General features: G+C 51.6%; 43 protein-coding genes and 1 pseudogene (2 of these 44 only partly in view). 21 read left to right on the forward strand and 23 right to left on the reverse strand.

Annotated features, from left to right (window positions below; genetic code table 11):
• From PXG97_RS18410 to PXG97_RS18450, 9 genes are all read right to left on the reverse strand, one after another.
• Positions 1-1,450, reverse strand: the start of a protein-coding gene (locus PXG97_RS18410) for a right-handed parallel beta-helix repeat-containing protein (protein ID WP_276499286.1). The gene continues 1,859 nt to the left of window position 1, outside the view; only the first 1,450 of its 3,309 coding nucleotides appear in the window; the start codon lies at positions 1,448-1,450; its stop codon lies beyond the left edge, outside the window.
• Positions 1,451-2,075: 625 nt separating this feature from the next.
• Positions 2,076-3,329, reverse strand: coding sequence for an outer membrane beta-barrel protein (locus tag PXG97_RS18415; RefSeq protein ID WP_276499287.1), 1,254 nt, complete (start codon positions 3,327-3,329; stop codon positions 2,076-2,078).
• A 159-nt stretch (positions 3,330-3,488) separates the two neighbouring features.
• The gene (dnaK, locus tag PXG97_RS18420) at positions 3,489-5,423 is read right to left on the reverse strand and encodes a molecular chaperone DnaK (protein ID WP_276499288.1); all 1,935 of its coding nucleotides are present in this window, start codon (positions 5,421-5,423) and stop codon (positions 3,489-3,491) included.
• A gap of 283 nt (positions 5,424-5,706) precedes the next feature.
• Positions 5,707-6,306, reverse strand: coding sequence for a hypothetical protein (locus PXG97_RS18425; protein ID WP_276499289.1), 600 nt, complete (start codon positions 6,304-6,306; stop codon positions 5,707-5,709).
• A gap of 57 nt (positions 6,307-6,363) precedes the next feature.
• Positions 6,364-7,065: an SIMPL domain-containing protein gene (locus tag PXG97_RS18430; RefSeq protein ID WP_276499290.1), complete on the reverse strand. Its 702-nt coding sequence runs from the start codon at positions 7,063-7,065 to the stop codon at positions 6,364-6,366.
• A 28-nt stretch (positions 7,066-7,093) separates the two neighbouring features.
• Complete coding sequence (locus PXG97_RS18435; RefSeq protein ID WP_276499291.1) at positions 7,094-7,609, reverse strand: hypothetical protein; 516 nt, start codon at positions 7,607-7,609, stop codon at positions 7,094-7,096.
• A 117-nt stretch (positions 7,610-7,726) separates the two neighbouring features.
• Positions 7,727-8,287: a cupin domain-containing protein gene (locus PXG97_RS18440; protein WP_276499292.1), complete on the reverse strand. Its 561-nt coding sequence runs from the start codon at positions 8,285-8,287 to the stop codon at positions 7,727-7,729.
• Between the two features lie 174 nt (positions 8,288-8,461).
• Positions 8,462-9,817: a dihydrolipoamide acetyltransferase family protein gene (locus PXG97_RS18445; RefSeq protein ID WP_276499293.1), complete on the reverse strand. Its 1,356-nt coding sequence runs from the start codon at positions 9,815-9,817 to the stop codon at positions 8,462-8,464.
• Between the two features lie 134 nt (positions 9,818-9,951).
• Positions 9,952-11,211: a competence/damage-inducible protein A gene (locus tag PXG97_RS18450; protein WP_276499294.1), complete on the reverse strand. Its 1,260-nt coding sequence runs from the start codon at positions 11,209-11,211 to the stop codon at positions 9,952-9,954.
• A 145-nt stretch (positions 11,212-11,356) separates the two neighbouring features.
• On the opposite strand from PXG97_RS18450, the gene PXG97_RS18455 reads away from it, so the two are divergent.
• Together PXG97_RS18455 and PXG97_RS18460 are read left to right on the forward strand one after the other, a co-directional pair.
• Positions 11,357-12,088: a DUF4197 domain-containing protein gene (locus PXG97_RS18455; RefSeq protein ID WP_276499295.1), complete on the forward strand. Its 732-nt coding sequence runs from the start codon at positions 11,357-11,359 to the stop codon at positions 12,086-12,088.
• A gap of 143 nt (positions 12,089-12,231) precedes the next feature.
• Positions 12,232-13,512 (forward strand): erythromycin esterase family protein, encoded by a 1,281-nt coding sequence (locus PXG97_RS18460; protein WP_276499296.1) that lies wholly within the window; start codon positions 12,232-12,234, stop codon positions 13,510-13,512.
• Positions 13,513-13,588: 76 nt separating this feature from the next.
• Here the strand turns inward: PXG97_RS18460 and PXG97_RS18465 are convergent, their stop codons facing one another.
• Entirely contained in the window at positions 13,589-15,121 is a 1,533-nt protein-coding gene (locus PXG97_RS18465) for a RagB/SusD family nutrient uptake outer membrane protein (RefSeq protein ID WP_276499297.1), read from the reverse strand.
• A gap of 18 nt (positions 15,122-15,139) precedes the next feature.
• The gene (locus PXG97_RS18470; RefSeq protein WP_276499299.1) at positions 15,140-18,187 is read right to left on the reverse strand and encodes a SusC/RagA family TonB-linked outer membrane protein; all 3,048 of its coding nucleotides are present in this window, start codon (positions 18,185-18,187) and stop codon (positions 15,140-15,142) included.
• A 689-nt stretch (positions 18,188-18,876) separates the two neighbouring features.
• On the opposite strand from PXG97_RS18470, the gene PXG97_RS18475 reads away from it, so the two are divergent.
• Positions 18,877-21,813, forward strand: coding sequence for a ligand-binding sensor domain-containing protein (locus PXG97_RS18475; protein WP_276499300.1), 2,937 nt, complete (start codon positions 18,877-18,879; stop codon positions 21,811-21,813).
• Between the two features lie 90 nt (positions 21,814-21,903).
• Here the strand turns inward: PXG97_RS18475 and PXG97_RS18480 are convergent, their stop codons facing one another.
• The 12 genes from PXG97_RS18480 to PXG97_RS18535 all read right to left on the reverse strand — a co-directional run bounded on the left by PXG97_RS18480 (position 21,904) and on the right by PXG97_RS18535 (position 38,744).
• Positions 21,904-22,752, reverse strand: coding sequence for a glycoside hydrolase family 16 protein (locus tag PXG97_RS18480; RefSeq protein ID WP_276499301.1), 849 nt, complete (start codon positions 22,750-22,752; stop codon positions 21,904-21,906).
• 146 nt (positions 22,753-22,898) lie between these two features.
• Positions 22,899-23,807 (reverse strand): glycoside hydrolase family 16 protein, encoded by a 909-nt coding sequence (locus tag PXG97_RS18485; RefSeq protein WP_276499302.1) that lies wholly within the window; start codon positions 23,805-23,807, stop codon positions 22,899-22,901.
• A gap of 88 nt (positions 23,808-23,895) precedes the next feature.
• Positions 23,896-25,299, reverse strand: a complete 1,404-nt coding sequence (locus tag PXG97_RS18490; protein WP_276499303.1) for a PKD domain-containing protein — start codon at positions 25,297-25,299, stop codon at positions 23,896-23,898.
• A 33-nt stretch (positions 25,300-25,332) separates the two neighbouring features.
• Positions 25,333-26,832 carry a RagB/SusD family nutrient uptake outer membrane protein gene (locus PXG97_RS18495; protein ID WP_276499304.1) on the reverse strand — a complete coding sequence of 500 codons (1,500 nt, stop codon included), beginning with the start codon at positions 26,830-26,832 and terminating at the stop codon, positions 25,333-25,335.
• A gap of 28 nt (positions 26,833-26,860) precedes the next feature.
• Positions 26,861-30,037, reverse strand: coding sequence for a SusC/RagA family TonB-linked outer membrane protein (locus tag PXG97_RS18500; RefSeq protein WP_276499305.1), 3,177 nt, complete (start codon positions 30,035-30,037; stop codon positions 26,861-26,863).
• A gap of 525 nt (positions 30,038-30,562) precedes the next feature.
• Positions 30,563-31,528: a calcium/sodium antiporter gene (locus tag PXG97_RS18505; protein WP_276499306.1), complete on the reverse strand. Its 966-nt coding sequence runs from the start codon at positions 31,526-31,528 to the stop codon at positions 30,563-30,565.
• Positions 31,529-31,633: 105 nt separating this feature from the next.
• Positions 31,634-32,341: a YebC/PmpR family DNA-binding transcriptional regulator gene (locus PXG97_RS18510; protein WP_276499307.1), complete on the reverse strand. Its 708-nt coding sequence runs from the start codon at positions 32,339-32,341 to the stop codon at positions 31,634-31,636.
• A 148-nt stretch (positions 32,342-32,489) separates the two neighbouring features.
• On the reverse strand, positions 32,490-33,122 hold the full coding sequence (locus PXG97_RS18515) for an ABC transporter ATP-binding protein (protein ID WP_276499308.1): 633 nt from the start codon (positions 33,120-33,122) through the stop codon (positions 32,490-32,492).
• Positions 33,112-33,903 carry an acyl-ACP--UDP-N-acetylglucosamine O-acyltransferase gene (gene lpxA / locus PXG97_RS18520; protein WP_276499309.1) on the reverse strand — a complete coding sequence of 264 codons (792 nt, stop codon included), beginning with the start codon at positions 33,901-33,903 and terminating at the stop codon, positions 33,112-33,114. The genes PXG97_RS18515 and lpxA overlap by 11 nt, the downstream gene beginning before the upstream one ends.
• Positions 33,900-35,294 carry a bifunctional UDP-3-O-[3-hydroxymyristoyl] N-acetylglucosamine deacetylase/3-hydroxyacyl-ACP dehydratase gene (locus PXG97_RS18525; protein WP_276499310.1) on the reverse strand — a complete coding sequence of 465 codons (1,395 nt, stop codon included), beginning with the start codon at positions 35,292-35,294 and terminating at the stop codon, positions 33,900-33,902. Before PXG97_RS18525 ends, lpxA begins: the two co-directional genes overlap by 4 nt.
• A gap of 281 nt (positions 35,295-35,575) precedes the next feature.
• A complete protein-coding gene (gene lpxD, locus PXG97_RS18530; RefSeq protein WP_276499311.1) occupies positions 35,576-36,598 on the reverse strand; it encodes a UDP-3-O-(3-hydroxymyristoyl)glucosamine N-acyltransferase in 1,023 nt (340 codons plus the stop codon).
• A 913-nt stretch (positions 36,599-37,511) separates the two neighbouring features.
• On the reverse strand, positions 37,512-38,744 hold the full coding sequence (locus tag PXG97_RS18535; RefSeq protein ID WP_276499312.1) for an HD domain-containing protein: 1,233 nt from the start codon (positions 38,742-38,744) through the stop codon (positions 37,512-37,514).
• Between the two features lie 231 nt (positions 38,745-38,975).
• On the opposite strand from PXG97_RS18535, the gene porX reads away from it, so the two are divergent.
• From porX to PXG97_RS18625, 18 genes and pseudogenes are all read left to right on the forward strand, one after another.
• The gene (gene porX, locus PXG97_RS18540; protein ID WP_276499313.1) at positions 38,976-40,535 is read left to right on the forward strand and encodes a T9SS response regulator signal transducer PorX; all 1,560 of its coding nucleotides are present in this window, start codon (positions 38,976-38,978) and stop codon (positions 40,533-40,535) included.
• Entirely contained in the window at positions 40,528-40,986 is a 459-nt protein-coding gene (tsaE, locus tag PXG97_RS18545; RefSeq protein WP_276499314.1) for a tRNA (adenosine(37)-N6)-threonylcarbamoyltransferase complex ATPase subunit type 1 TsaE, read from the forward strand. The genes porX and tsaE overlap by 8 nt, the downstream gene beginning before the upstream one ends.
• Before the next feature lie 44 nt (positions 40,987-41,030).
• Positions 41,031-41,396: pseudogene (locus PXG97_RS18550) on the forward strand (endonuclease domain-containing protein).
• Positions 41,397-41,453: 57 nt separating this feature from the next.
• Complete coding sequence (locus tag PXG97_RS18555) at positions 41,454-42,680, forward strand: alanine dehydrogenase (RefSeq protein ID WP_276499315.1); 1,227 nt, start codon at positions 41,454-41,456, stop codon at positions 42,678-42,680.
• Between the two features lie 500 nt (positions 42,681-43,180).
• Positions 43,181-44,260, forward strand: coding sequence for an acyltransferase family protein (locus tag PXG97_RS18560; protein ID WP_276499316.1), 1,080 nt, complete (start codon positions 43,181-43,183; stop codon positions 44,258-44,260).
• Between the two features lie 181 nt (positions 44,261-44,441).
• Complete coding sequence (locus tag PXG97_RS18565; RefSeq protein WP_276499317.1) at positions 44,442-44,573, forward strand: hypothetical protein; 132 nt, start codon at positions 44,442-44,444, stop codon at positions 44,571-44,573.
• Between the two features lie 397 nt (positions 44,574-44,970).
• Positions 44,971-45,534, forward strand: coding sequence for a dTDP-4-dehydrorhamnose 3,5-epimerase (gene rfbC, locus PXG97_RS18570; protein ID WP_276499318.1), 564 nt, complete (start codon positions 44,971-44,973; stop codon positions 45,532-45,534).
• 56 nt (positions 45,535-45,590) lie between these two features.
• Entirely contained in the window at positions 45,591-46,460 is an 870-nt protein-coding gene (rfbA, locus tag PXG97_RS18575) for a glucose-1-phosphate thymidylyltransferase RfbA (protein WP_276499319.1), read from the forward strand.
• A gap of 16 nt (positions 46,461-46,476) precedes the next feature.
• The gene (locus tag PXG97_RS18580; RefSeq protein WP_276499320.1) at positions 46,477-47,529 is read left to right on the forward strand and encodes an NAD-dependent epimerase; all 1,053 of its coding nucleotides are present in this window, start codon (positions 46,477-46,479) and stop codon (positions 47,527-47,529) included.
• A gap of 50 nt (positions 47,530-47,579) precedes the next feature.
• Positions 47,580-48,593 (forward strand): UDP-N-acetylglucosamine 4,6-dehydratase (inverting), encoded by a 1,014-nt coding sequence (gene pseB, locus PXG97_RS18585; protein WP_276499321.1) that lies wholly within the window; start codon positions 47,580-47,582, stop codon positions 48,591-48,593.
• Entirely contained in the window at positions 48,587-49,768 is a 1,182-nt protein-coding gene (gene pseC / locus PXG97_RS18590; protein WP_276499322.1) for a UDP-4-amino-4,6-dideoxy-N-acetyl-beta-L-altrosamine transaminase, read from the forward strand. The genes pseB and pseC overlap by 7 nt, the downstream gene beginning before the upstream one ends.
• A complete protein-coding gene (gene pseF / locus PXG97_RS18595) occupies positions 49,765-50,457 on the forward strand; it encodes a pseudaminic acid cytidylyltransferase (protein ID WP_276499324.1) in 693 nt (230 codons plus the stop codon). Before pseC ends, pseF begins: the two co-directional genes overlap by 4 nt.
• Positions 50,450-51,943: a UDP-2,4-diacetamido-2,4,6-trideoxy-beta-L-altropyranose hydrolase gene (gene pseG, locus PXG97_RS18600; protein WP_276499325.1), complete on the forward strand. Its 1,494-nt coding sequence runs from the start codon at positions 50,450-50,452 to the stop codon at positions 51,941-51,943. Before pseF ends, pseG begins: the two co-directional genes overlap by 8 nt.
• Positions 51,944-51,962: 19 nt before the next feature.
• Entirely contained in the window at positions 51,963-53,006 is a 1,044-nt protein-coding gene (gene pseI, locus PXG97_RS18605; protein ID WP_276499327.1) for a pseudaminic acid synthase, read from the forward strand.
• A 103-nt stretch (positions 53,007-53,109) separates the two neighbouring features.
• Positions 53,110-54,546 (forward strand): lipopolysaccharide biosynthesis protein, encoded by a 1,437-nt coding sequence (locus PXG97_RS18610; RefSeq protein WP_276499328.1) that lies wholly within the window; start codon positions 53,110-53,112, stop codon positions 54,544-54,546.
• Between the two features lie 89 nt (positions 54,547-54,635).
• A complete protein-coding gene (gene wecB / locus PXG97_RS18615) occupies positions 54,636-55,745 on the forward strand; it encodes a non-hydrolyzing UDP-N-acetylglucosamine 2-epimerase (RefSeq protein WP_276499329.1) in 1,110 nt (369 codons plus the stop codon).
• Positions 55,738-57,243 (forward strand): capsular polysaccharide export protein, LipB/KpsS family, encoded by a 1,506-nt coding sequence (locus tag PXG97_RS18620; RefSeq protein WP_276499330.1) that lies wholly within the window; start codon positions 55,738-55,740, stop codon positions 57,241-57,243. The genes wecB and PXG97_RS18620 overlap by 8 nt, the downstream gene beginning before the upstream one ends.
• A protein-coding gene (locus PXG97_RS18625) for a glycosyltransferase (protein WP_276499332.1) crosses the window boundary here: on the forward strand, positions 57,240-57,671 show its start. 738 nt of this gene lie beyond the right edge of the window; 432 of the gene's 1,170 nt are visible here — the first part of the coding sequence; it begins with the start codon at positions 57,240-57,242; its stop codon lies off the right edge, out of view. The genes PXG97_RS18620 and PXG97_RS18625 overlap by 4 nt, the downstream gene beginning before the upstream one ends.

Consider the following 57,671-nt stretch of genomic DNA (forward strand, 5'->3'; position numbering starts at 1 on the left):
AAAGCCGCTTCGGGTCTGAGATGGTTACTCCCTTGCCAGGAGACTTTAGCATGGGATCCAGAAAATATCCCACCGCCATGCCGTTGCGGTACTCCTGTGTGGTAGCGCTACGCCAGCCGTCGAGCGAGTTGTAGGCCGTGCCACCCCATACAAACTGCGGTGCCTCGCCGGAGGCCCAGTAGTTATTCCCCTCAAACCTGACGCTGGTGATAACATCAACCTGCAGGAGCCTCGCTCCGCCTGTCGTAACAAACAGGTTGTTGCGGAAAGTCGCTGCCGTAGCACCTCCTGCCTGCACCCAGACAGCCTTTGGAGAACCGCTGGCCGAAGGCGTCAGGTAGATCGTGTTATTGTAAATTTGGGCATTCTGGATGCCACCTTTTGACCCCGATGACCACAAATGTATGGCGCCGTAGCCGTTCTTTCGGCCGTCGTTCTCGCTGATGTTGTAGCGGATGGTGAGGTTCTTCATCTCGCTGGCACCACTGTACTGGGCCAAAAGGTACCCGGCTCCCTCGTTGTCGTGCGAGTAGTTGTACTGCAGGATACAGTTGGTGCTGCCGCCATCCAAGTCGAAGCCGCCGCCGTCTTTAGATGTTCCCGTTTTGTTATGGTGCGACTCGTTGTACTGTATTATGACGTTGTTACTGGCGTAGCACCAGATGCCGACAGGTCCGCCACTTGTCCAGGCGTTCAGCCAGCCGTTGTTATAGGCTTCGCAGTACTCAACGATGCCTCCATCCACCCCTCCCAGTATAATGCCATTGCCGCTGTGCGACTTGGTTTTGGTGGGGATGCCGGCATTGTTATAAGCTTTGGTGAAACCCACATACACATTCCTGTGCGCTTTATAGTTGCCCTCCGCCCATACCAGGATACCGGCATCCCCGTTGTCATGAACGGCGGAGTTTGTGATAGTTACCTCACTAAAACCTTGCGTTCCGCCCCAGCTGCCAATGCTGATCCCCGCCTCGCGGTAGCCGTACACTTCCACATCGTGGATGGCGATATAAGGCAGCTTGGTGGCGGGGAGGTCCATGTAAATGTCCATGCCGGCGGTGGTGCTTACCGTTCTACCAGCGCCTTCAAAAACCAGGTGTTCGATCTTAAACCCTGATGTGTTGTATAACCAGAAGCCGGCTTCTTGCCCACTTCGGATAACAGCTCTCCCCACGCCGTATGACCCGAGCACAATAGGCTTCTCGGCTGTGCCTTTTACCTCCGCCCCAAAGCCCAAGCTACCAGAAAAGATGACTTCCCCCTCAAACAAAACGGTGTCGCCGGCAGCAAGCGGCGTGGCATTTACTTTCTCTATACTTGCCCAGGCGCTTGCCTGTGTAAGGCCACTGTTCACATCATTCCCTTTGCTGCTCACATAGTACGTCTCCGCCTTCGCACACAAACAAGTTAGCGCCATTAGCAAAGTAACGGCAGCTGATAACATCTTCATAACCACAGCATCTACTTAAGGATAATTATACTTTGGGAGCGCTACAGGTTAAGGTATAGTGTGAGGCAAGGCTAACAGCCACGCAGCGCAAACCAATGCTGGGGCTTAACACCTTTTTCTTCTGCTGTGGGGTTTTCTTAAAGTAAAAATGCGGCATAAAAGTATAAAATAGAAATAATTGCAAGTTGGATTTTATCGTGCCTTATGGCAGGCCTTGCCTTACTGCAATAGTGACAATTATTTTATGCCGAACAAAGTCGTTCACGGAAAAGTTTATAGGTGCTTTACAACGATGCGGCGTTGCGCAATGTAAATTATAGGCTGTAATACACTGTTTTGTGAAGGCAAATGGCTTGTTTTTGAGGAGACGTGATGCGTTTGCGCCTGATGCTTCTGGTTAGTGGGTCGCGATGGTGTTAAATAAGTTATAGTTTTAGCCAGGTGTCATGGCTTGAGAGGAGGAGGGTTGAGCGACTGGTTTATCAAAAGTAAAGTATGTTTATTTTGAGGATGATCTACAGTTTTGTGCAGACTTACAGTATAAATCCTGATTTCTCCTGCGGCTATAAATGAAAAGCGCTCTACAGGATGTGCCTGTAGAGCGCTTTAGCAGCATTAAAACAGTTTATAGCTTATAACCCAGCATAAAGTAAAGGTGCTGTGCCTTGGCTGAAACGCTGTTGATGGCGGAGGAGCTTTCATTCGCCTCATACCTCACTCCTAACACCATCGCTTTGGTTCCCAAGGGAACGTGTAGGCCAGCACCTGCAGTAAGGCCAAGGGTGCGTTTTCTGAACCCGCCTTCTCCAAATGCGGGCTGTTCGCGTACCCTGGGTTCATCCGGGTCATAATAATCGGTACGGGTAGACTGTTGTGTTACCTGTAGCGCAATGTTGTTAGCGAGGCCCGCGCTCAGGTATGGCCTTAGTTTGCCGTTAGGGTACGTGTACACGACCTGGATGGGCAGCTTGAGGTAGTCTGCATCAAACAAGACATCATACTTATACTCAAAGCCCAGGTTGTTTCTGTAGTCAAAGGAGGCTACTTGCCGGAAGGGCATGTACAACAGGTCTATTTGGATGGAAAGCTTTTCGTTCAGTCTCGGGAGCGAGACGTTTACCGCCAAACCGCCGCCCAAGCCCGCCGATTCGTCTGAATAGCTCCCGCGGGTGGTCGGGTGCTCATCGCCCTTCAGCGTATAGGTGCTTCTGGTGTAGGTGATGGAAGGGGCAAAAGTAACGACGGACTTCTTTATCTCCGCTTTTTGTATGGCTGTGCTGCCCCCTACACACGCGTTGTAATCCTCCGTTATTTCGGCCAGGGCATCTGCCGTAAACTTCATGTTCTGAAACCTGCCGGCTTTTATGGTCTCACAATCCGTGAAGGCTACGGCCATGGTATGTGCATAGGCTCTTCTCTTCGCTTTGTAGAGCTTTCCGGAGTTGGTGTCCCTGAGTAACGTCTCCTCGTAGAGGAGTTCAATGAGTGGCTGGCCGTCCTTCCTCAGAAAATAACGGTCCTTCTGGAAAGAGTCACGGTAGTGGTACACGCTGGCTTTGCCCTTCACCAGTGCGGCTAGAAAAACGCGTTGCCTTACAGTGTCCCCCGCAGGTGCTAAGGTAATCTCAAAAGCTTCAAAAAGTTTCTTGCCTTTGTCGAAGCCGTAGGCCTGGATGTCGTGGGGCGTAAGGGCCTGCTCGGCTGCGTGCTCATTTTGTTTGAATGTGGTGACCTCTGCACTGCGGACAGAGCCCCGGTAATCTACCAAGCCCCGAATCGTGTCGCCGTTCTGGACGATAAAGCCATCTTGGAAACTCTTTTGCGCAAAAGCTAGGGTGCAGGCAAAGAGTAAGGTGAAGGTTACATAAAGTTGTTTCATGGAAGTTAGGTTGATGTGGTTGACGGTGTAGCTGCAAACATTGGCAGTATACTAAAATTATTATATTTAGTTATAACCCCACAGCTAAATGTTGCCTGCAAAAAAACTCCCCTGCCGGAGTCCGGCAGGGGAGTTCTGTATAGTTTGAGTTTTAGATGCTTACTTGTTGGTGTTGCCGTCTACTTCCTCGTAGTCTACATCGGTTACACCGCCGTCGTTGGCTGCGCCCTGCGCACCACCGGCCTGGCCGTTGCCACCGCCTTCAGCGCCTGGAGCTCCTTGGCCCTGCGTAGCTGCGTACATCTCCTGAGAGGCGGCGCTCCACGCGTTGTTCAGGTTCTCGATGGCTCTGTCGATACCAGCGATATCTTTCGACTCGTGTGCCTTCTTCAGCTCGCCCAGCGCATTCTCGATGTTAGACTTATTGCCGCCGGAAAGCTTGTCGCCATACTCCTTCAGCTGCTTCTCGGTCTGGAAGATCATAGAGTCGGCTGTGTTCAGCTTCTCGATCTCCTCCTTCGCCTTCTTGTCAGCCTCGGCGTTGGCCTCTGCCTCCTTACGCATTTTCTCGATCTCCTGCTCGCTTAGGCCAGAAGAAGCCTCAATACGAATCTTCTGCTCTTTGCCTGTCGCTTTATCCTTCGCTGTTACGTGCAGGATACCGTTGGCGTCGATGTCGAAAATAACCTCGATCTGTGGCACACCACGTGGTGCTGGCGGAATATCTGATAAGTGGAAGCGACCAATCGTACGATTGTCCTTGGCCATTGGGCGCTCACCCTGCAGTACGTGGATCTCCACAGACGGCTGGTTATCGGAAGCCGTTGAGAACGTCTCAGACTTCTTCGTAGGGATCGTTGTGTTCGACTCAATCAGTTTAGTGAACACACCACCCATAGTCTCAATGCCCAGTGACAGTGGCGTTACGTCCAGCAGAAGCACGTCTTTTACCTCACCTGTCAGTACACCACCCTGGATTGCAGCACCAATGGCAACCACCTCATCCGGGTTCACGCCTTTAGAAGGCTTTTTGCCGAAGAACTTCTCTACTTCCTCCTGTACTTTCGGGATACGGGTAGAACCACCTACCAAGATCACCTCGTCGATGTCAGAGGTAGAAAGGCCCGCATCCTGAAGAGCTTTCTTGCACGGCTCCATAGAGCGGCGGATCAAGTCATCAGACAGTTGCTCGAACTTGGCGCGTGTCAGTTTACGAACCAGGTGCTTCGGCACACCGTCCACTGGCATGATATAGGGCAGGTTGATCTCTGTCTCTTGTGAAGAAGAAAGCTCGATCTTCGCCTTCTCAGCGGCTTCTTTCAAGCGCTGCAGGGCCATTGGGTCCTTGCGCAGGTCCAGGCCTTCGTCTTTTTTGAACTCCTCAGCCAACCAGTTGATGATCACCTGGTCAAAGTCGTCACCACCCAGGTGCGTGTCGCCGTTCGTAGAAAGTACCTCGAACACACCGTCACCCAGTTCCAGGATCGAGATATCGAATGTACCACCACCAAGGTCAAACACCGCAATCTTCTGGTCTACGCTCTTCTTGTCCAAGCCGTAAGCAAGCGCGGCTGCTGTTGGCTCGTTAATGATACGCTTCACTTCAAGGCCTGCAATCTGGCCGGCCTCTTTCGTAGCCTGGCGCTGCGCATCGTTGAAGTAAGCCGGTACGGTAATAACCGCCTCGGTTACAGAGGTACCCAGGTACTCTTCTGCCGTAGCCTTCATTTTCTGGAGCACCATGGCAGAGATCTCCTGCGGCGTGTACTCACGGTCGCCGATCTGTACGCGCACGGTATTGTTGCTACCCTGCTGTACTTTGTAAGAAACCTGCTTTGCCTCTTCGCTTACCTCATTGTAGCTGTGGCCCATGAAGCGCTTGATAGAAGCGATGGTGTTTTGTGGGTTTGTGATCGCCTGGCGCTTGGCAGGGTCACCTACTTTACGCTCACCGTTTCCGTTATCCAGAAATGCCACGATAGACGGTGTCGTGCGGCGTCCTTCGCTGTTAGGTATTACAACTGGCTCGTTACCCTCCATTACGGCAACGCATGAGTTGGTTGTACCTAAGTCAATACCTATTATTTTTCCCATTCTATAGTTTTATTTATAGTTGCTGATTCAATTTCTATTTTCAGTTACTTCTGTTTTAACAAGCCATGTGCCAAGGGGCGTCCAGGTCTTTTTTTATGTCATTCTGTCAGAGCATAGCTGTTGCGCCATACTTGTTGTCCGACTTGCCTGCGCATTACCACCACCACCCCGACATTATTGCTGAAGTATACCTTACTGCAGCGTAGTGCCGCAGGTTCTAGCAGATGATAAAAAGAGCACCGGCCGCTCTTGCTGGAGCGGCCGGTGCTGTGTTGCTAATGCTTTAGGGTTGTTGCAGATTCCCTAGCAGCCTTTCGATTTCCTTTCTATAAGCAGGCAGTACATCCGCCAGGCCCTGTTTGGGAGAGGCATAGGTTATCTCCACCTGCTTTTCGCCTAGCCGGTATGTTAGCAGCCCCTGCTGTTCCTCTGTCAGGTAGTACAGCTTGTTTGGCTCGGAGGCCGTGGAGACAAGGTAGGTGCGGAAGGTGAAGTTATTCTGGATGCGGTGCTGCGTGGGCGCCCGGTTTTCCAGGTAACGCTGCGTTACCACCGTGTCCAGCTGTATGCTGCTTTGTATCTGCGTGATGCCCCGGATCTCACCTTCCTCAAACCTCCAGCGGTGCAGCTGGTGCGGTCCCTGCTGTTGCTGCACATACACAGCGTTGCTCAGGTCGAGGGTAGCCACCAGCCCGAACAGCTGCAGGTCCTGGGCCACGGTCTGCACGGTAGGGCTCAGGGTGCTGTTATCGCTGATGAAGTAGCTGCCAGCCTGCTGCAGCCGGGCCAGGTCCTGCTGCAGGTTCTGCTGCAGGCGCAGTTGGCTGGAGTCTGATAGTATAAAGGAGAAGGGTAGAAGTATGGTGAAGAGTAATGCTGTCATGGGGTAGCCTGTTTGTTTATGCCTTATACTTCATCCACGCAAAACTTGTGCTAAGAATTACTTTAGCTCAAACACCACCTTCACCGCTGCCGATATAGGTATGGTCTGCGGGAACTCCAGCAGGTTTGCGGCGCCATAACCCGTTACCACCATCTCGTTGAGCATGCCTTGGCTATAGTTACGGAAGGCGGGGTCCGTGTCCTCTGTGTCAGCTACTTTCACGACGCGTTCTATACTTCTTCCGGCGGCTTTCGCCAGCACATTGGCCTTTTTCCGGGCTACCTCCACTGCCTTCTCCATAACCTGCGTCTGGTGCTTTTCCAGCTGGGTGGAGGTAAAACGGCTGTTAAAGTTCGTAAAGCCTCCCTTTATCAACCTGGCCTGCACCTCAGAAAGCTTTTCCACAGATGAGAGGGTGAAGTTTACGGTTTGCCTGCCCATAAAGTAGGGCACCGCCTGCTGCTGGTAATGGCTTTGCTGCTTGTTTAAGGAGAGCAGGGAGTAGGAGATGTCACGCGCGGGCAACTGCAGGTCCTTGAGCAGCGCCACCAGTTTCGCCTCCTGCGCCTGGTGCTTCCGGTAAACGTTCTCTATACTTGTCGAGTCCGTTGATTCCAGCGTTACCGTAAAGCGCACCTGGTCGGCAGGCACATTTATACTTGCCTCACCCAACACCACAATGCGGTTTTCAGGGGAGGTGGTTTGCGCCTGGGCTACCAGGCAGAAGAGCAGGAACAGGAGGGTGATGTTTCGCTTCATAGGGTGTTTTGGGTTTCAGGGAGGCGGTTTACAGCTTGGAGCTGTCCACCACTGTCCAGTTGATCTTGCCGTCCTTTACCTCATACTTGAGCAGCATGTAGCCGCCGTTGTGGCCGTCTTCGAAGTAGGCCAGAACATAGCGGTCGTTCAGGATGCGGGTGTCACGGATGGCCATGGTGCCGCCCAACACGCCTTCGGCAGGTATAAGCTCGCTTTGCTTGCGGCTCAGGTCGTTCATCAGGTCAGATTCCGGATTCTTCAGGCCTCTGCGCTTCAGGCGCTGGATGTCACTTTGGCTCAAGGTGCCCAGTTCATCCACAAAAGCGGCTCCGCCCGGCGGCACCAGGTTCATGGTGTCAGGCGGCAGCACCATATCCTCCAGCGAGTCCGCAGCTTCGGTTTGCTCCTCCAGCTCCTTGTCGATCTCAGCCACCTGCGTGTCGGCAATGGCCAAACGGCTCTCGGCCTCGTTCTTCTGCCAGTAAAAGTATAGCGCCAGGAAAAGGAACACTGCTGCCAGCAGCCAGGGTAGTATGTTTTTCATTGTTTCTAGATGATAATATATGTTGCAGCTAATATACGGCTTCTATACATAGGTAGGTTAAATTTAAATGCCGGTGTCGCTCATGCAGGCAGCAGCAAGTAAATCTCGGCGCCGCTTTCAATCTAGCTGTAAAGGTGGCCCCACGACCTGCATGTCATTGTCTGCAAAAATTTGCGCTATCATTTCCTTTGACGGTTCCGCCGTTAAGGCAGCCATGGTCACAAAGAAGTTCTCCAGCTTTCCTGCTGGTTGCACGGTCACCGTCATTTTACCCGTTTGGCTCACCTGTACCCAGGCATGGGGCACCTGCCGGGGCAGGAAAATGCTGTCACCGGCTTTAAGATGGTGCTTATCCTCGCCAACCTGAAAATAGTATGCTCCCTCCAGTACATAGAAAATCTCATCCTGGTTATGGTGCAGGTGTAAGGGAGTACCTCTTCCGGGAGACACGCTGGTTTGTTCGAAAATAGCCAGGTCACCATTCGTGTCTTTCCCCGACACCTTTACATCCAGAATGTTGGCATTCACGCCTTTCAGTTTAATGTGCCCATGGTACCTGCCTTCACCAGCGCTGACCTTGAATCCTTTGCCATTTCTTGGGTGGCCCCACACGGCACTAGCGAGTGCGGGAAGGGGCAAGGAAGCTAAAAGCAGGAACAAAAAATTACTCCTTTTCATAAGCGATGTACTTAGAGGTTAAGCAGCAGCTGTATACAACAGGTGTATTATTGGTTTTACGTAAGATAAGGTGCTCAGCATCACCCAAAAACAAAGCCTGCCTCCGTTAAGAGGCAGGCTTTGTACTTAGAATTTAAATCTTTCTTGCTTCCTCGAAAGGGGTTTTATAGAAGATTAGATGGTTTGGTTCACGTCGAACTGCTCCAGGTAATCCGCCACGCGGCGCACGAACATGCCGCCCAGCGAGCCGTCCACCACACGGTGGTCGTAGGAGTGCGACAGGTACATGAAGTGGCGGATACCGATCAGGTCTCCTTCCGGCGTTTCGATAACGGCCGGCTTTTTCTTGATCGCGCCCACGGCCATGATGGCCACCTGCGGCTGCATGATGATCGGTGTGCCCATCACGTTGCCGAAAGAGCCCACGTTAGACACGGTGTAGGTGCCGCCTGCCAGGTCGTCCGGCGTCAGCTTGTTCATACGGCCGCGGTTAGCCAGGTCATTCACCTTCTTGGTCAGCCCGTTCAGGTTCAGTTGGTCAGCGTTCTTGATGTTCGGCACGATCAGGTTGCCGCTTGGCAGCGCCACGGCCATACCGATGTTGATATCCTTGTGGCGGATGATCGTGCCACCGTCCACCGACACGTTAATCATCGGGAAGTCTTTGATTGCCTTGGCAATGGCATCGATAAAGATCGGCGTGAAGGTCAGGTTCTCACCCTCGCGCTTCTTATACTCATTTTTCCACTTGTTTCTCCAGTTCACGATGTTGGTCACGTCAGCCTCCACGAACGAGGTAACGTGCGGCGAGATGCGCTTGCTGTCCACCATGCGGTCGGCGATCATCTTGCGCATACGGTCCATCTCGATGAGCTCCACGTTGCCGCCGTACGAAGCGGCCGGCTTCACCTGAGCAGGGGCGGCCTGTGGCTGCGCGGCAGGGGCAGGAGCAGCTGCTGGAGCCTGTGCCTGCGGCTGTTGCGCCTGAGCTTGCGGGGCGGCAGCCTGCTGCGGGGCAGCGCCACGGTTGGCCAGGTAGTTCATGATGTCTTTCTTGGATACGCGGCCTTCGCTGCCGGTGCCTGGCACATACTCCAGCTCCTCCATAGAAATACCCTCCTCGCGGGCGATGTTGAGCACCAGCGGCGAGTAAAAGCGGCCTGTAGCCGGCTTGTCGAGTTTGGCGGTAGAAGTGGCAGTGGCGGCCTGAGGGGCAGCTGTTTCCTGCGGCGCGGCGGCCTGAGGTGCAGCAGGAGCCTCGGTAGCGGCAGGGGCTCCGGTATCCTCGCCGTTGGTGGCGATGATGGCGATCGTGGCGCCCACGGCCACCACGTCACCTTCCTGTACCAGGATCTCCTTCAGCACCCCGCCTTGCAGGGCAGGTACCTCGGTGTCCACTTTATCTGTAGCAACTTCCAGCACCGATTCGTCCTGCTCAATGGTGTCACCCACGCTTTTAAGCCATTTCAGAACGGTACCTTCCATGATACTTTCGCCCATCTTGGGCATAACCATTTCTACAAGTGCCATATGTGTCGTTATTCGTTTTTCGTTGATCGTTTTTAGATTCCAGGAATTATTCGAGGGACTATAAAAAGGGAAGTGAGTACTGACCTTCTTGCGGCCAACTGACTCAAAGCCCAGACAAAGTTAATTATTTTGGGCTATTCCTCAACCGTTGGCTCCAAACTTTGGCGCAGCAGGTTCAGCACAGCCATGGCCGTGTACTCGATATTGAGCAGCCTGTTCTTGTTGAAGTTGAGGAGCTTTGCCTCGGTCTTGTACTTATCGGCATAGGCGATCCAGATCGTGCCCACTGGCTTGTCAGGCGTGCCGCCTTCAGGACCGGCGATGCCGCTGGTGGCCAGACCAATGTCCGTGTCAAACTTCAGGCGCACGCTCTCGGCCATGGCGCGCACAGTAGCCTCGCTTACGGCGCCATGCTGCTGCAGGGTTTCAGGCTTTACCTCGAGCTCCTGCATTTTTACCTCGTTATGGTAGGCGATCACCCCGCCGATAAAGTAGGCAGAGCTGCCGGCAATACTGGTAAGCTTATGCGCCAAAAAGCCGCCGGTACAGCTTTCTGCCGTGGCCACGGTAAGCCCCCGCTCTTTTAGCAACTGCCCGATGGCCTCCTCCAGCGGCACTTCGCCGTAGGCAAAAATATACTTGCCGATAAGGGGCGGCAGCTTGGCTACCTCCTGCTGCAGCTCCTGCTCCAGTTGCGCTTCATCTGCGCTTTGGCCCGTCAGGCGCAGACGCACCCCGCCCAGGTGGGGCAGGTAGGCCAGTTTCAGGTGCTCCGGCAGGCTGGTTTCCCAGCCCTCCAGGCGCTCGGCAAGTATAGACTCGGGCAGGCCCACCGTCTGGATAACCTTGTGGATGATGTGCGGTGTCTGGAAGTATGCCTTGAGCTGCGGCAGCACAATGTCGGTCATCATGCGCTTCATCTCAAAGGGCACCCCCGGCATCGACACAAACACCTTCCCGTCCCGCTCAAACCACATGCCCGGCGCCGTGCCCAGCACGTTGCGCACCGGGGTGCAGCTCTCCGGCAGGAACGCCTGCTGGCGGTTCAGCTCCGTCAGCTCGATGCCCCGCACCTTAAAAAGGGCGGAGATGTCGGCCAGCGAGGGCTCGTGCAGCTGCAGCGACGTATGGAAGTAGTCGGCCAGCACATGTTTCGTCAAATCGTCTTTGGTGGGGCCTAGGCCGCCGGTGATCAAAATGATGTCGGCACGGGTTCTGGCATCATCCAAGGCCTTTACAATGTGCTCGGCATTGTCGGATATGGAGGTGATTTGCTTTACCTTTACGCCAATTTTGGTGAGCTCGGTGCCCATCCAGGCCGAGTTGGTGTCCACGATTTGGCCATACAGGATCTCGTCGCCGATAGTAATAATCTCAGCAGTAACTGCTTTCATCTATATTTGTGGTCTGATTTATGTTCAGGCTTTTAAACCTGATAAAGGTAAAGATGTTGCGGCACATTGCATAAATAGGCGCGGCTATACTTTACAGGCCCAGGTGCTAAGCCAAACAGATAGAACGGAATTAACTTAAACAAATATGAAGAAACTGATTTATACCGCTTCGGTAGCCGTGTTGCTGGGCACCTCTGCCTGCACCGTTACCGACCTGCAGCGCACCATGGACGGCGTATTGGCCGGCACTGCCAACGCCCCGCTTACCCAAACCGAGGTGGCGGCCGGCCTGAAGCAGGCACTGGAGGTAGGTATCACGAACGGCGCAAACCGGGCGTCCCAGACGGACGGCTATTTCGGCAACTCGCTTATCCGCATCCCTTTCCCGCAGGATGTGCAGCGCGTGGAAAACACGTTGCGCCAGGTGGGGCTGGGCAACGAGGTGGATAAGTTTATCCTTACCCTGAACCGTGGGGCCGAAGACGCCGCCAAAAGCGCCGTGCCGATCTTCGTGAGCGCCATCAAGCAGATGACCATACAGGATGCCTGGGGGATATTGCGCGGCGACAAGGACGCGGCCACCAATTACCTGAAGCGCACCACCTCGCAGCAGCTGTACAATGCCTTTAACCCGATCATGGTAAAATCGCTGGAGAAGACGAACGCCACCCGCTACTACGCCGACCTGGTAAACCAGTACAATAAAATTCCGCTGGTGCAGAAAGTAAACCCAGACCTGGACGACTATGCGACCCAGAAAGCCATTGACGGCCTCTTTACGCTGGTGGCGCAGGAAGAGCTGAAGATACGCGAGAACCCGCTTGCCCGCACCACTGAGCTGCTGCGCAGGGTGTTCTCCCAGCAGAACCAGTCGTAGGAAAGTACAGGGGTTTTGCCCTACGGTGCACCCGCTTTACCCGGAAGTAGAGCGGGTGTTCTATTTAATGGAACATAAACCGTTAAAGGAAAGTACAATACAGCAAAATTCGATGACGCGCTATTATACTTTACACCACGGCTATGGGACAAAAACCTTTTCACTATACAGCACTTACAAAAGAGAAAGACCTGGATGTGTTACTGCAGGAGATAGGGGATGCCCGCGTGGTGATGCTGGGGGAGGCCTCGCACGGCACCTCGGAGTACTACACCTGGCGTACCGCCATCTCCAGAAGGCTGATACAGGAAAAGGGCTTTAGCTTTATTGCCGTGGAAGGCGACTGGCCCGAGTGCTACGCCGTAAACCGCTTCGTGAAAGGCTACCCCAACGCCGGCAGCAAGATTGCGGAGCTGCTGGAAGTATACCGCCGCTGGCCGTCCTGGATGTGGGCCAACTGGGAGGTGGCGGCGCTGGTGGAGTGGCTGCGGGAGTATAATAACCTGCGCAAGCAGGGCGAGAAGGCCGGCTTTTACGGGCTGGATGTGTACAGCCTGTGGGAGAGCCTGGAGCAGATCGTGCGCTTCCTCGAGAACAACGACGGGCAGGCCGCAGAGGCCGCCAAGCAAGCCATCAATTGCTTTGAGCCCTTTAACCGCGATCCGCAGAACTACGCCCGTGCCACTGCCTTTGTGCCCACCGACTGTGAGCGGGAAGTGATCGAGATGCTGCAGAAAGTACAGCAGCAGCGCATCTTCGGCAACGACCCGGAGCAGGAGTTCAACACCAAGCAGAATGCCCTGGTGGCGGCCAACGCCGAGAAGTACTACCGCGCTATGATCAGCGGCAGCGCCAACTCCTGGAACGTGCGCGACAGCCATATGATGGAGACCCTGGACCGCCTGCTGGAGTTTCATGGGCCGGAGTCCAAAGCTATTGTGTGGGAGCACAATACCCACATCGGCGATGCGCGCTACACCGATATGGCCGACGAGGGTATGTATAACATTGGGCAGCTGGCCCGCGAGAAGTATGGGCGCGCCAACGTGAGGCTGGTGGGTTTCGGTACCTACCAGGGCACCGTAATTGCCGGCAAGGCCTGGGGAGCACCTATGCAGAAAATGGACGTGCCGCCCGCCAGAAACGGCAGTTGGGAGGAGTTCCTCCACAACGTGAGCACCGATGACAAGATCATCCTCTCCAAAGACCTGAAGCACGTGCCGGAGGTGCAGGACTACATGGGCCACCGCGCCATCGGCGTGGTGTATGACCCCAAGTATGAAATGTTCGGCAACTACGTGCCCACCGTCATACCGGAGCGCTACGATGCCTTTATCTACTTTGAGGAGACAGAGGCCGTGCACCCGCTCCGAATGAAGAACCGCGGTGCCAAGGAGCCAGACCTGTATCCCTGGAATTACTAAGGTACCCTGGAAGTGAGCTATAAAAGCAGAGAGGGGGCTACCGTGGTAGCCCCCTCTCTGCTTTATGGGGTTTCGTTTAATAGCCGGGGTTCTGCGTCAGGTTAGCCGTTCTCACGTCTGTGTCCGGTATCGGGAGCAGGTTGTGCTTGCCCTCCATATAGCCAAGCGGCCCCAGTTCCTGGGGGGCCAGGCCCCAGCGCACCAAGTCGATGTACCTGAAACCCTCAAAGGCCAGCTCCAGTTGCCGCTCCCTTACAATCGCGTTGAATAGGTCCGTGCCAGCTGCCGACACCTCATCCAGCCCGGCTCTTTCGCGCACCTTGTTGAGTTCTTCGCGTGCCCTGGCCTCATCGCCCAGGCGGTAATAGGCTTCAGCCGCCATCAGCAGCACATCCGCATAGCGAATCAAGCGCCAGTTGGTGCCATAGTTTAACTCTGCGATGGAGCCGCCTTCAGAACTGGTTTGGTTGATGTAGGAGCCATACTTGCGCTGGAAGTAACCCATGTAGTCATAGGCGTTGGGTTCGCTCCAGTTGCCGCCCATCGCCTCCAACTCCTCTTCCGACATCAAGGTGTTAATTCTTCGCTCAGTATCGCCGGCGTCGATAAAGGCCTGGTACAGCCCAGGGCGAGGCGTGTTAAAGCCCCACCCACCGATCAGCGAGTCCTGCGGCGCCTTGGTGTAGAAGTCGGCGCGGGGGCCCATCAGTTGTATGTGTATGTTGCTCTCGAGGTTGCGGCCGTTCGCCCACGGAAAGTTCCCCCAATCATAGTTGGCATCATTGGAGTAAGCTACCTCAAACAAAGACTCCGGGCCAAACTCCCCTTCCTGCGAGAACACGGTGCTGAAGTTCGGCTCCAGGCTATACTGGCCGGAGTTAATGACCTCATCAAACTGCTGGGCCGCCTGCTGCCACTCTTCCTGGTACAGGTGCGCCCGGCCGAGCAGAGCCTGCGCCGCGCCCTGGGAGAACCGGAACCTCTCTCCGGCGCCGTAGGTGCTCTTCAGGGGCAGGTCGGCAATGGCCTCGGTCAGGTCTTGTTCTATCTGCGCATACACCTCCTCCCGGCTGGCCCGCTGCTGCATGTTGTACTCACTCTGCGGAATGTCGGCCACTATGAGCGGCACACCTCCCCATAGCGTTACGAGGTCCAGGTAATAAAGCGCCCTGAGTGCCTTGGCCTCTGCTATCAGGCGCCGGCGCAGGTCTGTTTCAGGGGTCACCCGGTTGATGACCTGGTTTGCCCGGTAAATGCCGTAGTAGCTCATGCTCCAGGCACCCAGCACCGGGTCGTTCTGAGAGTCGAACGTATAGTCATCGAGGGTTTGGTAGCCAGGCTGATCCCCCGGTCCGCTGCCCCCGGCGTTGCTCTCATCCGATAGCAGGGTTTTGACCAGGTACATACTGGCCCAGCCCCAGTTGTAGTGCGCCTGCAGCATGTCGTAGGCAGCGGCAGTGGCCCGCAAGGCATCCTCATCGGTTTGATAGAATTCCTCTTGCGGCAGCCTGCCGGGTATGTCTGACTCCAGGAAATCTTCCTCGCAGCCTGTTACCACCAACAGTGTGAACAGGCTCATCATGGCTATTTTCAAAGTATATTTTTTCATGGTCGTTCTGGGTTAAGGTTAGAAGCTAAACGTTAGGCCTGCCAGTGCTTTTCTGGGAATAGGGTACACGCCTCTGTCAATGCCAAGACTGTTGACGTCGTTACTGCCTGCTTCCGGGTCAAGGCCGGGATAGTCGGTGAAGGTGAAGAAATCATCGAGCGATACATAGAACCTGGCGTTGCGTACGCTGATGCGCTCGGTGAGGGAGTTAGGCAGTGTATAGCCCAGCTGCAGCTGCCGGATGCGGGCATAGGAGCCGTCGAAGAGCATCAGGTCGCTGTTGTACACATAGGTGCTGGTGGTGTTGGGGGCGAACCAGCTGTTGGTGCTGCCCGGGCCGGTCCAGCGGTCTTCGTAGAAGAAGGCAGGCCTGTTGGCCGTTGGGCGGTCTACCCGGTTAAAGGCCAGCAGCACGTCGTTGCCGGATTGGCCCTGGATAAATGCCAGAAAGTCAAAGCCCTTGTAGCTTAGGTAGATGCGGCCACCGTACACCAGGTCTGGATGGGGGCTGCCGATAAAGGTCTGGTCATCCGGGGAGATCTGCCCGTCGCCGTTCACATCCACCACGATGGGGTCTCCTGGGGCGGGATCGTACCCAGAGATGTTGTTCTCGCTCAGGTACTGGCCTATCTCATCCTCTGTCTGGAAGATGCCCGCTGTCTTATAGCCCCGGAAGTACCAGATCGGGAACCCCTCCTCAAAGTAGGTGGCCGTCCAGCCGGTGCCCACGCCGGTGCCGGCGATACGGCTCACGTTCGGGTTAAGGAAGGTCACCTCATTGTCCAGCGTGGTCAGGTTAACAGAAAACTCATACTTAAAAGCCTTCTCGTCGTTATTGAAGCCTAATTCAAACTCCCAGCCCCTGTTCCTTACATCGCCGCCGTTCACGAAAGGCAGCACGTTACCGATAAACCTGGGGGGAGTGCCGGGGGTAATCAGGTCCTTTGTGGTTTTCACGAAATAGTCGGTGGTGAAGGTGAGTTTGTTTTGGAAGAAGCCTAGGTCAAGGCCAATGTCAAACTGCTGGCTTGTTTCCCAGGTAAGGTCCGGGTTGGCCAGCTGGGCCGGCTCCGCCACCGTGATGTAGCCACCGTTGCCATCAGGGTAGCGTATCCCCTGCGAGGTGATCACCGCCGCCCACTGGCCCAGGGTCAGGTTAGACAAGCTGCCGTTCTGGCCCCAGCTGCCGCGCAGCTTGAGGTAGTTTACCGCATCGGTGGCGGGGAAGAACTCTTCGTTGCTCAGAACCCAGCCCACGGAAACAGAAGGGAAGGTGCCCCACTCCTTACCAGGAGGCAGCAGCGAAGAGCCATCCCGGCGGACCGTCAGGTTCAGGAGGTACTTGTTCATGTAGTCGTAAGAAAGCCTTCCGTAAAAGGACTCCAGGGTATTGGAGGTCTCTGTTCCGGCGATTCTGTCATTGTCATCCGGGGTAAAATCCGGAAAGGCAAAGATATCCTCTTCCGCAAACAGGCCGGAAGAGGTGCCGTTCAGGCGGTTATACTTCCTTTCCAAGGCTGAAATACCGGCAAGCAGGGTAAAGTGGTGCGAACCAATGGTACGGTCGTAGGTGGCGTAGTTCTCCCACTGCCAGGTAAACCAGTTTTCGTTCGTATCGAAGGTGCTGGGGGCAGTGTTGAGCCTTTCGGAGGAGAACCAGAAGCTTGGGCTCCAGCCATGGTTGCGCTGGAAGGCCGCATCAATGCCGAAGCGGGTAGTGAAGGTGAAGCCTGCAAACGGTCTGATATCGGCGAATAGGTTGCCGACCACCTTGTTCTGCACCGTCTCGCCCCTGGTGATGGCAAGCTGTGCCAGTGGGTTGCCTACCTCACCCCGGATGTATTGCGAGAGGCCGTAGTAGTTGCCGTTGGCATCCCGCACTAAGGGGAAACCCGCATCTATGGCCTCCTGCACAAAGGGCGGTAGGGCACCGGAATATAGGGTGGGGGTAATGGGGTCCATCAGGATCGCATTGCTGATCACACCGCCGAACTCATCGTCTTCCTGTATGCCTGTCCGCGTGAAGTGAGAGTAAGACAGCCTGTTGCCGATGCTGAGCCATGACTTGATTTCGTGGTCGGAGTTGAGCCTGACTGTGTAGCGGTCGAAGCGGGACCGGTCGCCTCCCACAATGCCGTCCTGGCGGAACATGGTGCCGTTCACCAGGAAAGAGGATTTCTCGCCACCGCCGCTGAAGCTAAGCGAGTGCCGCTGCATGGGGGCTGTCTCAAAGAGCTCATCGAGCCAGTCTGTGCCCTGCACGCCTGCTACCTCGGCAGGGTCTGGTATCGTGCCCGCCGTGTTTGATTCGTTCAGATAGGCGGCATACTGTTGGGCGTTCATCAGGTCCATCCTGTCGCCCACTGACTGCACCCCATACTGGCCGCTGTAGGAAACGGAGGATGGGGCTCCTTTATTTCCTGTTATAGTTCTGATGATCACGACGCCATTTGCCCCCTCGGCGCCATAGATGGCGGCAGAAGCGGCGTCTTTCAGCACCTCTATGGAGGCTATCTCGCTGGGGTCCAGGTATTCGATGCCTCCTGTCCGCATGCCGTCCACAATGTAAAGGGGCTCTGCGTTACCGTTAGAGCCGGCCCCGCGCACCCTTACCCGCATGCCGCTGCCCGGGGAGCCGGAGGCAGGCAGCACCGTAACACCCGCGGTTCTTCCTTGCAAGGCCTGCTCTACCCTGGTGGATGAAACGGTGGCAATCTCCTCCTGCCGGACAGAAGATATGGCGCCGGTCACCAGGCTTTTCTGCTGCGTTCCGTAACCCACTACCACCACCTCTTCGAGGGCCTCTGCGTCTGGGGTAAGTGACACGTTTATCGAAGACCGGTTGCCTATGGGTACTTCCTGGGTACGGTAACCGATAAAGGAAAACACGAGCGTACCTTCTCCGCCTGGCACTGCTAAGCTATAGTTGCCGCTGGCATCAGAGGAGGTGCCCCGCGTGGTGCCCTGCAGCATCACCGTTACCCCAGGCAGCCCACTTCCGTTTTCGTCTGTCACCCGCCCAGTGACGGTTACATCAGCTGTTTGCTGAGTCAGTGGCTTTGGCATAGCCCAGGCCGCTGTGTAAGTTGGGGTACTTATACAGACAGCCATTGTTATGCAGCCAATCGCTGTATAGAATTTTGTCTTCATAGATGAATTATTAATAGTTATACTTAGTAAGTGGGCTCAAGCCCTCTATGCTGGGATTTATATGCGTTTCTGGTTCTCTGTTGGTATGGAAGGGTGTCTGGTACTGGCACAGAGGCAGGTTTGTTAGCAGGTTGGCCGCACCTTGGTGCAATGCCCCTGGCAGCCCGGACAGCAACAAGCCCGGGTTCTGGCGGTGCCGGCACGTTGTTTATGCTCCTGGCTTTAGTAAGAATGGGTGCTGTATGCTAGGGCTATAACCGCTCTCTATCCGATATCCGAATTCTCCTTCCTCTTTTCTTGGTTGTGTAATAGCTTTTCAGCTTATAGTTTTACGTTTTATTATTATAAATGATTAAGATATAATTGGATAAAAATAAACTTCGACCCATATATACCCAGCATGGGCGAATCGCGGAAAAGTCGAATAAAAATGCTCAAGGCCCCTGTATAGCCTGCGTCTATTTGCCCCGGCACCTGATTGCAGGTTATAATTTTTGTATTGATATGTATGAATTTATTTTTACCTTATAGGTGCGGGCAACCAGAAAGAGCCCTGCTATTAGAGGCGCATACTTTTAGAAAGGTTAACAGAGGCGGGATTAGAAATGAGAAAGTACTTTGGAGTGTTGGTGTGCATGCTGCTGGCGTGCTATACTACGCTGGCACAGGTTAAGAATGAAGGTATCCCCTACATTAGAAACTATGTGCAGAAAGAATACAACGGCTCTGCGCAGAACTGGGCCGTCGTGCAAGACCATCGGGGGGTGATGTACTTTGGCAACAACAATGGCGTGCTGGAGTATGATGGCAATAGCTGGCGGGTGATCATGCTCCCGAACCGAACCAACGCCCGGTCATTGGCTATCAGCAAAGACGGGACTATTTATGTGGGAGCCCAAAACGACTTCGGCTTCCTGCGCCCCAATGCGCAGGGGCGGATGGAGTTTGTATCGTTAAAGAGCAAGGTCCCCGCAGCCGATCAGTCCTTTGATGACGTGTGGAAGACGTACGTGACTGAGGATGGCACCGTCTACTTTTGCACTGTAAAGGCTATATACCAACTTCAGAGTGATCAGATACAGGTTCACCGCCTGTCAGGCTACCCGTGGGGCTTCCCGTTCTATGTGCGTAACACCTTGTATGTGCCGGTGCCGGAAAAAGGGCTTTATGAGTTGCACGCCGGCAAGATGGCACTGGTCCCCAACAGCGACATACTGAAGGGCCTTACCATCACCGGAATGCTGCCACACCCAGAGGCTGGTATCCTGCTCGTAAGCGAGCAAGGCAAAATGTTCGCCTACGATGGGTACAGCCATTTCAAAGTATGGCAGTTGCCGATCAGCCCTTTTCTGGAGGCATCCAGGGTAAACATGGTAATGTCGTTCTCGAGTGGCTTGGCCTTTGGCACAGCTCATAATGGGTTGCTCTTAACCGATAAAGATGGCACACCCCGGCAGCACCTGAACATAGACAAAGGCCTGCAGAACAACTCGGTCCGTAGCATTTACCAGGATGGCGCCGGCAACCTGTGGCTTGGGCTGAATAACGGCATCAGCTATGTTGAGTCTAACTCCGCTTTCACGCATTTTAATACAAACAGCGGCCTGCCCGGCACTGGTTACGCCTCTCTGCTTGATAACGATGAGCTTTACCTGGGCACCAGCGACGGGTTATACTTCAAAGCATGGTCTAACAGGCATAGCCCAATGTCCCCGACGCCATTCAAACTAGTTGAGAATGCGCAGGGGCAAGTATATAACCTTCAAAAAATCCGCGACAAGCTGTTGCTCTCGCACCACGAGGGACCTTTTGAGGTAAAGGACGGGCAGGCTACAAGGCTATCGGACCATAGGGGGGCATGGCTGTTTCTGCCACTCAAGTCGCACCCCGATTACTTGCTGTGCGGTACCTATAACGGCCTGTTGCTCTACAGGTTTAGCGGGGGAGAGTTGCAGTTCGTGCGGCCTGTGCAGGGCTTTGCGGAGTCCTCCCGAGTGATGGAAGAGGATGATGCCGGCGATATTTGGGTCGCGCACGGCTATAAGGGCATGTTCCGGATTCGGTTGTCAAAGGATCTGAGCAAGGCTGAGCAGGTGAAGTTCTATGGGCAGGAAAGCGGGTTTCCCTCGAATATATTTATTAATGTGTTCAAAATAAGCGGAGAGTTGGTGTTTACCGGAGAGCGCGGCATTTTTAAGTATAACCGGCAAACCGATGCGTTTGTGGAGCACCCGCTTTACAGCAAGTTATTTGACCCTGGCGTGCATATACGTAAGTTGGTGGAGGATGCAGACGGTAACATTTGGTTCTCGGCCGGCCAGGAGATGGGCGTGTTGAGGAAAAAGAGCAATGGCAGCTTTGAGATAGAAAAGAGCGTCTTTAACAAGCTGAATGGGAAACTTATCGGTGGGTTTGAGCACTTTGTGCACTACGATCGCGCCAACATGCTGATAGGCACTGATGAGGGCTTTGTACACTATCACCCTACTTTTCTGCAGGCCGAGAGCATGAACCACACCTTCCATACTTTGCTGCGTGAGGTAAGCGCCACAAACGGTGCCACAGACACACTCATTTCGGGGGGAGATTTTCTGCAGGAGGGGCGGCTGACCCTACAGCAGCCGCATGGGGTAAGGCCGGAGCTCCCGTTCAGCTATAACTCCGTAAAATTTACCTACAGCGGCGTTACCTACGAGGAGAATGAGCAGGTGCAGTATCAGTACCTGCTGGAAGGCTTCGACAAAAACTGGTCGGGATGGAGTACAGCGGCGCAAAAGGAATACACCAACCTGGCTGAAGGCACCTATACTTTTAAGGTGAAGGCGCGGGACGTGTATAACCACACCAGCGAGGAGGCTGCTTTTACCTTTACGGTACTGCCGCCCTGGTACAGGACTTATTGGGCTAAAGGAATTTACATACTTTTAGGGCTGCTGCTACTCTGGCTGATCAAGCGCGTGATAGACCGGCGTGTGCGCTGGCAGCAGGAGCAGCTCAGGCTGGAACAGGAGAAAGCCATCAGGTTGAAGGAGGCCGCGCACATTGAGGAGGTGCTGAAGGCGGAGAAAGAGATCATCAAGCTGAACAACGAGAAGCTGGAGGGTGAGTTGGAGCACAAAAGCAAAGAATTGGCCTCCTCAGCCATGCATGTGATGCAAAGCCTGGAGACGATCGGGAAAGTAAAAGGACAGTTAGAGACCGTCATTGAGCAGGTGGAGGACAAGAAGGCCCTGCACCAGCTGCGCAAGGTGCTCCGCTCAGTGGAGGAGGACATGAAGGTGGAGAATAACTGGGACCAGTTCGAACTGCACTTCAACCAGCTTCACCAGGATTTCCTCAAGCGCCTGCGCCACGACTTCCCGGACCTGACCCACCGCGATATTAAGCTTTGCGCTTACCTGCGCATGAACCTGACGAGTAAGGAAATTGCCTCGTTGCTGAACCTGTCGCTGCGGGGAGTGGAGACCAGTCGTTACCGCCTCCGCAAAAAGCTGAACCTGGAGCAGGAGGTAAACCTGACGGAGTTTATACTAAAATACTAAATCTGCTGCATATGGTAAAAAAGGCCCCACAACCTGCGGGGCCTTTAGTCTATGTTCTCAAACTCTTCACCTAGAAGTTGAGAGGGTGTATTATTGCTGTTCTTCAAGCATCTTATACACGCGCACGTAGTCCACTTCCATGGCCTGGGGGAACACACCCGGGTCTACTCCCTGGGCCCCGCCCCAATCGCCGCCCACGGCGACGTTGAGCAGCAGGTGGAAGCGCTTGTCGAAAGGCCATGCCTGGTAGCCGGTGCCTTCGTTGGGGTAATCAAAAATCAGCTTGTCGTCGATATAGCCTTTTATGTCATCCGGAGTCCAGTCCACGCGGTACAGATGAAAGTTGGTGCTGGCCGTAGGCACTATTTCCTGCTTGCCTTTTTGGGTGCCCTTGCTGTGGTTGTAGGCTTCGGTGTGCACGGTGATGTGCACCCTGTTCTGGTCGTAGCCCACGTGCTCCATGATGTCGATCTCCCCGGACTTGGGCCAGCCGCCGTAGGCCCAGTCGGTGGGCAGCATCCAGATGGCCGGCCAGGTGCCCCTGCCCGTCGGCAGCTTGGCCCGCACCTCAAAGCGGCCGTATAAAAAGTCGCCCTTGTTCTTCGATACCAGCCTGGCTGATGTATAGTCCATGCCCGCTTTCTTCTGCTTTCGAGCTGTAATAGTGAGCACCCCGCCGGCCACAGAGGCGTTGCTCAGCTTGTCGGTGTAGTACTGCAGCTCGTTGTTGCCCCAGCCGTGGCCGCCCGTGTCGTAGCCCCACTTCCCCGGGTCCGGCTTGCCGGTGTAGTCAAACTCATCGGCCCAAACTGGGGAGGAGGAAAAAGACCATTTTTTCTCCTCCTGCTGAGCAGGCTTATCAGCAGCCAGGTTCAGGTGCTGCGCAGGAAAAGAAAGGGATGCTCCAAGCATCAGAAAGGAAATAAACTGGTAAATCATACTTTCTATTGATTTTGAATTACTCGATCATACTTATGTAGAAGAACGGTGCGTACGTTTTAAGGGGCCTTTTAAGGCAAAAGCGTGCTATGCCAGGGCTGCCTACCCTGCGTAGGCAGCTAGCTTTGGCTACTGAATGGACTGGATTATTCTATCATTTTGTACACGCGCACGTAGTCCACTTCCATGGCCTGGGGGAACACACCCGGGTCTACCCCCTGGGCCCCGCCCCAATCGCCGCCCACGGCTACGTTGAGCAGCAGGTGGAAGCGCTTGTCAAAGGGCCAGGTGCTGTAGCCCTTGCCATCGTTTAGGAACTCAAACACCTTCTGGTCATCAATGTATCCTCTTACAGCATAGGGTGTCCAGTCCACCCGGTACAAATGAAAAGCGGTGCTGGCCGTCTCAATTACTTTGCTGTTGCCGCGCTGCGTGCCCTTGCTGTGGTTGTAGGCTTCGGTGTGCACGGTGATGTGCACCCTGTTCTGGTCGTAGCCCACGTGCTCCATGATGTCGATCTCCCCGGACTTGGGCCAGCCGCCGTAGGCCCAGTCGGTGGGCAGCATCCAGATGGCTGGCCAGGTGCCCCTGCCCGTCGGCAGCTTGGCCCGCACCTCGAAGCGGCCGTATAAAAAGTCGCCTTTGTTTTTTGTCACGAGCCTAGCCGATGTGTAGTCTTTGCCATCCCTTTGCTCCTTGCGGGCCGTGATGGTAAGGGTACCGCCAGCCACAGTGGCATTGCTCAGGTTTTCAGTGTAGTACTGCAGCTCGTTGTTGCCCCAGCCGTGCCCGCCCGTGTCGTAGCCCCACTTCCCCGCGTCCGGCTTGCCGGTATAGTCAAACTCATCGGCCCAGACAGGGGAAGCCTCAAATGTCCAGTTCTTATCCTGGGGGGCCTGGGGCCGTGGGGCAGGGGCAAGCGGACCCGGATCATCAGACTTTGAGCCGCATGAGGTAGTAAGCAGCGGCAGCAAAAGCAGCGTTACACAATGCCTAACCTTATTCTTGATGTCCCCTCCCGAAAATTCCATTTTACTGTTGTTGCTGGTTAACATGCACCTGGTGCTACGCATTTACTTATACTTTAAGAAGAGATAAAGCCAGGCTAAGACCCTGGCTTTATCTCTCTTTTTACCTATCAAATCAGTTTTCGAGCTTAAAGTCATCCAGGAAGAAAATACCGGGGATGTAATTGCCCTCGCCGCCTACCTGAACGACGATTCGGTCAAAATCCTTTCTGTTTATTGTCTCAGCCGCGCCAAAGTCGAAGGTGAGCTCCACCCACTCGTTCAGTTTGCTTACCTGCTGCTTTATTTCCACCTGGCTTTCCCAAGGCTGGGCAGCGGTGCCATCCTGTAGTTTAACAGACACTTGCTTGAGCAGGTGCGGGTCAGCCCATGACTCACCCTCAGCGGAATTAAAGTCGTTGTAACCAGGTATGAAAACCTTTAGCTTGAATACGTGGCGCTCACGCAGGTCCAGCTTGTGGCCAAAATCAAGGAACATGTTTGCAAAGGCATAAGGCTGTCCGGCCTGCTTCACGTACATGGCCACCTTGGCAGATGTATTGATAGGAACCGGAGCCGGGTTGTCATAGCTTTGGTTTAGCATTAGGGCGTCGGTCTTCCAGGTTACGTTCCCGTCCGTATCAAAATCATCGTAGATGTCGGTGATTTTGTATGGCTTCTCTTCTACCACCACCGGCGGCGTGTAGCCTTCGGGTACCAGCACGTAGTTCCTAACGCCGCTGCCACCGCAGCACACCTTTCTAAGGTGTAGCCTCTTCTCCGATAGTTCCACCACCTCGTAGGTGCCAGCGCCATCTGCCCAGGCAATGGTTTCTCCGTTGCTTACCGAAAGCATTGTTTTGCCGTTTTCCTGATAAAGCCTCCAGGTACTGGCGGCTGCCGTATGGGAGACGCAAACGTTTTCCTGTCCGCCTTCTATGCCCCACATGGCGCCTCCGCTCTGGTTTTCAAAGGCAAAGCCGTTTAGCTTGAAAACATACTTGTCATCTTTCATGCAATCGTTCTGCGCATCCAGTGTCTGGCTCCACCAGGAGGAGGGGGCTTCGGGCGGTCCGCCGAAGTTCATAGGCCCTACCGGGTCGAACACCCAGGTCTTGCCCTCGGCAGCTTCGGCACCACCTGTCAGAAAGTTATAGTCTTCCCTGTCCAGCATAGCGTAGTCTGTTGCAGCTATCTGTATTGTTTTGGTGCTGGTTGCGTAGCCACCGCTCGTGAACACGGTCAGCTTCACAGTATATTCTCCGGCCAGGGCAAAAGCGCCTTGTACTTGCTGCCCCTCCGTCACGGTGCCGTTGCCAAGGTCCCACACGGCCTTAAAAACACCTGGGGTTTGGTTTGTGAAGTTGATGATGTTCGCGTTCTCGGAGCTTGGCGTTGCCGTAAACTGCACCATCTCCGAGGATGGGGCAGGAGCCAGCCCCTTGTCAGATTCCTCCGGGGTACAAGCGGAGAACATGCCCGTCAGCAGCAGCGCTGCCAGCACGGTGTATAGTTTGGTTTTGAAAGTATGATACCTCATGATTTCTTCTGTTAAAATTAGTGACCTCAAGGCCTATCGGTACTCAGGATTCTGCACAAGCTTTGTGTTTGCCAGCTCATCCTGCGGAATGGGCAGAACTTCGTGCTTGCCTGCCACAAAGCCCATAGGAGCCAGCACGGAGGCGGCCCTGCCGGTACGCACCAGGTCATGGAAGCGGTGCCCTTCTGTGGCCAGTTCCAGCCTGCGCTCTCGGTAGATGTTCTCCAGGGTAGGCGTCACGTCAGGCAGGCCCACGCGGTTACGAACCGCGTTCAGCAAATCAGCGGCCCTGCTCATGTCTCCGCCGCCCTGCACGATGGCTTCTGCCTCCATCAGGTAAGTGTCAGCCAGGCGTATCTCGATATAATCAATGGGGAAGTTAAGGGCTACATCACCACCTGCAGTAGAAACCCATGCCTCTCTTGCAGCATACTTTTTTACAAAGTAACCGGTATCGTCGTAGCCTGGCTCATAAGTAGCACCTTCTATACTGTTAACATCAAGTACTGTATGCTCATAACGTGGGTCACCCTCAAGAGCCTCTACCAAGTTCTCCGTAAGCGGGTTAAAGCCCCAACCTGCTATATAAGTAGGCCCGGAATAACCTCTTGGGCCCATCATTTGAGCGGCAATATTACCTTCCGTATTTTGCCAAGGACCACTCCAGCTTGATCTCGACAGGTTGGTGTGTACAATCTCAAATATAGATTCGCTATGGAACTTGTTAGTTGGGTCGAAAATAGCTCCGTAATTATCTAGCAATTTGTAACCGTACATGCTTGTTCCTCCAGGCGTGCCATTCACGTCTGCCAGTTGGGCTGCCGCCTCTCCCCACTTCTGTTGGAAAAGGTATACTTTACCAAGTAAAGCTTTTGCCGCTCCTTGTGTGGCCCGGCCACCTTCTGAAGACGCTGGAACAGTTATAGGCAAATCTGAAATCGACTCATTTAAATCTTGCTCTATTTGCGCATACACTGCCTCTGGAGCTGCCTGTGTCTGGTTGAATATTTCCTGCGTGGCCAGTGGCGCCGTGAACAGGGGCACGTTTCTGAATAAGCGTACCAGTTCAAAGTAATAATAAGCGCGCAGAAACTTCGCCTCAGCTGTGTAACGCTTAGCAGTGGCCTCATCTAAACCTGGTATACCCGCCTCAATTTTAGAAAGGAGCGTGTTAGTTCTTGCCACTCCTCTAAAGTTTCTGTCCCAGTATTCTTCCTGGGGTCCAACAGCAGGATTCAAGGTAAACCTGTTCCATGCATGCCAGGTACTCATATCCGACGGGCCTCCCCCGCCGGCATAGGCATCGTCAGAGGCAGCATTGATGGCCCCTATGTTATGGTAGGCCTCGCCAAATTGCCAGCCAAGCGGGTCGTAGGCAGCCACCAGGCCGGCAAACGCTTCCTCAGGGTTTTTATAATACTCTGATTCCAGGATCGTGCCTTCCGGGTCTACCTCCAGAAAGTCATCCTCACAGGCACTAAACATTGGTAAGGCTAGCGTGAAGACGGCAGCATATATGAATTTCTTTTTCATGATTCTCATGTGTTTATATTCTTTCCTGTTACAGACCTAGGTTGACACCAACCATAAAGGTGCGTGCCTGCGGGTAAAAGGCACGGTCGATACCGAAGATGTTCCCGCCGATCTCCGGGTCGTAGCCGGTGTACTTGGTGAATGTCACCAGGTTGTTGCTGCTTACATAGAAGCGCGCCCGCTGTAAGGAAATTTTATCAGTAATGGATTTAGGAATGGTGTATCCGATCTGCAGGGTTTTGATTCTGAAGTAATCCCCGTCCTCCAGGTAAAAGTCAGAAGGGTTGGAGAAGTTGTTGTTCGGATCAGAAGTCGACAATCTTGGATAGTCGTCCGATGTACCCTCTCCCGTCCAGCGGCCCAAGGCGTTGCTTTGCCAGTTTGCTGTCGAGATTTCCAGGCGACGTAGCCCCTGGAAGATTTTATGGCCGGTGGCACCCTGGCCGAAAACAAGCAGGTCAAAGTTATTCCAGTCCAGGTTCAGGGTTGCACCAAATGTCCAGTCAGGTAGCGGCTTGCCCAGTACCACCCGGTCATCTGCCGAGATTTTGCCGTCGTCGTTTGTGTCAACCCAACGGAAGTCTCCTGGGCGCGCGTTAGGCTGTATCACGATGTTATCGGAGCTCTTGTAGCTTTGCACCTCTTCTTCGTTCTGGAAGATGCCATTGGTCTGGAAGCCATAGAATGCGCCGTAGGGCTGCCCCACGATGGTGCGGTTCAGCGGGAAATTAAAGGTCTGCACACTGGCGCTGCCGCTTTCTGTGAACGTTTTGCCGCTTTCCAGTGACAGGATCTCGTTCTTTACGTAGGCCGCGTTGCCGGAAAGGCGGAAGCCAACTTCTCCGAATGTCTGGTTGTAGCCTAACTCAAACTCCACGCCCCTGTTCTGCATATCGGCAATGTTTGCCAAGGGGTTTCCTGTGGAACCGGCATAGCCTGGCAGCTCAAGCGGCCTAAGGATACCGGTGGTTTTCTTGTTGTACCAGTCGAACGTGAGGTTGAAGTTCTGCAGGAAAGTAGCCTCCAGGCCTATGTTTGTCTGAGCCGTTTCCTCCCAGCGCAGGTCAGGGTTGGCGGGGGCGTTAGGGCTGTAGCCGATGGTGTAGCCCTCGTAGCCGAAAGTATAGTTTCTTCCAGGGCTAACCGTTGAGATAAACCCGAAGTTGCCGGTGTTGTCGTTTCCTACCTCGCCGTAGGAGCCTCGGATTTTCAGGAAGTTTATCGCATCATTTGTTGGCCAGAAATCTTCATTTGAGGCTACCCAGCCTAGGGAAACAGAGGGGAAGTAACCGTATTTGTTGTTCTCTCCGAATCTGGAGGAACCGTCTCTGCGAATGATGCCGGTAAACAGGTACTTTTCTTTGTAGTCGTAGGTAGCGCGGGCAAACAGGGAGCTGATCGTATGCGCCACATTATCATAGGCATAGGCCGTGATATTGGTGCTCGGAACAGGCAGGTTAAAGGAGGCGTCGTCAAAGTTAGTGGCCGGAATCGCATTATAGGTTGTTCCAAGGCCGTCGGTCTGACCGTCTTTGTAAGCACCCTGGCCGAGCAGGACCGTAAAGTTGTGGTCTGCGATGGCTCTTGAGTATGAGAGGGTATTCTCAACATTGTAATCTATCACCATGTTCCTGTCACGGCTCCTGGCTGTCTGGTTGCTGATAGTTGAGGCGTTCAGGTAAAACACCGGCCTGTAGCTTTCGCCCCCCCAGTAGGCTAGTTTCCCGCCCAGTGTTGATCTGAGCTTAAGGCCTTTTAGCGGCTCCAGCTCTGCAAAGGCATTGCCCACGATGTTATCCGACCAGCCATAGTTTCCCAGCTGAGTCTGTATGTAGGCCAAAGGGTTGGTCATCTCCTGCATTACCGTTGTAGAAATGCCATAAGGGTAACCCTGTGCGTTTCGGATAACAGGCTGCCTGTTATAGACACTTTCCGGGTTTTCCAGGATAGCCGGGTCTGTGATCAGCACCGGGGTGATTGGATCCAGGTTAATGGCGGAGTTCAGCGGGCCTCCAAACTCTGTGTTGGGGTTAAAACCGCCCATGCTCTTTACATGGGAGTAGCCAAGGTTCTGGCCCAAGGTAAGCCATTCCGTCACTTTGTGGGTAGAGTTCAGGCGGACGTTGTGGCGCTTGTAGTTTGATATCTCTGTTGCCACGATGCCTTCCTGATTCAAATAGCCGTAAGACGCGTAATAGGAGGATTTCCCATTGCCCCCGCTTATGCTAAAATCGTGGTTCTGGATGCGGGCATCGTCATTAAATACATAATCTTGCCAATCAGTGCCTTCTCCATAAGACTGTGGATCCGCATAAGGTAAATTAACCGCGCTGCCAGGCTGAAGTCCGTTGATGTAGGCTTCATTTCTTAAGGTAGCGTATTCGGTCGCGTTCAGAAGGTCTAGCCTTCTCGCCGGGGCCTGCGTACCATAGTAGGCGTTATAATTCAAGCGTATGGCTCCTTCTTTCCCTTTCTTGGTTGTCACCAGAATGACACCGGCAGCGCCACGTGTTCCATAAATAGCCGCTGACGCAGCATCTTTCAACAACTCAATAGATTCGATGTCTGACTGGTTCAGGTAGTCTATCCCGCCGCTCACGATCACACCATCCACTACATAAAGCGGGTCGTTGTTATTCAAAGTAGTTATACCTCGCACGCGAACGGTAGAGGCAGCGCCTGGTGCACCGGAGTTGGCGGCTACTGCTACGCCAGAGGTCCGGCCTTGCAGGGCCTGCTCTACGCGCGTGATCTGCTGGTTCTCCAGGTCGGCTGTTCTAACGCTGCTAATAGCGCCCGTTACCACGCTCTTCTTTTGGGTGCCATAGCCTACCACCACCACTTCTTCCAGGGCTCTTGTATCCGGCGACAGGGAGATGTTGAATGTGGACTGATTGTTTATGGCCACTTCCTGCGGCGTATAGCCGATAAAGGAAAACACCAGCGTGCCGCTTGCATCAGGAACTGATAGTGAGAAAGCGCCACTGGCATCAGTAGTTGTGCCTTTTGTGGTTCCTTTCAGCACAACTGTTACCCCTGGTAAACCGGAGCCGTTCTCATCGGTTACCTTACCCGTGAGGGTGATGGCCTGAGGCACAGCCAGGGGCAGGGGCTGTAGCCAGCCGGCACTCCCTGCCGCTACGCCAGTGGTAACGCTGGTAGCCAGGGTTATGCAGCCAAGTGCTGTGTAAAACTGTTTTCTCATAAAGGTTCTATTAGGTGAAAGTTTGATAGGTTTCTTTGTGTGATTAATCAGTTACAGATAAGCCCGGAAATCATCCTGTGAAAACTATGTTAGGAGGTGCGCTTAGTTAGCTGATTATTAAGTGGGATAATTTTAGACGTTAAAGAGGAGTTATCAAAAGAAGTATATACAGCTTTTCTACTTTCCTACTACGTCACGACTACTTCACAATCTTTGGATGTTGATTTAATTACTTGGTTACTAGATATTTATATGAATTTGGTGCTCAGAGTGCGGACACGCCGCCGCTGTGGGTAGCTTTTGAATGAGTGCTTATTGAAGTAGAGAGTAGGGTACCCCGCTACTTGCCCAGAGAGGGGCAACAGAAATGAGCGGGGGCTGTGGGAGGGACAGCCAAAGCAGGCTGTAGCTGGCAAGGTATGCTGCCATACTATAAAGTATAACAGCATACCTTGGCAGAGTTCTAAGGCATAAGTGCCTAAAAGGAAAGGGAAGAAATAATCTATGGTCCTGGTTGCAGCAAGGCTACCCCCGCATCACCAGATAGTAGATGTAAGAGAAGTATACCAGCAGGAAAACAATGCCGTTGATGCGGTCTATGGCGTTCCGCTTTCCGATAGGCAGCGCAAGTATAAGCATGGCGCTGGCCAGAATCATCATGATGATGTCAGCGTTGTTCAGCACATTAAAGGGCAGCGGGTTAATAATAGCGCTGACACCCAGGATCCAGAGCAGGTTAAAGATATTGGAGCCCACCACGTTGCCCACGGCAATGTCGATGTTTTTGCGGTAGGCTGCCATGGCCGAGGTAACAAGCTCGGGCAGTGAGGTACCGATAGCGACTACCGTCAGGCCGATGAACGACTCGCTCAGGCCAAATGACTGTGCTATGTGCACGGCTCCGTCTACCACCCACTTGCCGCCCAAAAACAAGCCCACTACCCCTAAGAGTATAAAGAGGATGGCCTTGCCTATCGACATGGAAGGAGCTTCCTTATCATCCTCCACTACCTCGTCTTTATTGGTTCTCGCCACATTGTAAATGTACACCAGAAACATTCCGAAGAAGCCCAGCAGGATAGCGCCATCCTGGCGGCTAATGTAAAGGTCGTAGTCACTGTTAAACAGGGTGGCGTTGGCAAGGAAGCCTACCAGGAGCGTGGCTATCAGGGAGAAAGGTATCTCGGTTAGGATGGTGTTGCGCTTGATAGGCAGAGGGCAAATCAGCGCCGTCACCCCAAGTATGAGCAGCAGGTTGGCCACGTTGCTGCCGAACACGTTGCCAATAGCCAGTTCCGGCTGTCCCTGCAGGCTGGCCATCATGTTCACGATCAACTCGGGCAGCGAGGTGCCGAAAGAGACAATCGTCAGGCCCACCACCATGTCTGAAAGGCCGTAGCGCTTCGCAATAGAGGAGGCCCCGTCCACGAGCACATCAGCACCTTTAATCAAGAAAACAAAGCCAAGAACAAACAGTAGGTATAACAGCATGTGGGGTTGGTTTCGGGTTTACGTGTGGTTCCGTGTACGTTAATAAAAATGGCTGCCCAACGTATACCCGGGGCAGCCATTAAAGTATAAATAACAGCTTTTTGTTTAGGCCATGTTGTGGTATACTGCCTGCACGTCGTCGTCTTCCTCAAAGCGCTCTATAAGGCCCAGCACCTCCTCTTCCTGCTCCTCGGTTAACTCGGTACGGGTAGTCGGGATACGCTGCACCTCACCGCTGATCACATTCAGCCCTTTTTCCTCCAGGCCTTTCTGCATGTTGCCGAACTCTGTGAAAGGGGTCTCGATGATGATCTCGCCCTCGTGCTCATAGATATCCTCGGCGCCGAAATCGATTAGTTCCAGCTCCAGCTCCTCCAGGTTTACGCCTTCTGATGAGATCTTGAAAATGCCCTTGCGGTCGAACATGAAGTCCAGCGAACCGGTTTTGCCCAGCGAGCCGCCGCCCTTTGAGAAGTGCATGCGCACGTTCGCAACGGTACGGTTCAGGTTGTCGGTGGCGCACTCCACCACTACGGCGATGCCATGTGGGGCGTAGCCCTCGTATACTACCTCCTCGTAATCCTTCTCCTCTTTCGACGAAGCACGCTTGATAGCCGCCTCCACGCGGTCTTTCGGCATGTTCACACCCTTGGCGTTCTGAATGGCCGCTCTTAGGCGAGAGTTGGTATCAGGGTTAGGGCCGCTTTCTTTCACGGCCATCACTATTTCTTTGCCGATGCGCGTAAAGGCCTTCGACATCTTATCCCAGCGTTTAAACTTACGGGCTTTTCTGAATTCAAATGCGCGTCCCATAGTATGCGTTTTTTTATACTTACAAAGTTAGGCAGCTGAAACGTAATTTGGTAGTTTTTTAGTTACTGGTTGTTCGTTATGTTGAGGAGGAATGAAATCACTCCACAGGGGGTAGTGTCTCTAGAAACAAATAACGAGCAGCGAATAACTATTTCCGTGGCGCCAGGTGGTAGTCTGAGATGCGTAGCTGCTCATCGCAGAAGCTGTACTCATGCTGGATGTTGGAGCCGACAATGATCAGGCGACCTTCCTTGTTCTGGGCCACGTGCTCCTGGTACCAGGCCACGCCCTCCTGGTCAAGGTTGGTAGTGGGCTCATCGAGCAGGAGCAAAGAGCTGTTGGAGTAGATAGCCAGTCCCAGCTTCAGGCGCTGCTTCATTCCCGAAGAGAAATCCTTCACGAACTTGTTCTTGGAGCGCTGCAGGCCCATGCGGTCTATCAGGGCGGTGGCGGAGAGGTTGTGGCGCAGCGACTTGAAGCGGGTATGGAAGTCTAGCATCTCGAGCAGCGTAAACTCCTCCACCAGCTCCAGGTAGGGAGCCGTGAGGGAGAGGTGGCGGTATACCTCGTCCTGCACCACTTCCTTGCCCGCGCACGTATACTTCAGCTGCCCCTCGCTTGCCAGGTTGTGCCCGGCGATAATGGTAAGAAGAGTGGATTTCCCGGAGCCGTTATGCCCTAGTATGGCATAAGCGGTGCCTGACGCAAAGGTGTACGTCAGGTTCCGGAAAATCCACTCGTAGTTATAGCGTTTACCTAAGTCTGTTAGGCTAACTTGCATCTTTTGCGAAATAGCCTTTAATGATACCGCGGCCTGAGTTACGCACAAAGTTGATGATCTCGTCGCGCTCCCTGCTTGGCGAAAGCTCCACCTCGATCTTGTCCAGGGCTTGGCTGTTGTTAAGGCCGTTCAGGAACAGGATGCGGTACACGTGCTGTATCTCGTTTATCTGCTCGCTTACGTAGCCCCTGCGACGCAGGCCAATAGAGTTGATGCCGGCGTAGGAGAGAGGCTCACGGGCTGCCTTCACGAACGGAGGCACGTCCTTGAGCACCAGCGAGCCGCCGGACACAAAGGAGTGGGCCCCGATTTTGGCAAACTGGTGCACCAGGGTGGCTGCGCTGACAATGGCGAAGTCGCCAACCTCTACGTGGCCTGCAATCTGCACCGAGTTTCCGATGATGCAGTTATCGCCTACCATACAGTCGTGGGCTACGTGGGCATAGGCCATCACAAGGCAGTTCTTGCCGATAATGGTCCTCATCTTGTCGATGGTGCCACGGCTAACGGTAACATACTCGCGGATAACGGTATTGTCCCCGATGTGGGTGGTGGTTACCTCGCCGGCAAACTTCAGGTCCTGCGGGATAGAGGATATCACGGCACCGGGGAAAATCTTGCAGTTCTTGCCGATGCGGGCGCCTTCCATGATCACCGCGTTAGAGCCGATCCAGGTGCCTTCGCCGATCTCCACGTTCTTGTGGATCGTGACAAACGGCTCGATTACGACGTTATGCGCGATTTTAGCTTCTGGGTGTACGTATGCTAATGGCTGGTTCATGCGTCTTTCTTTACTATACTTGCCGACATTTCAGCTTCCATTACCAGTTGCCCGCCCACAAAGGCCTGGCCACTCATCTTGGCAATGCCGCGCTTTATTGGAGCCAGCAGTTCACATCTAAAAATTATCGTATCGCCCGGAAGAACCTTACGCTTAAAGCGGCACTTGTCAATGCCCAGGAAGTAGGTCCAGTAGTCTTCCGGCTTCTCGACGGTGTTCAGAACAAGAATCCCGCCAGTCTGCGCCATCGCCTCGATCTGGATAACCCCCGGCAACACCGGGTTACCCGGGAAGTGGCCCTGGAAGAACGGCTCGTTCATGGTTATGTTCTTAATGCCCATAACCGTGGTATCGTCTAAGTGGATGATTTTATCTATCAGCAGGAACGGGTAACGGTGCGGCAGGGTGGCGGCGATCTGGTTGATGTCCATCACCGGTTTCTTCTTCGGGTCGTAAGTGGGCACGTTCTTGATCGTCGCCTCGTGGATCATCTTTTTCACCTTTTTGGCAAAAGCGATGTTGGCAGCGTGGCCCGGGCGTGCCGCCAGGATCTGCCCCTTTATCGGGCGGCCGATCAGGGCCAGGTCACCCAGCAGGTCGAGCAGCTTGTGGCGGGCCGGCTCGTTCTTGAAGCGCAGCTCCGTATTGTTCAGGATGCCTTCGGCCTTCACCTCCACCTTCTGCTTCTGCAACAGCTCCGACAGGTGCGTCAGCTCATCTTCCTGCACCACGCGGTCCACAATCACAATGGCATTGTCCAGGTCTCCGCCCTTGATCAGGTTCTGCTTGAAGAGCATCTCCAGCTCGTGCAGGAACACGAAGGTGCGGCAAGGGGCAATCTCTTTCTCGAACTGGTTGAGGTCTGTGATAGAGGCGTGCTGGCTGCCCAGTACCGGGGAGTTGTAGTCCACCATCACCGTTACGCGGTAATCGTCCAACGGAAGGGCGGCAATCTCCACGCCACGGGCCTCATCCTTGTAGCTAAGGCCCTGGGTAATCTCGAAGAAGTTGCGCAGGGCGTTCTGCTCCTGCAGCCCCGCCTGGTGCAGGGCCTTCACGAACTCAATGGAAGAGCCATCCATGATCGGGGGCTCCGGACCATCCAGCTCAATGAGCACGTTGTCTATCTGCAGGCCAACAAGAGCTGCCAGGGTGTGCTCCACGGTGTTCACGCGGGCGCCGTTCTGCTCTATGGTTGTTCCCCTGGATAGGTCCACCACATTGTCCACATCCACGTTTACAGTTGGCTTGCCAGGGAGGTCAATGCGCTGGAATTTATGTCCATGGTTGATTGGAGCGGGCTTGAACGTCATGTTCGAGACCACGCCGGTGTGCAACCCTATGCCCGATACCGTGACCGGAGCCTTAATGGTGTGCTGTTTATCGTTCATTCACGTATGTGTAGTCGTGTATTTGCTTGTGTTGCCTAAGTGCTGGCGCAGGCGAGTGCGCTGCAGCTGCCTGAGGCACAGGCATGGCCTGTGCAGTGCTTTAGCCCTGCAAACTTAAGATATAAAATAGGGTATTACCAATTTTTATGGCTAAAGTAGCTGCAGTGTATCAGAAAGTACGGCAAAAGGCAAAGTATAACGTATAGAAGAACCCCAAATCCTCAGCAACATCAAGCGGATGGCCCTGAAAGGCTTCTTTCTACTTTACCGGAAGCCAGTGTTTATACTTTCTCTTTTAGCATTTCCAGTTCGCGCTGCAGTTCCGGCAGTTTGCGGAAAACGGTCATGGCGCGCAGGTTCTGCTTGTAATCGAAGGCCGGGGAGCCCTGGATAATCAGCCCTTCCTCTTTCACCGACTTGGAAACGCCGGACTGTGCCCCAATCGTTGTTTTATTGGCGATGGTGATATGGCCCACGATCCCTACCTGCCCTGCGATCACGCAGTTGTTGCCGATCTTAGTAGACCCTGAGATGCCTGACTGGGAAGCGATCACCGTGTCCGTGCCTACCTCTACGTTATGAGCGATCTGCACAAGGTTGTCTACTTTAGTGCCCTTTCGGATGATAGTAGAGCCCATGGTGGCGCAGTCGATGGTCGTATTCGCGCCAATGGAGATGTCGTCCTCCAGCACCACGTTGCCGATTTGCGGAACAGCTTTGTAGGTGCCGTCAGCCTGTGGTGCCCAGCCAAAGCCATCGCTGCCGAGCACGGCGCCGGAGTGGATGGTGCAGTTGCTGCCCACCACGGTGTTGGCATAAAGTTTCACGCCGGCAAATATGGTGGTATTGTCGCCGATCACCACGTTATCGCCTATATAGGCCTGCGGAAAGATACGTACGTTGTTGCCTATCCTGCAATTGGTGCCGATGTAGGAGAAAGCGCCGCGGTAGTGGTTTTCGCCAATCTGGCTTCCCTGGCCCAAAAAGCAAGGCTCCTCGACACCAGTTTTTGAGGCCAGCAGCGCCGTTTGGTAGTAGTGCAGCAGCGTTGAAAAGCTGGAGTAAGGGTCGGCCACCCGGATAAGGGTAGCCTGGGTCTGTTTTTTCAACTCCAGCGTATCCGATACAATCACGGCGCTGGCGCTGGTACTATATAAGTATGGTTCGTACTTCAGGTTGGAAAGAAAAGCAAGGGCGCCTGTTTGGGCCTCCTCAATTTTTGCCAAGGTGCTGACCTTTACAGTGTTGTCTCCTTCTACCTTGCCCTGTAGCAAGTCAGCTATCTGTTGAACAGTAAATTCCATTTTGTAAAATTAGAGCAAAAACTCAAAAACGCTACCGCTTTGGGGGTGCAAACTTAATAAAAAATCCCTCCACTGCACACGCCCCTTCGCTTATACTTTGTGAACCTACCTTTAGCCTTAGTACAGAGAACAAGTATAAAACAGCTCAGGAGAACTAAGTTCTGATTTCTTTAGTCATGGTGTAAATTTGAATAGGGAGGGGTGGGAAAGTGTGGGTGGGGGAGGATATGTAGTGCTACCTGTATGCTGTTACAGGTGCCCGTGCTAGCTTGAGCCTGTGCTTAGCGGCTGCTTCATAGTTGGATACAAGCTATACTTCCTTGGCTGCTGCTGCCTGCAAATTGAACCAAGTTATCCTTAACTAGCCACCGCTCATCCTCTAGACTTACATACCTACGGTTGCATTTCATACTTTCTGCTCTCCAGCCCGAGAGGGCTCGTCTTTGGGCATCGCGCTGTCTACATTTCCTTTGCTCCTACGTCGCAATGCCGCCAAGGCGGCACCGGAAATCTAGAAGGCGCTCAACCCAAAGACTGGGAACAGGTTCGATAGCCACAGCTGACGGAGCTTGAACCGTACTCCCTCCCCTGTTTTTAGGGGAGGGGAGGGGTAAAGCCCCCTTGGAAAGAAGCAGAGGGATAAAAATCGTCTGCTGGACAATTCCCCTCCTTGGAGGGGTTAGGGGTGGGTTAATACTTCTGCTGATGCTACCCAAGTTGCCATGGAACTTATGCTTCAGCAGAAGCAATGACATGCTCCCCTCCTGGGGGTAGGGGCCCTCGAAAAAACCAAGGAGGGGCAGGGGTGGTTGGGCCAGGTACTGCAGCCAAACGCTCGCGGGACCTTCGGACACTGTGTGACTATAGGATAAACAGTGTCCGAAAAGCTATGGCAGTTGGAACCAAAACTTTGCTACAAATGCACCACCTCTTTCGGGTAGCAGACGAAGTGTTTCTCTACCTTATAGCTTAAAGCCCGAATATTGGGCAGGTCAGAGGCCTCGGCCACATCCACCACATAGCCTGTTTTAGTGAGCATGTCGATGGTCTGGCCCTCCACATCGTAGGCGTTGTTACCGATCTTGCCTGAGATCATGAGGTACTTCACGTCTTCCTCCGCCAGGTTATACGTATCCTGTACCAGCTCTTTCAGGCCCAGCAGCATCTCCTGGTCTATGGGCTTGGTGGAGATGTATACTTTGAACAGCTTACGGCTAAGTATACCTTTGGCCAGGTACGAAAGTATAAAGTCCGGGTGCAGGGCCCACTCTTTGATGCCACTCCAGATATCGTGGTCATCCAGCGAGACGAAGCGCTCCAGTATGCTCTTGTCTTGCCGGAAGTCCTCCAGTGTGAGGTCGGAGGAGAGGAAGAAGCGGAGACAGGGGCTGGTTGGCACGTCTACGCCGCGCTGCATCAACTCCCGGGCCCGCTGCACCACACGCAGCACCATGTTCTCGGCGCTGATTACCGTTTTGTGCAGGTATACCTGCCAGTACATGAGGCGGCGGCTCACCAGAAAGTTTTCTATGCTATAAACACCTTTTTCCTCCACCACCAGCTTGTCGTTGGCCACATCCAGCATCTTGATAATGCGGTCAGCTCCGATCTTGCCCTCGTAAACTCCCGTATAGAAGCTGTCGCGGTTCAGGTAATCGAGGCGATCCACGTCTAACTGGCTGGAAACGAGCTGGTGAAAGAAGCGGCGGGGATACTTGTCGGTAAATATATCGATGGCCATACTCAATCTTCCGCCAAAGTGGTCGTTAAGCAGGTGCATGATGTGCAGCGACAGGTGCTCGTGGTGCACGTTCTTAAAAATAGCCGTCTCCAGGGCATGCGAGAAAGGGCCGTGGCCCACGTCGTGCAGCAGGATAGCGATGAGCGAGGCCTCGTATTCGGTATCGTTTATTTCGTTATTTTTACTGCGAAGCGTTTGCAGGGCCGTATCCATCAGGTGCATGGCGCCCAAGGCATGGTGAAAGCGCGTGTGGAGTGCCCCCGGGTACACCATCTCTGTCAGGCCCAATTGCTTGATGCGGCGCAGGCGCTGAAAGTACGGATGCTCAATAATGTCGAATATAAGTTCTGTCGGGGCTGTGATAAAGCCGTAAACAGGGTCGTTAAAGATCTTTTTCTTGTTCACAAAACCGAGGCTTGAAGTTAGGGTGCAGGATATATAATAATATAACTATATATGCCTGCTTTACGTTTCAAGGCAGAACGCGCTCCATTTCCTGTTCATCTGGCGCAGGTGACTAAAGCTGCTCTGCCTGGTACGCTGCGAAAGGAAGCGTGTTAAAACTTCAGTTCGTTTTAACAACGGCGCCTTTCAGCCGTTAAACAAATTAGACATACTTACACAAAGTATAAAACGATGCAAAGATACAATATTTTATGGGCCGATGATGAGATCGACCTCCTCAAGCCGCACATCCTGTTCCTGGAAGACCGCGGCTACGACATTACACCGGTAAACAGCGGCGCCGACGCCATAGAGGAGTTCCGCGAGCGCAGTTTCGACGTGGTGTTCCTGGATGAGAACATGCCCGGCATCAGTGGGCTGGAGACGCTCAATGAACTGAAGACCATCCGCCCTACGGTGCCCGTGATCATGATCACCAAGAGCGAGGAGGAGCACATTATGGAGGAGGCTATCGGCTCCAAGATCACGGATTACCTCATCAAGCCGCTGAACCCAAACCAGATCCTGCTATCGGTAAAGAAAGTGCTGGAGAACAAACGCCTGGTAAGCGAGAAAACCAATATGAGCTACCAGCGCGATTTCCGGCAGTTGGGCATGGCCTTTGGCGAGCGCCTGAGTCCGCTGGAGTGGGCTGATATCTACAAGAAGCTGGTGTACTGGGAGCTGGAGATAGACGAGACGGAGAACAAAAGCATGGCCGATGTGATCAACATGCAGAAAGACGAGGCCAACTCCAACTTCGCCAGCTTTATCATGGATAACTATGAAGACTGGATGAACGGCGATGAGGAGGCGCCGCTGATGTCGCACCAGTTGTTCAAGCAGCGCGTGTTCCCGATGATGAAGGAAAGCGACCGCCCCGTATACTTTGTGCTGATCGACAACCTGCGCTACGACCAGTGGAAAGTGCTGGAGCCGCTGATCTCGGATTATTTCTCTGTGGACTCTGAGGAGATGTTCTATTCTATACTTCCGACCACCACGGCCTATGCCCGGAATGCCATTTTCTCAGGTATGCTGCCTACCGAGATCCAGAAGAAATACCCGAACATGTGGGTGAGCGATGATGAGGAGGAGGGCAAGAACCTGCACGAGGCTGATTTCCTGGACATCCAGTTCCAGCAGAACCGCGTTACCGACAAGCACAGCTACCACAAGATCACGAACGTACAGGCGGGCCGCGATCTGCTCAGCAAGTTCAGCAACCTGGACAACAACAAGCTGAATGTTATCGTGTATAACTTCGTGGATATGCTTTCGCATGCCCGCACCGACAGCAACATGGTTCGCGAACTGGCCCCCGACGAGTCGGCTTACCGCTCCATTACCCGCTCCTGGTTCCTACACTCGCCGCTGTTCGATACCCTGAAAGCGATAGCCGAGAAAAAAGGCAGGCTCATCATCACCACCGACCACGGCACCATTCGGGTAAAAAGGCCCTTTAAAATCATCGGCGACAGGAACACCAACACCAACCTGCGCTACAAGCACGGTAAAAACCTGGGATATACCGATAAAGACGTGTTCACGGTGCGCAAACCGGAGCGATTTTTCTTGCCAAAGGCTAACGTTTCCACTACGTTTGTATTCGCGATAGAAGATTACTTTTTCGCCTATCCAAACAACTATAACTACTATGTGAACTACTACAAAGATACCTTCCAGCATGGGGGTGTGTCGCTGGAGGAAGTGATCATACCATTTGTAACGCTTACACCGAAGAATGTCTAATACAGGAGTAGAACGGGCACATATCAGGATGTCGTCGTTGGAAGATCTGCCAGCGGCGGCTTCTGTGCTTTTAGAGGAGGCCACTTCTGAGCCCATCATCCTCTTCGAGGGGCCCATGGGGGCCGGCAAAACCACACTTATAAAGGAGCTCTGCCGCCAGTTGGGTGTGGAGGAGAACGTGAGCAGCCCTACCTTTGCCCTAGTGAATGAGTATGAAGGTCGGAACAGGAAACTAATTTACCATTTCGATTTTTATAGGATTAACGAGGAGCGCGAGGCCCTGGACATCGGAGCCCCGGAGTACTTCGAGTCCGGCAACCTGTGCCTGATCGAGTGGCCCTCCATGATTCCGAACCTGCTGCCCGAGCATTACCTGCTGGTAGAACTAGAAGTAGGGGAGGACAGCATAGAAAGAACTGTAAGAATAAAAAAATATAGTGAAAGCAAATGATGATTTGTCCCCCTTTGAAGGGGGTAGGGGGATGAGAATTTATATTGGAACAAAACAGCCACTATAACAAAAAACTGAAGTCTTTTGCAAAAAGCCTTCGCTCAGACGCTACCAAAGCAGAGATCAGGTTATGGTGTGAAGTTCTGAGCAAAGGCAAGACAGGGTATGGCTTTTTGCGCCAATGGCCAATCGGGAATTATATTGCCGATTTTATGAGCAAAGACCTGAAGCTGATTATTGAAGTGGATGGATATTCTCATTATTTTAAAACAGAATAAGATCAGGTACGGGATAAAGTAGTGGCGGACTTGGGCTTTACAGTGCTGCGATTTACAGACGAAGAGGTGATGGAGGATCTGCCAAACGTTGAACGAGCTATTCAAATTTTTATAGCTGACTCACAAGTGTAATCATCCCCCTGCCCCCTTCAAAGGGGGACTAAAAATGTTTACAAACTAAATTAACGTATGACGGAGAAGTTTGCCGTAGAATTTGGAAAGATTACCACAAGCACGGCGCTCTACCCGAAAGAGTCGATGCTGGCGGTGGAGGAGAGGCGCCGTAGCCTGTTTATCGGCATTCCAAAGGAATCATCGTTCCAGGAGAATCGAATAGGCTTGACGCCTGATGCTGTGAAGCAGCTAACTGACCAGGGGCATCGTATCCAAATAGAGGCGGGGGCAGGCAGCCCCTCTAAATACTCCGATAATGAATACTCCGAGGCCGGGGCAAAAATTGTATATGCCACTGAGGAAGTATACGAGGCGGACATTATCCTGAAAATCGCCCCGCCGACCTATGACGAGATAGAGTACCTTCGGCCGGGGCAGACGCTGATTTCCGCCTTGCACTTCGGCAACCTGACCTCCGATTACATCAACGCGCTGCTTCGTAAGAAAATCAATGCTATCTCCTTTGAACTGATACGGGATAAATCCGATGCCAAGCCCGTGGTACGCGCCATGAGCGAGATTGCCGGTAGCACGGTGATGATGGTGGCCGCCGAGTATTTGAGCAGCAGCAACGAAGGCAAGGGCATTATATTAGGTGGTATCACGGGAGTGGCGCCTACCAAAGTTGTTATACTTGGGGCAGGCTCTGTGGCTGAGTTTGCCGCCCGTGCGGCCCTTGGTCTGGGCGCTGAGGTGCGGGTGTTCGACAACCACATCTACAAGCTCCGCCGCCTGAAGCACAACGTGGGGGCACAGATCTTCACCTCCACCCTCGACAAGGCGGTGATGTACCAGGAGATCAAGCAGGCCGACGTGGTGATCGGCGCCTTTGTGGCCGACGAGGGGCAGATCACCTGCGTGGTGGAGGAGAGCGTGGTGGCCCAGATGAGCCCTGGCTCCATCATCATCGACGTCTGCATCGACCAGGGCGGCTGCTTCGAGACCTCCGAGATCACCTCGCACTCGCGCCCCATCTACCGCAAGTACGACATCATCCACTACTGTGTGCCCAACATCCCCTCCCGGGTGCCCCGCACGGCCTCGCAGGCGCTTTCTAACATTTTTACACCTATCTTTACCGAATTCTCCAAGTACGGCGGTATCAACGAGGTCCTGTTCATGAACGAGCATTACCGCAGCGGGGTCTATATCTACAAAGGCAGCCTCACCAACGCCCACATCGCCAAACGGTTCGGCATGCGGTATAAGGAGCTGGGGCTGATGATTGCGGTGCGGAATTAATTTGGTCGCAAGGTAATTACGGGATTTATGGGATCAGTAGGGGATTATGGTTCCCCGCCACGGATAAGTCTTGGATCCCGAACTTGTTTAGGGGAGAGATGTGGAGGTTGGAACCGGTAAGAAGGAAAGCGACGTTTTCTGTTTTTTGCTAAAAATATAGCAGACTCTCTTTTTCATAATATCGCTTTCCTTCGCTTTTCCTAGTATTCTGCAATAGCCTGTTGAGCCTTTTAGTACGCACGCCTGCATAGGTTCTTCTGAAATGCTGCTTGTTCAACTGTACATACAGCCCATCTGAACCAAAGGCTTATATCCTGAACAGTTGCCTGTTCTTCTGGCTAGGATCTGGCTTTCACTCTTGCTAGCCTATAAATGCTGAACTTTGCCGGCACTTTGCTCATATTGGCGGTAGTATGTAAGAGCCTGCTTCAAATCAAAAGGATATAATCTAAATTTGTTTTACTTTTGTGTGCTAATTCACAAATGAAAACAATTCTTATATGGCTGTTGCTTCAAAAAAAGACACAGGCTTCTTCAATTCTCTCCAAATCTTCCGGGGCATAGCTGCTCTAATGGTAGTCTTTCATCACCAGTGGCCTTCCTTCACTTACTTCTTTGGGATTGAGGACAGTACTCTTGCCTTTATCGCTGGATTAGGAAAACATGGAGTTGACTTCTTCTTTGTCCTATCAGGCTTTATTATCACATACTCCTGCTATAATAAAGTAGCTAGTCTTGATAATAACAAGTCCTATCTTCTCAACAGGGTATTAAGAATTTATATCCCTTACCTTCCTATTGCTGTGGCTATGTTACTGCTATATTGTTTATTCCCTAATATGTCAGAAAGCAATAGAAATATAAGCTGGCTTACCTCCCTCACACTAATACCAGATGGTTCACCAGCCTTGTCTGTAGCCTGGACATTAGTTCACGAAATGATGTTCTACCTGTTGTTCCTTATTTGGTTTTATAGCAAAAGAGCTTGGTACTTGTTTACAGCTATATGGGCAGCAACAATAGTGTATCTGAATTGGGTTCAGGTAAGTATAGCGTGGGAGAGTATCCCTGTCCTAAAGTATTTTGCTTCTGTGTATAATCTAGAGTTCATTATGGGCTTTTATCTTGCTATTCTGGTAAAGAAGACCAAGCTAGCAGGGCAGCCAGTTCTCCTTATAGCGGCCGCTACAGTATTTATTGCAGCGGTGCTTTTGAAACTTTATGAATGGCAGGCCCCCATTACTCTAGTATTTGCGGTGAGCTTTGTCTTTCTGATTCTAGGCAGTATCAACACAGCACTGGATAACATCAAATCTTCTAACCTGCTGATGATGTTGGGCAATGCTTCTTACTCTATTTACTTAGTACATAACCCGGAGATAAGTGTTCTGGTGAGGTTATTCCCAAAGTACTCGGAAGGTCTTTATACAGGAATTGTTTTTGTAACAGTGTTTACCATATGCTGCCTTACCGGTGTAGTGTATAGTAAAGTATTTGAAGAGTACCTCCTGAAGAAAGCAAAAAGCAAGTTGCTACCAACTCCATCCAAAGACCTAGTACAACTCAAGGGTGTTAAGTAGGGCCTGATGTCGCAACTAAGTAATTAGAAAGCGGCTGGTTAAGAATCTACATGTTCCACTTATTTCGCTTTTTACCTACCACAATATACAAGAACAGTAGCTTCCTAACCCGGCACGAGATTGCTAAGTCTTTTGATTTAATTGCCTTAGTAGGTTCTCCAAGTACGGCGGCATCAACGAGGTGCTATTCATGAACGAGCACTACCGCAGCGGCGTCTACATCTACAAGGGCAGCCTGACCAACGCCCACATCGCCAAGCGGTTTGGGATGAGGTGTAAGGAGCTGGGGCTGATGATTGCGGTGCGGAATTAATTTGGTCGCGAGGTAATTACGGGATTTATGGGATCAGTAGGGGATCAAGGTTCCCCGCCACGGATAAGTCTTGGATCCCGAACTTGTTTCGGGGGAGGGGTAAGGGTGGTTGGAGCCGGTATCTGCTTTTTCAAGACAGTAATTTGCAAAGGCAATAAGTATGTATGCGCATAAGTGAATCAGAAGCAGCAAGAACCTCTTGGTGTTGTTATTCTATTAAGGATATGATATTTTCTTAGGGAATGCTGCTAATGTAAAAGGTTAAAGGTAACTTTGCCTCTGCGTAGAATAGCACTAAGTATTCCTTACGCAAATGCGGCAGGAATGTTAAGTATGAATGCCGGCGACTGTTCGGTTCAGCACTTAATGCGATAAAAGAAGTATACGAAGTATTCTAATGAAGATTATCAATACACCTATTTCCGGGTGCTACCTTATAAAGCCAGCTATATTTGAAGATAGTAGAGGCTACTTCTATGAAAGCTTTAATGAAGCAAAATTTAATAACCTGACAGGTGCTGATGTGCATTTTGTGCAGGATAACCAATCTTTTTCCTCTTACGGCGTTCTAAGGGGGCTGCACTTTCAGCAAGGTGCCTATGCACAGGCGAAATTGGTATGGGTTTTAAAAGGGGAGGTATTGGATGTGGCAGTAGATTTGCGGCCCGAATCTCCAACTTTTGGAGAACATTATTCTGTGGTATTATCAGCAGAAAATAAGCTGCAGTTTTTCATTCCAAGAGGTTTTGCCCATGGCTTTGTAGTGTTGAGTAAAGAGGCGGAGTTCTTCTACAAGTGTGACAACTACTATAATAAAGAGTCAGAAGGAAGTGTTCTATATAGTGATTCAGAATTAGGGATAGACTGGAGAGTAGCACCTGACGATATTATTGTTTCGGCTAAAGACAAAGAAAGTGAACCGTTTGCGGCTTTTAAAAGGTCGATAACTGAAAAGATATAATACTTATTTTAGCAAAAAGCAGTGCGTAGAGGAAATAGATACACCAGAGAGAACAAATGAAAGGAATCATACTTGCCGGTGGCTCGGGCACCCGGCTGCACCCCCTGACGCTGGCGGTGAGCAAGCAGCTCATGCCGGTCTACGACAAGCCGATGATCTATTACCCCCTGTCCACGCTCATGCTAGCTGGCATAAGTGAGATTCTGATCATCTCTACACCTCACGACCTGCCCCTGTTTGAGCGCCTTTTGGGCGACGGCTCGCAGATCGGCTGCCGCTTCTCCTACAAGGTGCAGGAGGAGCCCAACGGGCTGGCGCAGGCCTTCGTAATCGGGGAGGAGTTCATCGGAAAGGACAAGGTGGCCCTGGTGCTGGGGGATAACATCTTCTACGGCTCGGGGATGAGCAAGCTCCTGCAGGCCAACAATGACCCGGACGGGGGCGTGGTGTACGCCTACCACGTGCATGACCCGGAGCGCTACGGGGTGGTGGAGTTCGACAAGGGCATGAAGGCAGTCTCGATCGAGGAGAAGCCAAAGGAGCCAAAGAGCAGCTACGCCGTGCCGGGGCTCTACTTCTACGACAACGAGGTGGTGGAGATCGCCAAAAACCTGGAGCCCAGTGCGCGGGGCGAGTACGAGATCACGGACGTGAATAAGGAGTACCTCAGGCGGGGCAGGCTGAAGGTGGGCATCCTCAACCGCGGCACGGCCTGGCTCGACACGGGCACGGTCCAGTCGCTGATGCAGGCGGCCACGTTTGTGCAGGTGATTGAGGAGCGGCAGGGCCTGAAGATCGGCTGCATTGAGGAGGTGGCCTGGCGCATGGGCTTCATCTCAGACGGGCAGCTGCGGGAGATCGCCGAGCCGCTGAGGAAGAGCGGCTACGGAGAGTACCTGCTCCGCATGCTAAAGGAGAAGTTTTAAACACATTTTTGATATTATGAAGGTTCTAGTAACAGGTAGTGCAGGCTTTATAGGCTTTCATTTAGTTAATAGATTGTTAGAGAGAGGAGATGAGGTTGTTGGGTTTGATAATATAAATAACTATTACGAAGTTCGTCTCAAATATGGAAGGTTAGAAGAAGCAGGTATTGTAAAGGAGGAGATTGAACAAGGGAGGTTAATGCAAAGCAAAAAATTTAATAGTTATAAATTCGTTAAGGAGGATTTAACAAATAAAGACTTTTTATTGAATCTGTTTAAATCAGAAAAATTTGATGCAGTTGTTAATCTGGCTGCACAGGCTGGCGTCAGGTACTCATTGGAAAATCCTGATGAGTATATTGCCTCGAATGTACAAGGATTTTTAAATATACTTGAAGCATGCAGATACTATCCTGTTAAGCATTTAGTATATGCTTCTTCAAGCTCTGTATATGGGACAAATACGAAAATTCCCTTTTCTACTAAAGATGCGGTTGACCATCCTATTTCTTTGTATGCCGCGACTAAGAAATCGAATGAACTTATGGCTCATACCTATAGCCATCTGTTTAATATTCCAACAACCGGAATCCGATTCTTTACTGTTTATGGACCTTGGGGAAGACCTGATATGGCGCTCTTCCTTTTCACTCGCAAAATTTTAAATGGTGATCCTATAGAGGTTTATAACAACGGAGAAATGAAGCGTGACTTCACCTATATTGATGATATAGTAGAAGGTATAGTAAAAGTGCTTGATAAACCTCAATCAGTTAGTAAAAACTCAAGTGGTAACAGCCTCGAAGCCTTAAAAACAAAAGCACCCTACAAAATCCATAACATTGGAAATTCCTCTCCTGTGCTTTTAACAGATTTTATTGATGCGCTTGAAGAATCGATCGGGCAAAAAGCGGAAAGACAATTAAAGCCCTTACAACCTGGAGATGTATTATCTACATGGGCAGATGTAAATGACTTAATAAAAAACCACAACTACCAACCTAAGACAGAGTTACGAACAGGAATTACTAATTTTGTTAAATGGTATAGAGAGTTTTACAAAGTTTAGAAAGTACATATAAATATATTGTATAAAATAATATTACGTATATAAAGAAAATGTTAACTGGAAAATCAGTATTAATAACCGGAGGCACAGGTTCTCTAGGTAAAGCCCTTACGAAGCATATATTAGAGACCTATCCAAACATCAAGCGCTTAGTTATCTTCTCCAGAGATGAGCAGAAACAATTCCTGATGGCTCAGGAGTTTCCTCACGATAGGTTTCCTCAAGTCCGCTTTTTTATTGGTGATGTTAGAGATTATGATCGGATGAAGAGAGCTTTGAAGGGTATTGATTACGTTATTCATGCCGCTGCTATGAAGCATGTGCCAATAGCGGAGTATAACCCCATGGAGTGTGTAAAAACTAACATACTTGGTGCCGAAAATATAATCAATGCATGTCTGGAAACGGAAGTAGAACGTGTTGTAGCACTTTCTACTGATAAAGCCGCAGCTCCTATTAACCTATATGGCGCTACTAAATTAGCCTCTGATAAGCTCTTTGTAGCTGCCAATAATATTAAGGGGTGGAACCCCATTCGTTTCTCTGTAGTGCGCTATGGAAATGTAATGGGGTCTAATGGTTCAGTTATACCATTCTTTTTGAATAAGAAGAAGGAAGGCGTACTCCCTATCACTGACACAACAATGACAAGGTTTAATATCAGCCTGCAAGGTGGTGTAGATATGGTGATGCATGCCCTAGAAACTGCTTGGGGTGGAGAAATCTTTGTGCCAAAGATTCCGTCCTACAAAATTACTGATGTAGCAGACGCTATTGGACCTGAGTGCGAGAAGAAAGTAGTAGGTATAAGACCAGGTGAGAAAATTCATGAAGAAATGATTACTTCTTCCGACTCTTACTATACCTATGACCTTGGAAAGTATTATGCCATAGTTCCGGCTATACCAAGGTGGAATCTTGAAGCTTTTATTAAAGAATTTGACGCTGAAAAGGTACCGGCAGGCTTTCGATATAACTCAGGTGAAAACACAGAGTGGGTGTCAGTTGAGGAGTTGAGAGAACTTATTAAGGAACACGTAGACGATACATTTTCTGTATGCTAGCTAACCCTATCCCCTACGGTCGCCAGCACATCACCGAGGCCGACATCCGGGCGGTGGTGGAGACGCTGCAGTCCGACTATCTGACGCAGGGGCCGAAGGTGGCCCAGTTCGAGGAGGCTTTTGCCAAGTATGTGGGGGCCCGCTACGCCGTGGCCTGCGCCAACGGCACAGCCGCCCTGCACCTGTGCACGCTGTCCCTGGGCGTGAACGAGGCGTCACGGGTGATCACCACGCCCATCACCTTCGCCGCCTCGGCCAACTGCGTGCGCTACTGCGGGGGGCAGGTCGAGTTCGCCGACATCGACCCGCAAACGGCCCTGCTGGACCTGGAGAAGGTGCGTGAATTGGTGGAGAGCAAGCCCCTGGGCTACTACGCTGGCATCATCCCCGTGGACTTTGCCGGCAACCCGGTGAACCTGGAGGCCTTCCGCCAGCTGGCCGACGCCCACGGCCTGTGGCTCATCGAGGACGCGGCCCACTCCCCCGGCGGCTACTTTATCGACAGCCGGGGAGAGAAGCAGCACTGCGGCAACGGCCGGTTTGCTGACCTGGCCATATTCTCCTTCCACCCCGTCAAGCACATCGCCACGGGCGAGGGCGGCATGGTCACCACCAACGACGAGGCGCTGTACAAAAAGCTTTTGCTCTACCGCACCCACGGCATCACGCGCGATACAGAGCTTATGGTGGAGCACCACGGTGGCTGGTACATGGAGATGCAGGAGCTGGGCTATAACTACCGCATCCCCGACATGCTCTGCGCCCTGGGCCTCTCGCAGCTGGAGCGGGCCGACGAGGGTATGGCCCGCAGGAGGGAAATTGCTCAAGTATACGAAGAGGCTTTTGCAGTTATGGAGGGAATACAGACGTTGGCTACCACCAAAGAGGCGCTCTACGGGGAGGAGACCGGCCATGCCTACCACCTCTACGTCATCCGCACTGAGAACCGCAAGGGCCTCTATGACTACCTGCGCGAGCACCAGATTTTTGCGCAGGTGCACTACATCCCGGTCCACACCATGCCCTACTACCGGGGCCTGGGCTACAGCAAGGGCGACTTCCCGCAGGCAGAGCACTACTACGAAGAGTGCCTGAGCCTGCCGATGTACCCGACGCTGACCGAAGGAGAGCAGGCGTATGTCATCGAGCGGGTGAAGGAGTTTGTTCAGAGGTGAAAAGCATAGCGATCATACCGGCACGCGGGGGCAGCAAGCGCATTCCCCGCAAGAACATCCGCCCCTTCCTGGGTAGGCCTATCATTGCCTATTCAATAGAAGCTGCGCTGCAGTCAGGGCTGTTCGGGGAGGTGATGGTCTCCACAGACGACGAGGAGATCGCGCAGGTGGCCCGGGAGCACGGGGCAAGCGTGCCCTTCCTGAGGAGCCGGGAAGCGTCGGACGATTTGGCCACCACGGCGCAGGTGCTAGAGGAGGTGCTGGCAAAGTACAAGGAAGCGGGAGAGGAGTTTGATGTGGCCTGCTGCCTCTACCCTACCGCCCCCTTCGTGACCGGCGAGCTGCTGCAGGCAGGCTACGCAAAGCTTAAAGAGGGGGATTTCGACACGGTGTTCCCGGTCCTGAGGTACAGCTACCCGATCTGGCGCAGCCTGAAGGTGGAGCAAGGCAGGGCCGCGATGAACTGGCCAGAGCACCTGAACTCCCGCTCGCAGGACCTGCCGGCCGCCTTCCACGACGCCGGGCAGTTCTACTGGTTTAAAGTTGACAGGTTCCTGGAGGGCAAGAGGCTGCTCACCGACAACTCCGGGGTGATGGAGCTCGCCGAGCTGGAGGCCCAGGACATCGACTCGGAGACTGACTGGAGGCTGGCCGAGCTCAAGTATAAACTGCTGCATAACATTGCCTGACAACAAGGAAATAGCAAGGCCCCGCGTGGTCTTCCGCGCCGACGGCAACAGCCGGATCGGCCTGGGGCACGTGGTGCGCTCGCTGGCCCTGGCCCAGATGCTAGAGGGGGAGTTCTCCTGCGTGCTGGCCATCCAGGAGCCGGAGGAGTCGCTGCTAAAGCAACTGCGGGAGGTGTGCGGGGAAATTATCACGCTGGAGGAGCAAGAGGTGACCGAGCAGGAGGCCAGGTACCTGTGCGAGCAAGTGCTGGAGCCGGCAGACATCGTCGTGCTCGACGGCTACAGGTTCGGCACGGCCTACCAGCATAGAATAAAGAACAGGGGATGCGCCCTTGTCTGCATCGATGACATCCACGCCTACCCCTTCGTGGCCGACGCGGTGCTCAACATGGCGGGCGGCGTGGCGAAATCAAAGTATAAAACCGCCCCCTACACCAGGCTTTTGCTCGGGCCGGAGTACGCCCTGCTGCGCCCGCCCTTCTTAGAGGCTGCCCGGCAGGAGCGGGAATTGCCGAAGGATGGTCTGCGCCTGCTGCTGAACCTGGGCGGGGCAGATCCAGAGAACCATACCCTGCGCCTGGCAAAGGAGCTGGCAGAGAGTAAAAGCATACATGCCGTTGAGATAGTGGTGGGCGGGGCTTACCGGCACCTCGAAGAGCTGCAAGCCTGGCTCAGGGGTAAGGAGCACATCACCCTGCACCAGAACCTGAGTGCCGGGGAAATGTGCCGGCTGATGCAGCGCTGCGCCCTGGCCGTGACCTCGGCCAGCGGGGTGGCTTACGAGTACGCCGCTGTGGGGGGCCTGCTTTACGTGCTGCAGACAGCCAGTAATCAGGCGGGGCTCTACCATTTCCTGACCTCTTCGGGCGTCGCCCGAAAGTATGGGGAGTTGCCAAATATAAACCTGGCAAGTATAGAGGAGGCTCTTGCACGGCAGGTGCAGGAGCAGCGCCGGTGCTTCGACGGCAGGAGCGACGAGCGGCTGCGGGAGGAGTTCGGTAAGCTCAGCCTATCTGCCAGCCTTACTATTAGAAAGGCAAATGCCGAGGACCTGATGCTGGTCTACAACTGGAACAACGACCCGGAGGTGCGGCGCCAGTCCTTTAACCCCGAGCCGATACCGCTGGCTAACCACCAGGCCTGGTTTGGCGCGAGGCTCTCTGATGCCACCACACCTATTTATATTGCAGAGGCCAAAGGAGTGCCAGCAGCCCAGATCCGCTTTACCCTGCAGGGCAGCACAGCTACCATCGGCTACCTTATCGCACGGGAGTACCGTGGCAAGGGGCTTGGGCACGTAGTGCTGCTGAAAGGCGTTGAAAGGCTTAAGCACGATCACCCGGAAGCCACCTTGGTGGAGGGGCTGGTGCAGCGGGAGAATCCGGCCTCGGTCAGGGCCTTCGAGAAAGCGGGCTTTGCCTATGGGGCGCCTGACCCGGAGCACCCGGAGGCCCACCGCTTCGTGCTGGGGCTAAATAAAGTATAAATACAAGAAAGAAAGCAACATGATCAACGATATAAACATTGCCGGCCGCCTGGTCGGCCCAGGCCACAAACCCTTCATTATAGCCGAGATGTCGGGCAACCACAACCAGTCGCTGGAGCGGGCGCTCCAGATAGTGGACGCCGCTGCCGAGGCGGGGGCCGACGCCATCAAGCTGCAGACCTACACGGCCGATACCATGACCCTGCCCGGCGCCCTCACCATCGAAGACGAGGGCTCGCTGTGGAAGGGCCGCGAGCTCTACGACCTTTACAGAGAAGCCTACACCCCTTGGGAGTGGCACCAACCTATTTTTGAAAGGGCTCGGGAGCACGGAATGCTCGCCTTCTCCTCCCCCTTCGACGAGACGGCCGTGGACTTCCTGGAGGAGCTCGGGGCACCGGTTTACAAGATCGCCTCCTTCGAGAACACCGATCACCCGCTGCTACGCCGGGTGGCCGCCACGGGCAAGCCCGTGATCATGAGCACCGGCGCGGCCACGGTGCAGGAAGTGGCCGAGGGCGTCGAGGTGCTGCGCGCGGCGGGCTGCCGGGAACTAATTCTGTTAAAATGCACCTCCACCTACCCGGCCACGCCGGAGAACACCAACCTTTTGACCATTCCGCACCTGCGCGAACTTTACGGGGTGCAGGTGGGCCTCTCGGACCATACCATGGGCGTAGGCGCGGCGGTGGCCGCCGTGGCCCTGGGCGCGACGGTTGTGGAGAAGCACTTCACGCTGCGCCGGGCCGACGGCGGGGTGGACTCCGCCTTCTCGCTGGAGCCCGAGGAGCTGCGGACGCTGGTCGTGGAGTCGGAAAGGGCCTGGCTGGCGCTGGGGCAGGTGCAGTACGGCGTGCAGCGGGCCGAGGAGAAGAGCCGCCTGTTCAAGCGCTCGGTGTACGCGGCCAAGGATATCAAGGCCGGGGAGCCGCTCACCAAGGAGAACATCCGCGTCATCCGCCCGGGGCTGGGCCTGGCGCCAAAGCACTACGACGCGCTGCTGGGCAAGCACGCGGCCAAAGACATCAAGGCCGGCACGCCGCTCAACTGGGATTTGGTATAGCGCATGCGAACTTTGTAGATAAGAATTGAAAAGTTTAATGAATTTGCTTGATAAGTATTTAACAAAAGGAGCACGATTTGTATTCCTTCTTAAATAAATTGTAATGACATTAAAGAAAGCCACCATTTCAAATATAAAGTGGTCTTTTATAGAGTCTATTAGCTTAAAGCTAGTAGGTTTTGTTTTAACTATTATTTTAGCTCGTCTGCTTACACCAGCAGACTTTGGTATACTGGCTGTTGTAAATGTATTTTATCTTTTAACTAACTCTTTTATCGATGGGGGATTGAAGGATGCATTGATTCAGAAAAAGGATGCTACAGACATCGAATATTCATCTGTATTCTGGATAAACCTAGTCATAGCAATCATAGTTTATATTGCTTTATTCTTGGCTGCCCCTTTAATAGAGAGTTTTTACAAATTTGAGAGCCTAGCGTATTATATAAGGGTTCAATCGATTTGTTTGATAATAGATTCCTTGGCTATTATACAAGTGGTTAAAAGTACTAAGGAGCTTAACCTAAAGAAAATTACGCAATCACGAATACCTGCAACGCTGATAAGTTTTATAGTAGGTGTGAGCTTGGCATATTGGGGCTTCGGTATAATGTCATTGATAATTCAGCAAATTGTAGGGTCAATTTTATACTTTGCATTACTTTTTTATAGAGTGTCTTATATCCCAAGCTTTACATTAAAATTTGAGTCGCTGAAGCCTCTTTATGGTTTCGGGTTAAATCTGTTTTTTGCAGGTTATCTTAATAGAGTATATACCCAATCGATGAATTTAATTTATGCAAAATACTATAGTCCAGCCATTTTAGGACTCTACGGAAAATCGAGAAACCTACAACAATTACCTTCAAATATTGTACTTGAAACCTTAGTTAAGGGAAGTTACCCGACAATGGTAAAGCTACAAGATGATGATAATAAAATAAAAAATTTTTATAGGAACAATATACAAGTTGCAATATTGTTAATTACTGCTTTGTCCGTTTTTATGTTCTTCCAATCCAAGAGTATAATCTTTATACTATTAGGAGAAAAATGGTTAGAGATGGAGATGATTTTAAAAGTCGTAGCAATAGGTGGAATAACAGTACCATTATCTAACCTAAACAAGAATGTATTAAAGGTTAAAGGAAAAGGCTTTCTTTTCTTAAAATTAGAGATTCTAAAGAAAATAATTAGCATTATAATAATAGTTAGCTTAATTAAATTTTCATTTATAACTCTAATAATGTGGATAACAGTATTTGAAGTGTTTTATTCTATTTTGGAAATGTACATATCAGGAATGCAGATAAAATATAGTCTTTTGGATCAGATAAAAGATATTCAATGGATTATGATATTTATATTTATTGGTGGTGTTGGTGCTCAGATTTGCATTGAGAAGATGGCAATAACTAACCCTCTCGTTTCCGTAGCTACTTTTTCTTTACTAATCGCAGTATTTTCAAGTCTATTATTTGCTACTTTTAATAAACTCGATGTCTTCAGGTTTATGTTAAAATCTTTTAGCCGTGAATAATAGCTTTGTATGTACAATTAAACAATTTGTGCGCTAGAGGGCATTAGTACAATAAAAAATTAAGCCTTTACTTTTCAACAATTACAAATATGGTACACGTAATCTTCGGAACAAGGCCAGAACTTATAAAGATGGCCCCGGTAATTCATGAACTTGATAAAAGAGGAATTTCTTTTAAAATTGTAAGCACAGGGCAGCATAGGGAAATGCTAGCTCCATTGCTTAAATGGTTCGCTATTGAGCCTGATTATGATTTAGCTATAATGAAGAAAAATCAGAGTATTAATGGTATAATTCATAATTCCATATTAGAGCTAGAAAAAATATTCTTAAAGGATAATCCTAACTTCGTGTTGGTGCAAGGAGATACGACAACAGCTTTTGTCGCTGCTTTGGCTGCATTTAATAATAAAATAAAGATCGGACATATTGAAGCTGGGTTGAGAACAAACAATATATATAATCCCTTTCCTGAAGAAGCTAACCGTAGGTTAATTTGCCAAATAGCGACTTTGCATTTTGCACCAACACCAAACAGCTTCCAAAACCTACAACATGATGGAATAGATAGTGAGCAAATATATAATACGGGCAACACAGTTATTGATGCGCTGTATTATACTGTTGACAAGTTGTCAGGTCATAATTTTTTAGATACCTCGTTAATTGAAAAGATTTCTAAATACAATGAAAAGGTAATTACAATTACTGGGCATAGAAGAGAGAATATCGGTGAAGGTTTTGAAAATATATTCAATGCAATTAAGAAATCTGCGTTAAGATATAGTTCGTTCCTTTTTGTTTACCCCGTTCATTTAAATCCTTTAGTTAAGGAAGTAGCTAATAGAATATTAGGAGAGGTGGATAATATCCTTTTGATAGAACCATTAGATTATCCAGCATTTGTTCAATTAATGAAGCTTTCTCATTTTATGATTTCTGATTCAGGTGGGGTACAGGAAGAAGCCCCTAGTTTAGGAATACCTGTGTTGGTAACGCGCAAGACAACTGAGAGAATAGAAGCAGTAGAAGCAGGGACTGTTGAATTAGTGGGTGATAATGCTGAATATATTTATACAGCTATTTGTCAGCTGATGGATAATAAAGATAAATTTAAGAAAATGTCTGCAGCAATAAATCCGTATGGTGATGGAACTGCTGCCAAAAAGATTATTGACGTTTTAGAGAGTTATGACTAAAAAAGTATATTTTGTTTTTGCACCTATTTTTCTTTATTGGCCAGTAGAGATAGTAAAAGAACTTAATGCTAGAAATGAATTTAAAGTCTTATCAGGCGGTTTTATTGGAGGTCCAAGGAGGTATTTTAACATTTTAAAGGATGAATTAGGGGACTTGGGTGAGGAATTAGTCTATACTCATGAATTAGAAGAGCAATGGTTAAACAAACCTGTTAGTCATGAGAAGGTACAACTCTTTATTGACTTACTGGGGCATCAAATAATTAATGAGTTAGTAATTGCGGACAGACATATTGGCTACGGTTTCCTTACCGGTGGAGGTATAGCTTCTTCAAAATTCCTTGATCAACTTAAGAAAGATAAAGAAGCTTACATTAAGTATACTATTGGTATGTTGGACTACTTATATGAGTTTCTAACATTAAAGAAACCTGATATTATATATAGTTATGCAGTAGCAGGAGCTTTTACTCTAGCAATTGCTGAATTGTCCAAGAAACTCGGAATCAAGTTTATTAAGTTGACACATAGCCGAGTAAATGATAGGGTCATTATAGATACTGATCCTAGAGATAATATGGAAAGGGTAAAAGAAATTTATCAGAATTCTGCTGTTGCCTTATCTGAGGAGTCAATGCAATTTGCTAAAGAATACCTAATAAATTTTAGAAAGAAACAACACCAGCCTGACTATCAAGTCCTACAAAATAGTATCTATTTAAATAAGACTAAGTTATCATATAAGGCGAAACTTTTTGCCAAAAGGGCTAAAGGAAACCTTGATAGGTCTAATGAATTTTTTCATACATCCTATTTGGGAAATGTTAGTTACGAAAGTAAAGTTGTTAAAGGAATCAAAAACTTCTGGACCAAAAAACCATTCTTTGAGAGACAAAGTTTGATAGATAAACCATTCTTTTTTTATCCTTTACATGTAGATCCTGAGGCTTCTACTATGGTTATTTCCGCACATCAAACAAATCAGTTAGCGGTATTAGAAGCAATTGCAAAATCAAAGCCAATTAATCACATAGTAATTGTTAAAGAGCATGTTACGATGATTGGTCGTAGACCTGATGGCTTTTATGAAAAAATTAACAGTTTTCCTGGGGTTTATATGGTGAATCCAACGGAACCTGCTCCACAGTTTATCCAGAGAGCTAAAGCTGTAATAACCTTGACAGGTACAGCAGGTTTTGAGGCTATACTGTTAGGAAAGCCGGCAATATTTCTGGGTAATTTTATATATAAGTTTTTAGGAGAAGGCTTCAAGTTAACTAACGATTTATCTAAATTGCCTGGAATTCTTACTAATCTGGATTGTATTAAATGTGCTAAAGATGAGTCGCTGATAAGGCTATTAGCAGCTATTCATGAAGTTTCTTTTGCATTTGATGGTGGCTTAATCTGGTCGGGCGTTAGTAAGCAGCGTGTACAGGAAAACCCTCATGTAGTGAAAAAATTTGCCGATCAGTTTGAGCACTTTCTCATAAAATGACACAAAGGAAGATTTTATTTGTTGAAAGTGGAGTTCATGAGGGAGGATCTTTCAAAAGTTTAGAAAAGCATATTTCAGCCCTAGACAGAACACAAGTAGAGCCAGTTGTTGTATTTTTCAATGATAATGGGTTAATAAAAAAATTACAGGACCAGGACATTAAGGTTTTTCTTGTTCATGATAATGTATTCTCAAAGGAAAGTAGTAAAATTTACCTTTTTGGGAATGCATTTTTCATGAAAGGGCTACTCCGGTTTGGAGTAATTAAGTTTCTACAATTATTACATCATTCATCCATAACTTCTCTTGTAAAAATATGTGTCTCTGAAAGAATAGAATTTGTACATTTAAATACAGAGTTATTCAGAGACAGAATTGGTTTGCTTGTTGCTGCAAGGTTAAAGATTCCTGTTATAAGTCATCTCCGA

Source organism: Pontibacter litorisediminis (assembly GCF_029360645.1).
Lineage (GTDB): Bacteria > Bacteroidota > Bacteroidia > Cytophagales > Hymenobacteraceae > Pontibacter > Pontibacter litorisediminis.

Excerpts from the sequence above, each read along its gene's own strand:
- PXG97_RS18415 (WP_276499287.1), bottom strand. The coding sequence starts at position 3,329 with ATGAAACAACTTTATGTAACCTTCACCTTACTCTTTGCCTGCACCCTA.
- dnaK (WP_276499288.1), bottom strand. The coding sequence starts at position 5,423 with ATGGGAAAAATAATAGGTATTGACTTAGGTACAACCAACTCATGCGTT.
- PXG97_RS18425 (WP_276499289.1), bottom strand. The coding sequence starts at position 6,306 with ATGACAGCATTACTCTTCACCATACTTCTACCCTTCTCCTTTATACTA.
- PXG97_RS18430 (WP_276499290.1), bottom strand. The coding sequence starts at position 7,065 with ATGAAGCGAAACATCACCCTCCTGTTCCTGCTCTTCTGCCTGGTAGCC.
- PXG97_RS18435 (WP_276499291.1), bottom strand. The coding sequence starts at position 7,609 with ATGAAAAACATACTACCCTGGCTGCTGGCAGCAGTGTTCCTTTTCCTG.
- PXG97_RS18440 (WP_276499292.1), bottom strand. The coding sequence starts at position 8,287 with ATGAAAAGGAGTAATTTTTTGTTCCTGCTTTTAGCTTCCTTGCCCCTT.
- PXG97_RS18445 (WP_276499293.1), bottom strand. The coding sequence starts at position 9,817 with ATGGCACTTGTAGAAATGGTTATGCCCAAGATGGGCGAAAGTATCATG.
- PXG97_RS18450 (WP_276499294.1), bottom strand. The coding sequence starts at position 11,211 with ATGAAAGCAGTTACTGCTGAGATTATTACTATCGGCGACGAGATCCTG.
- PXG97_RS18455 (WP_276499295.1), top strand. The coding sequence starts at position 11,357 with ATGAAGAAACTGATTTATACCGCTTCGGTAGCCGTGTTGCTGGGCACC.
- PXG97_RS18460 (WP_276499296.1), top strand. The coding sequence starts at position 12,232 with ATGGGACAAAAACCTTTTCACTATACAGCACTTACAAAAGAGAAAGAC.
- PXG97_RS18465 (WP_276499297.1), bottom strand. The coding sequence starts at position 15,121 with ATGAAAAAATATACTTTGAAAATAGCCATGATGAGCCTGTTCACACTG.
- PXG97_RS18470 (WP_276499299.1), bottom strand. The coding sequence starts at position 18,187 with ATGCCAAAGCCACTGACTCAGCAAACAGCTGATGTAACCGTCACTGGG.
- PXG97_RS18475 (WP_276499300.1), top strand. The coding sequence starts at position 18,877 with ATGAGAAAGTACTTTGGAGTGTTGGTGTGCATGCTGCTGGCGTGCTAT.
- PXG97_RS18480 (WP_276499301.1), bottom strand. The coding sequence starts at position 22,752 with ATGATTTACCAGTTTATTTCCTTTCTGATGCTTGGAGCATCCCTTTCT.
- PXG97_RS18485 (WP_276499302.1), bottom strand. The coding sequence starts at position 23,807 with ATGTTAACCAGCAACAACAGTAAAATGGAATTTTCGGGAGGGGACATC.
- PXG97_RS18490 (WP_276499303.1), bottom strand. The coding sequence starts at position 25,299 with ATGAGGTATCATACTTTCAAAACCAAACTATACACCGTGCTGGCAGCG.
- PXG97_RS18495 (WP_276499304.1), bottom strand. The coding sequence starts at position 26,832 with ATGAAAAAGAAATTCATATATGCTGCCGTCTTCACGCTAGCCTTACCA.
- PXG97_RS18500 (WP_276499305.1), bottom strand. The coding sequence starts at position 30,037 with ATGAGAAAACAGTTTTACACAGCACTTGGCTGCATAACCCTGGCTACC.
- PXG97_RS18505 (WP_276499306.1), bottom strand. The coding sequence starts at position 31,528 with ATGCTGTTATACCTACTGTTTGTTCTTGGCTTTGTTTTCTTGATTAAA.
- PXG97_RS18510 (WP_276499307.1), bottom strand. The coding sequence starts at position 32,341 with ATGGGACGCGCATTTGAATTCAGAAAAGCCCGTAAGTTTAAACGCTGG.
- PXG97_RS18515 (WP_276499308.1), bottom strand. The coding sequence starts at position 33,122 with ATGCAAGTTAGCCTAACAGACTTAGGTAAACGCTATAACTACGAGTGG.
- lpxA (WP_276499309.1), bottom strand. The coding sequence starts at position 33,903 with ATGAACCAGCCATTAGCATACGTACACCCAGAAGCTAAAATCGCGCAT.
- PXG97_RS18525 (WP_276499310.1), bottom strand. The coding sequence starts at position 35,294 with ATGAACGATAAACAGCACACCATTAAGGCTCCGGTCACGGTATCGGGC.
- lpxD (WP_276499311.1), bottom strand. The coding sequence starts at position 36,598 with ATGGAATTTACTGTTCAACAGATAGCTGACTTGCTACAGGGCAAGGTA.
- porX (WP_276499313.1), top strand. The coding sequence starts at position 38,976 with ATGCAAAGATACAATATTTTATGGGCCGATGATGAGATCGACCTCCTC.
- tsaE (WP_276499314.1), top strand. The coding sequence starts at position 40,528 with ATGTCTAATACAGGAGTAGAACGGGCACATATCAGGATGTCGTCGTTG.
- PXG97_RS18555 (WP_276499315.1), top strand. The coding sequence starts at position 41,454 with ATGACGGAGAAGTTTGCCGTAGAATTTGGAAAGATTACCACAAGCACG.
- PXG97_RS18560 (WP_276499316.1), top strand. The coding sequence starts at position 43,181 with ATGGCTGTTGCTTCAAAAAAAGACACAGGCTTCTTCAATTCTCTCCAA.
- rfbC (WP_276499318.1), top strand. The coding sequence starts at position 44,971 with ATGAAGATTATCAATACACCTATTTCCGGGTGCTACCTTATAAAGCCA.
- rfbA (WP_276499319.1), top strand. The coding sequence starts at position 45,591 with ATGAAAGGAATCATACTTGCCGGTGGCTCGGGCACCCGGCTGCACCCC.
- PXG97_RS18580 (WP_276499320.1), top strand. The coding sequence starts at position 46,477 with ATGAAGGTTCTAGTAACAGGTAGTGCAGGCTTTATAGGCTTTCATTTA.
- pseB (WP_276499321.1), top strand. The coding sequence starts at position 47,580 with ATGTTAACTGGAAAATCAGTATTAATAACCGGAGGCACAGGTTCTCTA.
- pseC (WP_276499322.1), top strand. The coding sequence starts at position 48,587 with ATGCTAGCTAACCCTATCCCCTACGGTCGCCAGCACATCACCGAGGCC.
- pseI (WP_276499327.1), top strand. The coding sequence starts at position 51,963 with ATGATCAACGATATAAACATTGCCGGCCGCCTGGTCGGCCCAGGCCAC.
- PXG97_RS18610 (WP_276499328.1), top strand. The coding sequence starts at position 53,110 with ATGACATTAAAGAAAGCCACCATTTCAAATATAAAGTGGTCTTTTATA.
- wecB (WP_276499329.1), top strand. The coding sequence starts at position 54,636 with ATGGTACACGTAATCTTCGGAACAAGGCCAGAACTTATAAAGATGGCC.
- PXG97_RS18620 (WP_276499330.1), top strand. The coding sequence starts at position 55,738 with ATGACTAAAAAAGTATATTTTGTTTTTGCACCTATTTTTCTTTATTGG.